The sequence below is a fragment of the Vibrio sp. 10N.261.45.E2 genome (assembly GCF_002875705.1).
Classification (GTDB): Bacteria; Pseudomonadota; Gammaproteobacteria; order Enterobacterales; family Vibrionaceae; genus Vibrio.
In genome coordinates this window covers 139,962-182,382 of record NZ_MCZZ01000109.1, presented here as the reverse complement: position 1 = coordinate 182,382, position 42,421 = coordinate 139,962, and the positions used below count along the sequence as shown (strand labels likewise).

The window sequence follows — 42,421 nt, the reverse complement described above, 5'->3', positions numbered from 1 at the left end:
CACCTAGTAACATCTGATGGCATCGGTGTTGAGATGTTCGAAATGGTTGACCGTGAAGATCGTCACAAGGTTGATTTCTCTCGCTTAGGTATCTTCCACTTCTGTCTACAGCTTCCAAAAGAGCAGTTTCATTCAGCTATCAAGCGCGTTGAAGAGTTTGGCGGTAAAGTACGTATGGATATTCACCGTTACCACCCAGAAGACGAACTAAAACAAGCACAAATGGTTTACCTAGAAGACCCGTTTGGCAACCTATTCGAATTCTACTCTCACTCATACGAAGATACATACGCGACTGATTACGAGTAATCGCGTTACTGCCTTGCATAAGGTGGAAAAACCGAAACACCCCCTAAAGAGGATTGGTAGAGATACCAATCCTTTTTGTGTTTGGGGTTAGGGGGTATGGATAAGCTAGTTAAGCGAACCTGACTTAATTGAACTGAATTTGAAGAGATTAAACTGAGCCACAGACTTTGATATGTGGCGCTGCATATTCATGTGTTGGTGTAACCCGTATAGTTACTTAAGTTGTTTTAAGGCTGTTATTAGTCACGTTTATTTGAAATATCAAAAGCTTGTATCACTGAAAGTATGACACTAGTCACCCATAAGGTAGACGCAATTCTATATGGTGGCGTCATACTTTATCCACTACGTGAACATGCAGATGAAAAGACAATTATTATCCAGTGCAATTCTACTTTCTCTTACTTTTCCTACCTTTGCCGCTGATGGTGACATACACGACGTCACGATACTTGGCACTTCAGATATCCATGGTCATTTCATGGCGTGGGACTACGCATCAGATAAACTCAACACGCGCGGTAGCCTAAGCCAAATAGCGACGAAAGTGGGGGATATCCGCAAAGAGCAATCAAACATTATCCTCGCAGATGCTGGCGATACCATTCAAGGTAACTTCGTAGAAACATTCAAAGATGAGCCCGTTGACCCAATGATGCTTGGCTTCAACCACATGAAGTATGATGTGTGGGTTTTAGGTAATCATGAATTCGACTTCGGTCTTAAAACGCTCAACAGAGCCGTTACTCAATTTAAAGGCCAGTCTTTAGGCGGCAACATCAAGAACAAAAATGGAAACCCATTCCTACCGGGTTACACCATTCTAGAACGCGGTGGAGTTAAGATCGGTGTGATAGGAATGGACACCCCAATGACAGAAGTCTTTGCACAAGGTACTAACCGTTTAGAAGGCGTCACTTTCACCAACCCAACTCTGGAAGTGAAGAAAATAATCAAAGAGATTGATGACCAAGTAGATGCGATTGTATTGGTTGCACACATGGGTATTGAAAACGAAAATGACATCGCGAATACAGGTGTCACCGACATTGCGAATGCTAACCCAGAGTTGGATGCCATTGTTGCTGGCCACATGCACACTCGTATTGATAAGGCGGTTGTGAATGGGGTGATTATTACTGAGCCTGACAAGTATGGCCGAGCTCTATCTCGTATCGACCTCCAATTTGAAGAGCGCGATGGCAAATTCACTCTAGTGAATAAAGACAGCTTCACCTACAAGATTAATGGCGTTGATTCCGATGAAGATATGGACGCGCTATATCAGCCGTATCACAAACAACTTCGAGAAATGGCGAATCGACCTGTGGCTCAGCTAACTGGCGTTGACTTAGTCCCTGAAAATGAAATCCGCGGTATACCTCAAGTTCATATTCAAGACACCGGTATTAGTGCGTTATACCAAGAAGCGAGCTTCTTCTATGCGCCAAAAGCTAATGTCATCGCACTCCAAATTGATAATGACAATGCAGAGCTGGATGTTGGTCCGATTAAAGCCAAAGACATCGCTTATAACTATCAATATGCTGGTGGAGAAATCACGGTTTACCAGATGACAGGTAAAGAACTTAAAACCTACATGGAATGGTCTGCTGGCTACTTCAACTCGGTACAACCTGGTGATGTCACTTATAGCTTTAATCCAGAACGCAGAGCATCTAAATATTCGACTAATGATTTCTTTGCGGGCGTGACTTATACCATTGATCTAACTCAGCCTGCAGGTAAACGTATTACTAACCTCGAGTTCGCTGATGGCACACCTGTTACCGATGAAACTGAAATCCGAATTGGTATGAATAGCTATCGAATGGGTCACCTCACTAAAAAAGGTGGCGTACTAGAAGGTGAATCCTTCCCTGTACTGTTTGACACAGAGGAAGAGTATGGTGAGGAAGCGGGCACAATTCGTAATATGACCATCAAGTATCTAACAGAAGAAAAGAATGGTCAGTATGAAGGGAAGCCTCAACAACGTTGGACACTCTCTGGGTTGGATAGCCGTTACAGCGAACAACGTGAGATCGTAAAGTCGCTGATAAATGATGAAGTTATCTCAATTCCAACAAGTGACGATGGCCGCTATACGAATATCGCTTCAATCAATGTACAAGGTCTGATGTTTGACACTGACAAAGCTAAACAAGCGGCCATAACGGCACGTAATAACAAACTGACGCAAGCGACCGAGCAAGAAGGCATGCAGATCAAACGTGAGATCACGCTCATTGAAGCGCTGAATTAGCGTCTGATAGATACCATTAACAATCGTTCATATGATCAATGTGCCCCAAGAGCAAAAGTTCTTGGGGCACATGTTTGTTAACTATCGACCTCTAGAAATAATAGATAACAATAAATTATTATTAATATAATTTATGATAATTTCATTTAATACACTTATCTCCATATACTCTCTCCATCGAAACGAAATACAGAAGCTGAGCTTCGAAAGTACAGAATTAAAAAGAATTGGAGAAAGTTATGAAAATGAATCACGTAGGCATCATGGTTGGTGATATGGACCAAGCGGTAGAGTTCTACACCAAGGCTCTAGGTCTAAGAGTTGTAATGAACAACACTAAAGTGATGGAAGAGCGCGAATCAGCAATCGGCCGTATGTGTATCGCAGTATTTGGCGAAGGCTTCAAAGGTTTCAACATCGCTCACCTAGTAACATCTGATGGTATCGGTGTTGAGCTGTTCGAAATGGTTGACCGTGAAGAGCGTCATAACGTTGATTTCTCTCGCCTAGGTATCTTCCACTTCTGTCTACAGCTTCCAAAAGAGCAATTTGATTCAGCTATCAAACGTGTAGAAGAGTTCGGCGGTAAAGTACGTATGGACATTCACCGTTACCACCCAGAAGACGAGCTAAAACAAGCACAAATGGTTTACCTAGAAGACCCGTTTGGCAACCTATTCGAGTTCTACTCTCACTCATACGAAGATACGTACGCGACAGATTACGAGTAATAGGCGCTACCTACCTGTCATAAGGTAGAAAAACCGAAACACCCCCTAAAAAGGATTGGTAGAGATACCAATCCTTTTTTGTGTTTGGGCTGTGTGTGATTGTGGTGGCTCCACTCCTAGATCTTAGAGTTGAGAGCCAAGATCAATAGCTGAGATAGTCCATCACTTGAATTAACTGTATGCGTATCTCATTGGTGGTCTGACTGTGCCAATAACCCAGTGTAAAAGATAACAGAGGAATGCCAAACATTATCATTAGCACTAAAACGAGAAGATACTTAGATGATAATTGCCAACCATTGCGTGTCTTTAGTCCAAGCGCTTGCTTATTTGGACATGCAGCAACACAGCGTAAACAAGCTTGGCACTCATCCGTTCGAATCTGTATAGCGGTATGAATAATAATATTAGAAGGACATGCGCGAGTACATTTGCTGCAATTCAGATTATCTTTTTCATTTAAACAATGCTTAGTGTCTCGGCGAATCTTAAATGGGCTAAGTAGACTTGCTATCCCAAGTAGGGCGCCATAAGGGCAAAAGTATCGGCAAAAAGCACGTTGTCGCCATGCTGACATCAATAGAATGACGGCTAAAACACCAAGAGTAATTATTCCTGGTTCAACGAATACCCAAGCGGTTTTTACATCTGCGATTTTATGGTAATTGCCATTGAGGTAATAAGTCAGGCTCGCGACAGGCATTCCTACAGAAATAAAGGTAAAGAAAGCCAATAGTAAGTACTTCATCATACGTAGTGGCCAGTCGAGCCAAACTGGTGGCAAATACGCTTTCTTGACGAATTTTAAGCGTAAGTTATATAGATATTCCCCAGCGAGACCTAGCGGACAAATCCAACCACAAAAGGCACGCTTACAAACAATCCCAGTCACTAACACAGTCACGAGCATAACAGCGCCTGCCGGATGAGTTTGATCCCAAAACCCAATAGAGAAGATAGCCTTAAGTTGAATGGCCGCAGCAATAGGTAAGAAAGCATCCGTAACATCAGGTCGCATGAAGCTTGGAGATATTTGATGAACAAGCAGCCATGTGTGAAGGGTGTACTGGATAGCTACTAGAAATAATGAAAGTGCCATCGCATGTTGGCTGGCTTGACGCAAAACATTTGTCTTGGATGAAGCTGTGATTATGGTCGGTTTAAAGTAAAAAATCGAAGAGATGACAACCAACGCCAATGAAAGAGCGATGAGCAAAGGCCAATAGGCTGCACTAAGTACCGCTGTGATGAGAATGCAGGACGTTATTATGCTACCGAGCTTTTTACCGCTGGTGTAGAGAACACAAATGCTATAAATCAATGCAAGCATTAAGGTAAAGGATTCAATAAAAGTCATATAGCCACCGTTTCATTACAGAGAGGTACTATAAATCGCATATAAGAGCATGTCTGACGATTAATGAGCTAACTTATCTATCTTTGATATGAGTTAATTTTCATTAATATTTCGCCTAACCATTTGGGGTGGTTTTTAATAGCGTTAGTTGGGTTTATTAATAAATAGAACAGAGTTGATTGATAACCAAACCGCTTTTGGAGAGTGAAGAAAGAGGAGCTTCATATCAGAATAGGGCGCAAATTAATCTGCCTTCGAGTGTTCTTTGAACTGTGGTTTATCTGCGTTGAATGATTAATAAATAAGCAACCTTAACGCTTTGTTAAATTTGACGTTTTGAAGATAAAACCTTTCATGAATATGACGGAAGAAAGCACTCTTCATGAAAACATTGTGCGTACATACCGGATGGTAGCCTTTGCTGAGCAGTGAATATACTCAGCATTGTATAGCTAACCAAAACACAACGAAAACAGAGAAAAATGCACAGATTAGCGCACCCAAATTACATGAAAAAATCACATATTATCTTTACTGCTCTTATTCTTATGATATTAGCCGGATGCACCTCAACGTCGGCTGTCGGCAGCTCTAAAACAAAGGACTATGCCAAGTCACACGCTCTTGCTGGTAAAGCTTCTTGGTATGGCGATAAATTCCATGGCAAGCTCACAGCAAGTGGTGAGACGTATAATATGAATGCTTATACAGCAGCGCATAAAACTTTAGCCTTTGGCACGATCGTGAGAGTAACTAACACTGCCAATAATAAGTCTGTCGAAGTTAAAATTAACGACCGAGGCCCATACGTAAAAGGCCGAGTTATCGACCTTTCGCACAAGGCATTTGCAAAAATTGGCAATGTTAAGCAGGGAACCTTGCCTATCAGAATTGAGATTGTTGATGACAGCAATACCTTTAGGTACAAGCACTAATTGCCTCTAAGCCTGAACTGGTTTGTGAAACTTAAAGGATTGGTAGAGATACCGATCCTTTTTTGTTTTTTTGGGGAAACCTAACGAGAGCCAAATTACATTTCGTTACTCATTGAAGTAAATCTGAAACATCGCTGACACGGTCCTGAAATCTTTCATGGTTAACTTATTGGGTTCTAAAATGAATCCAAATAAGGAAATACCCGTGAAGCTAACACCTGTCGTTGCCGCCGTAATCATGTCTTTCAGTTCAGCAAGCTTTGCTTTTAGCTTGCAACAATCTGCTAATGAAAACAGTGAAGATCTCGTATGGACGGGGCATCTTAGCCCAGACAGCGACACGGTAATGTCTGCGATGCTCGCGGCTCATATCTATGGTGGTACGGCGACAGTGCCAGAACCTATCAATCCTGAATCGACGTTTATCTTGAACTATTGTAATGCTGAATCTCCACGCGTAGAGACAGATTACTCTTCATATCGAGTCGGGCTGGTGGACTTCAACCAAGTGACTCAACTAGCGCCAACCATCGATCAAGCATCCATTGTGGCTGTGGTCGATCACCATGCGATTGGTGGTTCTCCAATTAATGCACCACAAATTGTTGAGATGGATATTCGAGGTTGGGGTTCTGCTGCGACTATTCTGGCTGATAACGCTGAAAAGTTGGATGTGACCTTACCTAAACACCTTGCTTGTGTGGGCTTGGGTGCAATTCTTTCTGATACTGTGGTATTCCAATCGGCAACTACAACAGATCATGATCGTGAATACGCGGAGAAGTTGGCGAAGGTTGCAGGCATTTCAGACATCGAAGATTTCGGTCAACAGATGTTGATTGCTAAATCGGATCTCAGCCATCTTTCTTCTGAAACCATTCTGACGTTGGATTACAAAAACTTTAAGTACGGTGGCAAACATGTGGGCATCGGTGTCGCTGAAACACTAACGGCTCAACAACTGATTGACCGTAAAGACGAGCTTTTGGCAGCGATGAAGTCTTATAAGGAAGAGAACGGATTAGACCATCTGTTCTTCTCAATCACAGACACGAAGAACAAAGAAGCGAATCTACTGTGGGTGGATGAAAGCGATTATCAAGTCATCAAGTCGGCTTTCAACGCTGAACCAACCAGCGACATGCTAACTCTGGAAGGCGTTACTTCTCGTAAGCGTCAGATTGGCCCAGCAGTACAAAAGGCAATTGAGAGCTTGTAAGTATTAAGAGAGTTTGGGATAGGGATTGGTAGAGATACCAATCCCTTTTTTGATTCTTGGGCGTCTAAATGGGATTTGGACAAAAGCGTGTTGGTGCTTCCCTATTTATTGAACGGTTATAGAGGATGATTGACATATTAAATAATGATGATATTTGTCACGTATCACACCCGAAAAAAATATAACTGATACAATATTCCGACTAAACAGGCCGGTGTAAGTACATGTTTAAAAACATAAAGTTTATAAAAGATTTCGGAATTTTCAAGAATGCAAAAACAGTTGGTGGTGAATCATTTCATCAGTTCAATTTGATATATGGCTTTAACTATTCGGGTAAAACAACACTATCAAGGATCTTCAGATCTATCGAGCTAGGTGAGAAAACTGAAGGTTTTGAGACTGGTTCTTTTGAAATCAATAAACATGATGGTAATTCAATCAAAAGTAACGCTCTGCAGAAAGTAGATAACCTTCGTGTTTTCAATTCAGACTATATCGCAAAAAATGTTGATTTCGATGAATCAAGTGTTGATCCTGTTCTTATCGTTGGTGAGAGAAATATTGATCTTGAAGATGAACTAAAGCGTCTTAGAGAAGAGGTTCCGGTTTTAGAGAACAACAAAGCCAATAGCATCATAAAATCAGCTACAAAAACAACTGAGCGTAATAACCGTTTAACGGCTGTAGGCAGAAATGTAAAACAGCTTAATATTCTTGGTACAGCGCAGTTTAATGCCGCAAATGTTAAACCAATGCTACTTGAAGCTGATGTATTACATTTAAAGACAGCAGAAGAACTAGGTGCATTGCTCGAAACTGCAAGATCTGATGTTGTCTCAAGTGTAACCACAGCGACAATCGCCGTTCCAAATATGATTACGGAGCTATCTAATGTTGAGGAAATATTAGCAGTATCCGTTACGCAAATTACGATTGCGGAGTTAGAAGCTAACCATGCATTAAAACAATGGGTTGAGAAAGGTATAGATCATCACCAAGCAACAACAACATGCCAGTTTTGCCAATCAGAGGTGACTGTAGAGCGATTAGAGCAGTTGAATAACTACTTTTCAGATACCTACAAAACATTAAGCAAACGAATTGAAAGCGCCATAGCTGACATTTTAGGTAAATCAGTGACATCTAGCATGCCTGACAAAAGGGATTTGTACACAGATCTTCAGACTGGTTTTGACGACCTAAAAGATCAGGCTGAACCTATTAAACTTGAATTTGAAGCTGTAAAAAATGCATTGGTAGCTTTACTGGAAGATAAGAAGAGCAAAATGGCAGAGGTCGTCCCGTTTAATGGTTCTGATTATCCTCTACCAGATCCAACAGACTTATTGGCAAAAATTAATGCTTCAATATTTGTTCATAACGAGCGGGCATCAAATCATTCGACAGAGAAAACTAACGCCATAAACACAATTAAACGCCATTATGTTTACCAAGAAACACAAGACTACAACCATTCACAAGCACTTACTGAAATTGAAGCATTAGATATAGTTGCAAAAAATGCAGGAAACGATATTCGAACTAAGAATGAACGTATTGAGGTTATTGAAGCTGAACTAAACAATATCAATGAAGGCGCTGAAAAGCTTAATGACAATCTAAGACAGTATTTTGGCAAGACGGATATAACTATAAAATTAATCGAAGGGACATATCAGTTTATACGTGAAGAACGTAAAGCTAAGCATTTATCAGATGGTGAGCGTACAGCTATTGCTTTTGCTTACTTCATAACACAGTTGGAAGATGAAGCTCTTCAGGGCGTTCAACCAATTGTCTACATCGATGACCCAATCTGTAGCCTTGATTCAAACCACATCTACAATGTTCTTGGCATTATAAAAAGTAAGTTAAATCATGACAAAGTAGAACAGCTATTTATTTCTACTCATAACTTTGAATTCTTCAACTTGGTTAAGATGTGGTTATCGCATTATAAAGAAGTTGAAGGAAACTTTAAGCGTACAAGGTACTTCCTAATTAACAGAAAAGACAACGAATCACGTATTGATCGTCTACCTGACTTACTAAAAGACCATCGTTCTGAATATGCTTACTTGATCAGTAAAGTTAAGGAAGCTATTGAAAGGCCATACAATTGTGATGCTGTTGCGGTCCAGTCGTATGTCCGAAAAGTGATGGAAGTCTATTTTTCATTCAGGTTCAACCTAACTCAGTTCAGAGAATACGGTGTAGATAATATTGCATTGCATTTTTTAAAAGGCGCTGCTGATGCTGAAGTGCAATCTAACACTTTGTACGAGTACATGAATGAAAAATGCCATGCCAAATCGATAGAGGTAGGAATGCAACTTCCTGCTGCAGTCCAACCACAATTAGCTCAGGTATGGGACATTGTTACTACTGCAATCAAGGTTAATGATAAGCCACATTACGACGCTTATTACGCTTAACTAAAACAAAAATGGAACGCCTGAGCGTTCCATTTTTCGTATCTGATTTATCTTAAACCTGCTCGCTTGCGTAAGGGCCAGTGACGCGTGAGGTAGATTCACCCACGCCGTCTAATGCGCCAGGGGTCGGTGCTTTAGCGAACCAGCACTCTAGAGGGGCAAGTGTTCTTACTGGTGGAAGCACGTTGTGTGGCGTGTTGTAGCGGTTACCGTAGTGGAACGGTTCGCCCATCACGAAGATCACGTTAGCGTCGAGTTGTTTCTCGGTTTCTTCCATTAATAAAGCTACGCGGTTTATTGTTTGCCTAACGAGGCCGCGAAACATTCTTGGTTCGGGTTACGCAGTTTGATGATCGTTTTACTTGGGCCGACACGGTTGAGGGCACCATCATCGAGATTGGCCTGACTGAAATCGGTACGGAATAGATCCGCGCGATACAAATCGACGTTGAGCATTTGTGCGTGGCTCATGTCTGCGTTTCGCAAATCAGCATCGCGAAACGTCGCGCTGTTCAGGTTCGCGTGGCTGAAATTGGCCTAGGTGATGTCAGCCTGATTCATGTTGGTGCTCGATAAATCGGCGTTACGTAGCTGCGCACGTTCGTCTTAGTTTAATGAGGTTAATTTAGTGGCTTTATTTTGATGGGAAGACGGGTACACCTTTTGTTTTATCATAAATGGCCCCCTTTAGTCGGACGATTCTCTCTATCTAATCTCAAACCGTAAACCGTAAACCGTAAACCGCAAACGCTTGCTCTCCGTCGATAAAGATTGCCTTGAGTTGGCCTCACAGATCACTTTCTCGCTGAAATCTCAAAGGTAATTGCGAAACGTCACCCACTTAGGTGATGCCGAAATTTTTGACATAGATTAAGTTAATCTTGAATGCTTAATATTTGAAGATAAATAGAGGGTTGAAGCTATGAGAGTAAAAGGACTTAGCAAATATGAACTAATAATAAGAGTTATATTCCTTCTGTTTTTCACTCCGTTGATAATCGTCTCTGCTTACGCTAAAGACCCCGTCCCAAACTTGTATTTGGATATACCAGCACCAATATTATCGCAGTGGAACAAAGACAATATTATGACCGTGGATGGCGTTACTGGCGCAACATCGAAAAGTTATATTTACAGTTCACAAGATGCAGCAAAGCAGGCGGCCAGTGAAGATGGCGATTGGGATACAGACAGTGTTGCCTATATTACTTGGGAGCTAGATAACGGCAGCGGCCGAGCTCCCGGCCTTCAAATCTTAAACGACAACTTAGATTATTCATTTCACAACTGCATTATGGCGTCTGGTGAAATGGAATCCCCTGATTTTCCCGACACAGTCGTCTCAAAAGCTTGTAACGATGCATCAGGAAGCTCAAAACGTTATTTTTTACAGCTAACGGAAACTGACACTCCCATTGATTTGGTTTTCGATTTAGGCGTGAAAGACATTCGCTATAAAGGACTGATTGACGAAGATCAGCAAGAAGAAGGGGATTCAGGTACAGGCACTGGTTCAGAAAAAAAAGAGAACACTATTTCGCAGTTTCGAGAAGAGTATGGCATTGGGAGAATTTATCGAGTTATCCAAAAGATAAAAAATAATACCAACAAACGTATTGCCAGTTACAAGTTTGAGTTGGGTACTGGGCTGCAAGATCAATTTCAAGCTCTTAACTTTGCTGAACACGGTGTTGGTTTTGAAATGCGGACAACGGTGCCTCGTGAGTTTTTTGATGGACGTACCGGCTCTGCACCTGACGTTTCCGTTTGGAAATCTGAGCGCTTTGCAACCTTTGCCCCCAAGTTGTTTGACGATGGTTCTCGAGTACGTTTTAGCCCCGGATTTTTAGATCATGATGCTGCTGGGTTCATGGACCCACAATACCTTGTCGACATGGATTTGAAGTCGCAATACATCGACAGTGGATTATCGATTGATGAAGGTGTCATTGGCTCTCTGACAAAAAACTTCTTTAATATCAACGAAACGCACGATGCGGCTTTGCCCGGAAATATGCTGGGTTATATGCTACCAAATAACCAAGTACCAAGTGTTATCGCTTATTGGTTGAAGAATGATATTAACGCAGAATCGGATGGGGTGGTGGCCATTTGGGATGGAGCCGATTGGCGTTCTGGTCGTTCTGGCCTCGATGGTGATCCCGATACCATTGACGATAACTTTGGAGTTGTCCCCCTAGAACAACTTGCCGAATGGGCTGAAAAGCCTCTTGGGTTGAATCTTCCGTACGAAGACCCTGCTGACGTGATCCGTTACGATGTGATTCCAAGTGATGATATCGCTGGTTTAAATACTGATATCTACATCCACATTGATGAAAAGCTGCTTGATGAGGATAATGAGCTGGTATTTAGTTCGATCACGCTTCGAGTTACAGCTCGTTCAATTGATGATGTTTTACTTGGAGCGCCCGGTAGTGAAGAGCCTGATTGGATACAAGCAGGCCATCAAGCCCCGCCTCTATCTGCATACAAAGCAAAGGAAGATGTACTGTCGGCATTTAATGAATATGTAACGACTGACGCGAAAACACCAGTGACCATTAATGTGCTGGAAAATGACCTGCTGAACGGAGAACCGTTAGAGTCAGATACTGCGATAGTAGCGATTGTAGAAGAGCCTATTAATGGTGAGGCGGTATGGAACACGGACCTAACTGTGACCTACACACCTGCCGACTATTTCAGTGGCTACGAGGTGTTCGACTATCAAGTAACGATTGATGACCATACATCTAATGTGGCTTCTGTAAAAGTGCTCGTTGACCCAGAGGTGGTATTGGGCGCACCAGTTATCGAAAATGATAATCAGATAACAACAGAAGGAGTACCGATTAAAATTGACGTTCTTGCCAATGATGAGTACACCCTTGGAAATTACAATTTGCTGACGGTATCCATTACTAATGGTCCTAGCAATGGGACATCATATGTCACCGATGATAAAGAGATCGAATATACGCCTGCGCTTGATTTTACGGGCATTGAACAATTTACTTACACAGTGTCCGATGACGGCAAGGTTTCCAATACAGGTGTGGTGACCGTTCGTGTTGACGAGTATTTGGATGATGAGGAAGTAGTGTCTACGGGTGGTGGTTGTACCATGGGCGACCCGAATGCGCCGAAAGACCCCACTTTGCTGCTTTTGATGTTGGCGTCTATGATTGCAATCATCCGTCGTCGAATCAAAGAGCGTCATCAAACTGTTTAAAACATAAAACTAGAGCCTCAGCAGTTGAATTCGGTCTTTAATACTTGAACAAGAGCCTCCGGGCTCTTGTTTTTTTATTGAAGATTGAAGATTGAAGACGCGGGGGAATTGGATATGGGAACACATCACCAAAAGCATGGGAGCAGACGGATACATAATTGCAGACAGGCACATAAAGACAAACAGCTACACATTACGGTTTGTCTCAGTATTGCCATTGGTTTGGCGTTTTGGTTTGCGCTGCCATATGGTCTAAACAATGTTTGGCCCATTACCACTGTTGCTTTGGTAAATATATTGCTTGTTTATCCCGTACTTGAAGAAGTGTCTTTCAGAGGCGGAATTCATGATTTTCTCTTAAAGCAAAAATTATTGAACAACCAATACTATGGCGTAAGTGTGTCTAATGTTGTGACTTCCTGTCTGTTTGCCAGTTTCCACTTAATGCAACACCCCCCTTTATTTGCCGCACTGACGTTTATTCCATCGGTGATATTAGGGCACTTCAAAGAGCGCTATGGCTCTTTATTAGTACCAATAGCGCTGCACTGTCTATTCAACGCCATTTTTCTAATGAGTTTAGCCATCAAGAGTAGTTGATTGTCAGTTTACCGAGCATCAATCGGCTAAAAACGAAAATAACAAGTCAAAATACTGAATGAGTCCATTGGATTATAAAATAAACTTCGAATTGACAATATCTTATGAATTGTGAACTTGGTGTCAGTATTTGGGGGCTCTGACATTGGTCTGAAATTTAAGTTCGCTCTATGAGGCAACATTCTTAAACCAAGAAAAGTATATGGTTAAGGATTAACTCATGAAAAAACAAAATATCTCAGCAGTCACCCTTCTAGCATTGATTATTACTGGTTGTGGCGGAGAAGGTTCATCAGAAGGTGACAACACAACGTCTAATAATGCTACTCCCCCAGGAACTTCAAACGGCCCCAACTCCCCTAGCAATCCTAGCAATCCTAGCAATCCTAGCACTCCAGGCAACACCGATTCTCCGTCGACAGTAACGTCTCAGCAACCCGATATTAAGGCGCTTAGCAACAATATGATTTTTGCTATCGAAGGCTTTGTAGAAAAAACGGAACCAATCAGAAATTACTCATCCATTACTGTTAAAAACGAACTGCCTGCGTTCAAAGGTGGGGATACTCAGAAAGTTGATGTGGATATCGCGGTACCAACGATCGTTATCGATAATGGCAGTAACTTTGTTAACGATTGGCACTGTTATGAAACCGCAAGGTTAAGCGCGCAAAGGAAAAGTCATCAGTTACTTGTGGACGGTACAATTTCTGAATATCGATACAATATGCAAAGCAACGCTTGTTCTGGTGAGCTCTTGGGATCGTATGTGTTTAACGATGCTGTGTTCGACAGTTCGTTGGAATTTAAAACCGTTGGCAGCGTAGTTTCCAAAGATGAGAACGGAGTGGAGTCGAATCTACCCACTTATGATTTTATCGCTCAGGCTTATGGACAGCAGTCAAAAGAGCGGTTTGGTGATTCTTGGGAATTGTTACAACGAGATAAAATTAACGCAGCAGCAAAGGAAGCCGGGGCTTCGATCTTTGAGTTGAACGCTTCATCTGGAAAGATCGGTTTGGATCTAGAACAGCTTAATAGCGACACTCTTATCGATTTCTCATCGCTAGATACAAACCAATTATTAAATGGTGCAATTTGGGGGATACCCGGTCAAGGCGTTGCCGATGAAAAGTGGTGCCGAATTGTGAATATTCCAGACGATCTAAGCCAGAACAGTATTAAATATCAATCTGTTATTTCGACAAACTGTGCGAGGTCGGCACAACGTTATTGTGATGCCTTTGGTTCATCGTTTTCGAGTGGTAACTACCCACCAGCAGCTCCTATCGCTTGGGACAGTAACACGGCGAGTAATGCTCAATTGAACTCAGATGAGCAACACAGAAGAGATGCTCAAGGTCACTTTGTTGTGAACAGTTCTGGTCAGAATGCGTTTGTCCTCTCATCCAATTCGGTTGTGATACCTATTTTCGGTTACACCAGTCCACGAAGTGATGGGCAAGTTAACAATGCAGGTCTTAATAGTTGGGCTGGTCACGAAGGTCACTGCCAAAACGTGATGAATAGCCGACACACAAAGATGGGGATTGGATACAAAGTCAGTAAGTCAGATACATCGAAGATGTCTTATTGGACGCAAGATTTCAACTAACTCGCTGATTAGTCTAATACGGGTAACCTGTTTAGTGTCGTCTCTGTCTACTTGCTCGACAACGGCACTTAAGTGGCACTTTATTCACAGTGATAAGTGGGCGATCAGGGTTATTGAAGGTGAAGGTTGGGATGACACGATAACGATTTATTTATGTTGTGAATGATTTTGCGTGGTGTCACCAAATGGTAAGTTTTGCTTCGATTCGAACGCTAAGATGTATTTCAAATCGAGACTACTTATCCAATTAGAGAGAAACAGAATGACTAAATCAGACAAAGTTTACGGATCCAACACACCACAACGTCTATTCGTAGGTTACACATTAGCCGTGCTGGTGGACTTGGTCGTACTTAACTTCTTCGATGAGTACTGGGACTTTGTGAACATTGAGTCTTTCACGATCTCTTTGATTGCAGCGTTGTTGTTGCAGCTATTACTGAAGCTCTCTATTGGTTTAGAACATAAAATTGCTGAGCACTTCAAAAGCAAGCCCGGCACAGCACCGAAGGTTTATCGAGCAATCACCACTTATATTATTTGGGTGGGTTCTAAGTTTGTGATGCTAGAAGCAGTTAACCTCTTGTTCGGCGAGAAGGTGAGCTTTACTGGTCCTTGGAATGGTGTGGTAGCGTTCTTCGCTGTGGTATTTACGATTCTGATTGCTGAAGTGATTGTATCGAAGATCTACTTTGCTCTGGATGATAAACAAGATTCAAATGTGAAAGTGCTAAAAGAGACCAACGCGTAATAAAACGAAAATACATAGGTGAATAATAAACGAGCCAGCTGAATAAGCTGGCTCGTTTTCGTATAAGCGTCATGTCGCTATTATTTGGTTTTGTATGTTTTGGGCTTTATTTTTCGTAAACCACATTCCCACGTAATACCGTCATCAATACTTGAGTTTTGGCTATCCCTCTTGCTGGCAAGGTGGTGATATCTTTATCTAGAATGGCGAAGTCTGCAGACTTCCCAACTTCAATTGTCCCCGTAATATCATCAATCCCTAGACTTTTAGCTGCGTTGAGGGTGCAAGCGTCGATGGCTGTATAGATATCAGTTAGGCCTGTTTTTCCCATGATTAAGCTGTTCGCAATACCGACTAAAGGGTTGATGTCGTGAACGTTCCAATCACTGCTTAAAGTGATATTGGCGTCGGTTTTGAGTATCACATCAAGGTTCATCATGGCTTTTGCGCGTCTCGTACCTAAGAAGGCATTAGCCCATTCGTGATCATGTTGCGCGACGTAGTCTGATCCAACTTGGAAATCCGCGGTTACGCCGAGTTGTTTAAATCGTGGAACGTCCTCATCATTGATCAATTCAACGTGGGTGAGCGTGTATGGCTTTTGCGAACCCTGCTCACGTACGCTCTCGATGGCATCTAAAGATTCTCGAACTGCGCCGTCACCAATGGCATGTATGTGGGCGCTAAAGCCAATTTTTTCGAGGGCAATTAGCCACTCTTTCATCTGTGCTGGTGGAATGTAGTTCAAGCCATCGGGGAGTTTGGTAAATAAGTATTTAAGTATGGGGCGAGCGTTTTTGCGGTGCCATTGATGAAAACGCCATCACTGTACATTTTCACCTGATCAACCAACAACAGACGGCTTTTATCATCGGAATACATCTTCTCAAAGACTTCTAATTGAGAAGGCATTGCCATGGAAGGGTAAACCCAAGGACGCAATGAGACGCGCGCTGTGAGATCTTGGTTTTGTTCGGCCTCTAGCCAAACGTTATACCAACCTCGCTTCCAATACATTCGGCCGTCACCAATGGTAGTAATACCGTGAGCCGCGGCTTCTTCAAGACCGTACATTAACCCTTGATAACTTTGCTCAAACAGTTCACTTTGGCTGTTCCAAGCGGTCTCCATGACTTGGTCGCCAGCATTGTCTAATAAGATGCCATTGAGTTTGCCACTGTCTTGGTCTTTTAAATAAACCCCGCCTTGCGGATCGGGAGATTGTTGGCTGATTCGGGCGATTTTCAGTGCCTTTGAGTTAACCCACATTGAATGTGAAGTCTGCTCCATGATCACCACCGGGCGATCCGGGAAGATACTGTCGATGATCTCGAGTGGCGTGTAATTTGAGTCGCTATTGAGCGTTGCTTCCAAAGAAAAACCATAGCCCATAAGCCAACCTCTACCATTAGCGTCGGCATTGATTTGACACGCTTCTAAGTAGGGTATTTGTTCCTCTAGGGTAGCTTCAGAATCGAGTTCGCAATTGCCACCCAGCTCTGAGGCTGCTTCAAACACATGGTTATGGTTGTCGATGAACCCCGGTAAAACAAAGGCATTGTCTAAATCAATGACATCAGTGTTTTGCCCTTGAAAAGAGAGTGCCTGTGATTGGTTTCCTATAAAGATGATCTTGCCTTCATGGGTAACGATCGAATCTGATTCGCGATGCCCATAGATGTCGGCATTGGTAAAAATCTGGTCAGCACTTTGAGTCGTTGCAGGGTTTTGAGTAGGAATTGAGTCTTGTGCAAAAACAGGCGCGATGGCAGTTAAGCTTGCGAATAATGTTATCCATGCAGCGCGTGGTCGAGTGAGTTTGTTATTCATTATTATGTCTTCCATGTTCCACTGTTTAATAAGTATAGAAAGCGAGTGGCCAGAATCATATCGTGAATTTTTAATAATAAAGTGTCCTTGGTTGCTCTCTTGTTTGGATGCAATTCCAGTATCTTTTGATGAGGTTGTGGAATACAACTCATCAATAAGGTATTTCGAACCCATTCATAGATTAAACGATTCACATAAACGTCTGAATAATTTACAGTTAAGTGAACTATAAAAATGGATTTAACGTATTACCAAGGAAGTAAGTTTATGTTTTCACAAGACTTACTCGCATTATTGATAAAAATAAGCTGAGGTTAGGATGAAAAAAATATTATTGCTGCTGAGCGTGATCTTGTTGGGTGGCTGTGTCGGCATGCCTGAAACAGTAAAGCCGGTTCAACAGTTTGAATTGGATCGATACCTTGGGAAATGGTACGAAGTGGCTCGTCTGGATCATTCGTTTGAACGTGGTTTAGACAATATCAGCGCTGAATACAGCCTTCGTGATGATGGCGGCGTGAAGGTGATTAACCGTGGCTATTCGGCTGAAGAAGGTGAATGGAACGAAGCGGAAGGCAAAGCTTACTTTGTTGAAGGCAGCGAGCAAGGTTATTTGAAGGTGTCTTTCTTCGGTCCTTTCTACGGTGCTTATGTGGTGTTTGAGCTGGACAAAGAGGGATACCAATACGCATTTGTTTCGGGCCCAGATACAGACTACTTGTGGTTGCTTTCAAGAACCCCTGAAGTTGCACCAGAGGTGATGGAGAAGTTCAAAACCATGTCCAAAGAGCGTGGTTTCAATACTGACGAGTTGATTTACGTTGAGCACAACAAATAAGCAGGCGAGCTAAATTAACGACAGTTGATTGAAAAAGGAACAGATGATGAGTGCATCTGTTCCTTTTTTATTGGTTTAGTTTTGTATTTTGTATTTTGTATTTTGTATTTTGTATGAACTAGCCTTGTCGACGAACCTGCAACACGCTGAGTACAGATAGTGAAAGGAAGAACGCAGGGTCGCTCCAACCAAAGCCAACAAAAATCCCTGTGAACGCTGCATACAATGTGATGATAGCACCAAGCATGTTAGTGATAACTAAGCCTTGAATGAGCTTTTTCGCTGACACTCCAGGTTCAATCTCTCTGAGTAGCCAACTTATTGCAGCAATGCCTCCCAGGAATATACTGGTGTGCTGAGAGAGAAAGTACGCGTACTTGTCATTGATCTCCACACCGTACATTGGCCACATGACGGTAGGTAAGAAAAACAGCGCGAAGGCAAACCCTGCGTAAATGATGCCGTGTAGGCTCAAAAATGTTTTGTTGTTCATTGTGTCGATCTCTCTTTCAACTTAGTGCTATGGCTAATCAGAATTTTTGCTCAATACAGGAATGAGCGATGCGTTAAACGTTGATTGGGCCTTTGTTAATGGTAGTTAACGGTTGGTTCACGTCAAAAATCACACCACGTACTTCTTCTACGCCCATCTCTTTTAAGCGAGCAGCATGCATCGCTAGATAGGTTTCAGCACTCAGCTGGTCTTCAAATAAGTAGATACCACCGCCTAGCTTTTCAGCTTCGCTTTCTGTCCAAATTTTCCAGATCATGCCCGGCTCATCGTTGATAGACTTTGCTAGGTCAACGAGTGCGTTTGACATCTCTTCACCGAAAGGGCCTGAAAATTCAAAATCAACTTGTAGTAGTTTCATGGTGTTTCTCCGTTTAATACATTTCGTTTAACAAATGCCACTAAAAAATAGGGGTTTAAGACAAACAAGCCATTCTCGTTTGTTGTTGAAGTTCATGTTACCTGTAAAAATTAGACAAAAAAGTTCATAATATTGCCATTAACTGTCAGGATTTTAGACCGATGAGATTGAAGACAACGCTAGACCAATGGCAAACCCTTTACGAAATTGACCGTGCGGGCAGCATTCAGGCGGCGGCATTGCAATTGAACAAGAGCCATACCACGCTGATTTATGCCTTGAGAAAATTGGAGGATCAATTGGGTGTGTCTTTGGTTCAGGTTGAAGGTCGTAGGGCGGTGTTGTCGGAAGATGGTAAAGCCTTGTTGCGTAGGGCAAGCAGCATGCTAGAACAAGCGCGAGAACTTGAATTGATCAGTGAGCAGTTAGCAAAGGGGGTTGAGTCTGAAATCGTGGTTGCGGTTGATCATTTGTGCTGCCTTGAACGCTTGTATAAACCGATGGCTGAGTTTCTGGCAGAGAACAACAGTACGTCGATACAAGTGGTAGAAACATCACTGTCGAAAACCACTGAAATGGTCACCCAAGAAAGGGCAGATGTTGCCATCATTAATCTCCCCGTGACAAATTACCCCGCCGAAGCCTTTGGTTTTACATTGATGGAGCCTGTTGTAGCCAGCTCGCACCCTCTAGCTAAAGCGTCGTCTGTATCGCTCAATCAATTGTCGTCTTTGCCACAAATTGTGGTGAGAGATTTAGGCTCGGTTGAAAAGTTGGGCGAGAAGAAGGATGTTGGTTGGTTAAAGTCGAGTCAGCGTATTACGGTGGATAATTTCGACCATGCCTTTGGCGCAGTAGAGCAGGGCGTGGGTTATTGCCGATTGCCAAAGCACATTGTAGAAAGTCGAGGTGGAAATAAGCTGACGGTGCTCAATGTCGAAAATGGAACTGGATATCATGTTCCGTTGCATTTGACTCAACCAAAAGGAGCGAAGACTGGCCCAGCAGCAAAACGTTTCTACGAGTTATTGCTAGCGTCGGCTTCTAATTAGCTTCTCATCTTACTTCGATCTTAGCGTTCCATTTCACCAGTGGACTGGAACTAACGAGGCTGGTTTCCATTTAAGAAAAGTGTGACGCATTCGCGCGTGTAGTTAAGCCTTTCTTCATTAGACTCGCCGCTATCGTGGCCGAAGAACGACCAATAGGCGGATTTACCATGAAACATAAGCAGCAGTTGACGAGCCGCAATGATCGGTGAGCTTGATGTCGACAGCGTCAGATCCCCAGAGTCTATTTTTGACTGCAGGTAATCAGCGAGTAACTTGGTGGTTTTTTGAGGACCGGTTTCTAAATAGATAGAGGCGATCTCTGGGTGTGTATTAGATTGGCTGACCGCATTCTGAAAGGTTTGTCGTGACTGATCATCAAGCAATAAATCCTGAAACTTCACACCAAATTTCACCAATTCTTCTTCCAAAGTGGCATTCATATCAAAAGCAGAAGGGCTGAGTTCACGCTCGGCGCACTTGGTTTGCATGCAGGTTTCAAAAAGTTCGTCTTTGTTTTTAAAGTGAGAGTAGACCGTTTGCTTGGAAACGTTCGCTGATTTGGCTATCTGATCCATATTGATCTTGAAGCCGTTTTCAGAGAAAAGTTTACTTGCTGCGGTTAAGATCTGCGATCTCTTCTGTTCACTCTTGATGATTTTTGTCACGTGCTTGCTTCTCGTTACTTGGTGTGGGTCGTTACCTAGTTTGTCTCTTTGTTAGTGCCTATTGGTCGTCAGTTTTTCGGAGCTCAATTTGCGCTAAGCATTATGCTTTTTGTGATGGTTTTATCAATCACTGATGATGAAACTTATTTTTAACATAGTCAAACTAGACAGTCCAGTTTGGTTTGGTTAGTCTGAAAAAAGATCATGAATGAGTACCGCATAGGGACAGGAAGTATGTATAAATTGATGAAGGGAAGCGCTGTAGCCGTAGCGTTGTCGACTCTTCTTGTTGGTTGTGGTGAAAATACACAAGCCGAGACAGCATCAGATTCAGCGAGTGCTGCTGAGTCGAGTAGTGCTGCATCGACAGTATTGACAGTAGAAACGGTTGCCTTAGAACGCTCGCCATCATACGAAGTTCAACGTGAATATGTCGGTGTGGTAAAGGCTGGTCAGCAGGCGAATCTTGGTTTTGAATTAGCGGGTAAAGTAAACGAGATTCTGGTTGATGTGGGTGACACAGTCACTGAAGGTCAACCGTTAATCAAGTTAGATACTCAACTGCTGAAGACGGAATCTAGCCAACTGAAAGCGCAAGCCGAAGAGGTCAAAGCTCAGTTGAGTCTTGTTGCTGCTAATTTAAAACGTCAACGCTCACTGAAAGCAAAAGGCTTCAGTGCCGAAGCTGAAATTGATTCCTTAACCAGTGAACAACGTGTATTGCAGGCTAATTTGTTACGTATCGATGCATCGGTGAAAGGCAACGAGTTGAAACTGGTGAAATCGACAATTCTTGCGCCTTATTCTGGCACTGTTGCGACTCGCTTTGTCTCGCTCGGAGATGTGGTGAATGTGGGTAATCCAACGCTTACATTGCTCGCTTCTGAGGGAAAAGAGGCCTTTATCGGTATTCCTGCTCATCAAATGCAAAAAGTCACCTCACTCTCTACACCTAGCATCCGAGTTGGACGAACCGATTATGCCGTCAATCTATTGAATCCCGGAGCGATGGTCGACACGCAGTCTCGCAGTGTTGGCTTACGTTATCTGTTCCCAGAGCAATCTTCGGTATTAGAAGGGCAGCTTGCCTACCTTAAATTTAATGAACAGATTGAAGAGCAAGGTTATTGGGTGCCATTAACGGGGTTGATAGATGGATTACGAGGAGTGTGGAACATCTTTGTGATTGGCGAAGACAACAAGGTTGAACGTAGAAGTGTTCAGGTGTTGTTTGCCAACAATCAACAAGCGTATGTAAGTGGGGCGATTGAAGACGGTGAACAGGTGATTGCCAGTGGTTTACATCGCTTAGTTCCGGGTCAAATCGTGAAACCAGCCAGCGCTGCTGAGTAGGTAATAGTATGAAAATTATAGAGACTATTTCCAATACTCGATTGCTTATCTTGATGACGGCGCTGTTGATGGTAAGCGGTATTTCAGCCTTCATGACGTTGCCGCGTGCAGAAGACCCGGTGATTATCAACCGTTACGCTAATATCACGACCAGCTTCCCCGGAGCCAGTGCCGAACGTGTAGAAACGTTAGTTACTGAGGTTATCGAGAATAAGCTGCGTGAATTGAGTGAAGTTAAGTTAGTGAGCTCAACATCAAGGCCCAGTGTGTCGATTGTTACGCTTGAACTGAATGACACCATCACCGAGCCTGAGCCCGTTTGGTCACAAGCTCGCGACAAGTTATCTGACATCGAATCCATTTTACCTGCGGGTGCTCATTCTCCCGATCTCGATAGCGACCATACTTATGCTTTCACGACCATTGCATCTTTAACTTGGTCTGGTGCCGGCGAACCTGACCGATTAACGCTGGGCCGTTATGCTAAAGAACTCGCCAAGCGATTACGCACCTTATCGGGCACCGAATTCGTTGATGAATACGGGATGCCACAAGAAGAGATTCAAATCAGCTTACGCACCGCTGATGCCGCCGCTTTAGGTCGTTCGAGCGGCAATATTGCTGAATCTCTCGAAGGGGCTGACGCTAAGAACTCTGCTGGTGAATTAGTCAGCGCTTATTCCCGCTTTGGTTTGGAAATTGAGTCCGAACTCGATTCAATTGAGCGCATCAAGCAGGTTCCAATCGCCACTGACAGCAGCGGTCACATCATCCGTATGGAAGACATTGCGTCGGTGAAGCGTGGTGAGAAAACCCCACAAGATCAGATTGCCATTATCGACGGCGAGCCGGGCGTGATTGTAGCGGCAAGAATGCACCCTGATCTGCGAGTTGATAATTGGACATCACGAGCCAATGCCCTGATTGGTAAATTTGAGCAAGAGTTACCAAGTAACGTTAAGGTGACTGTGCTCTTTAACCAGCAAGGTTATACCGAGACTCGCTTAGACGATTTAGGCAAAAGCTTGATGATCGGTTTCGGTCTGATCTTGATTGTTCTTTTTGTCACTTTAGGTGTGCGTGCCGCGATCTTAGTGGCGATTTCTCTGCCGTTAACCTCATTGTTGACCTTGTCGATAATGAAAATGACCGGTGTGCCAATCAACCAGATGTCGGTGACGGGTCTGATTGTAGCGCTCGGAATCATGGTAGATAACGCAGTAGTGATGGTCGATACCATTCAGGCTTACCGTTTGAAAGGACAACAACGAGCAGAAGCGACCATGAATGCATTGAAGCATTTATGGGTGCCGTTATTAGGCTCAACCTTAACCACCGTATTGGCGTTTGCTCCGATTATCTTGATGCCGGGTGCATCGGGAGAGTTCGTCGGTGGTATTGCGATTACCGTTTCTTTCTCATTGATCGGTTCTTACATTATCTCGCACACCTTAATCGCAGGTTTAGCGACCAAGCTGCTACCGAAACAACTGAGCGATGTCGATAAGAAAGGCCAGCACCACTGGTACATGACGGGCTTAAGAATTCCTGCATTAACACGTTGGTTCTCGGCTTCGGTGCGTTTTGGTGTCACGCATCCAATCATCACTATAGCTTTGGTGTTGTTGGTTCCATTTACTGGCTACTGGAGTATGTCTCAGCTGACCGAGCAATTCTTTCCGCCGTCAGACCGAGACATGTTTGAGATTCAGGTGTACATGCCGCCGCAAGCGAGTATTTACGCCACTAAAAATACCTCTGAAAAAATCGACGACATCATTCATCGCTACCCAGAAGTGGAACGCATTGATTGGCTAGTGGGCGCAAACTTCCCATCCTTCTATTACAACCTGCAAGCAAGGCAAAATAACGCGCCGTACTTCTCGCAAGCCATGGTGAAAACGGAAAACTTCGACCAAGCCAATGCGCTAATTCCACAGCTGCAAAAGGTGTTGGATGAAGAGGTGCCGGAAGCACAAATCTTGGTACGAAAGCTTAACCAAGGTCCTCCATTTACTGCGCCAGTTGAGCTGCGTGTTTATGGTGAAAACCTCGACACGCTAAAAGCGATTGGTGAAGATGTACGCTTGATCTTGGCAGGTGTCCCTCATGTGACTCACACAAGAGAAACGCTGCAACCGGGTACGCCGAAGGTGTGGTTAAAGGTCGATGAAGACACGGCAAAACTGAATGGTATTTCACTCAATCAGTTTGCTGGCATGCTGCAAACTACGTTGACAGGTCGTGAAAGCGGCTCAGTGATTGAGGGCAGTGAGTCGGTGCCAATCCGTGTTCGTGTGGCGGATGAAGCGCGTGAAAACTTAGCGCATTTAAGCAATATCCGTTTGCCGATAAGTTCTGATGTCTACTCAACGGGCATCAATGTGTCGACTTTGGCTGAACTTGAACTGACTACCAGCCGTGGTGCGATTACTCGTCGTAACGGGCAGCGAGTCAATACCATTGAGGGTTACATTGAAGCGGGAGTCTTGCCACAAACTGTGCTCAACGAGTTCCAGAAACGCCTAGAAAGCTATCAGATGCCATCGGGCTATACGATTGGTTTTGGTGGTGAATCTGCTGAACGAGATAACTCAGTCAACAGCCTGATCTCGAATGTCGCCGTTGTGGTGGTATTGATGGTGTTGGTGGTGGTGATGTCGTTCAACTCGTTCCGAATGAGTAGCATCATCTTCATGGTAGCAGGATTGGCGGGTGGTCTAGGGTTATTGTCTGTTTGGACCTTCGGTTATCCGTTCGGCTTTACGGTGATCATCGCGATGCTCGGGATTGCGGGTTTGGCTATCAACGCGGCCATTGTGATTCTGACTGAATTGAAGCTAGATAAAGAGGCTTCATCAGGCAATGTCGATGCAGTTGTTGAGGCCGTTATGTCGTGTACTCGACATATCAGTTCAACCACAATCACTACAGTGGGTGGCTTTATGCCTCTTATTATTGCTGGTGGTGGTTTCTGGCCTCCGTTCGCGGTCGCGATTGTGGGCGGTACGGTATTAACCACGCTTATTTCTTTCTACTTTGTGCCTGTGGTTTATCACTTGATGACTAAAAACCAGCGCAAGAAAGTAGTCACAGTAACAGCATAATCCCTCTCTTAATGACGATTACTCCTCTCATTTGAGGGGAGTAGTTCCCGCTTAAATCACTTTAAAATACTCGTCAAATCGGCTTTTAGGTCGATTCTTGCCACTATCTTTCGGCACTTAACTGGCATTATTATCAATGAAAAGTAGCGTGTCATTCACATATCTAATGGGTTGCCGATTGGAGCAATATATTTTCTGAATACCATTAAAATCCTATGTGAATTCATAAACTTGATGTTCATCACGCTTTGTTTAATTCGCTCTTTCTAATGTACCCAAACATCGCTTCGTTTCATCATTGTTGGTTGCAGATTTCTCTGACTCTTACTCATCCCTTATCAGTGTTGGTTTTGCATATGTAGCACGTCTATGTCGTGCAGCTGATTTTCTCTCTGTTTTCCATGTTTCACTTTCATAACTGGAAGGTTAGTTTCCAAGTTTGTTTGGTGAGCTTTCTATTTCTACTCCTCATAATGCGCCAAATGTAACAATGTATTTCAAAGTGTAACAATTAAGTCACGTTTTCTGTGTGGTTTTAACTCGGCAGTAACGGGCTCGATTGCATTGCTTTTTGAGATGCGTCGTTTCACATGCTCAACACATAAATATTCTAATGACCATGACAACCAGTACTCGGGCGTTCGCTTCGAGGCTGGATAACCATCGAGAAAGTTAATGGAAGCTTCAAGATATAAACGCATTTTATCGAGAGCAAATCTGTCGAGGATTGGTTTGGTGGGAACCGTCCTGATGCTCGAAGGATGTAACTCCGCATTGCTCGACCCAAAAGGTAGCGTTGGCGTTCAGGAAAAGGAGCTGATCATCACGGCTCTATTACTGATGCTAATAGTCGTCATCCCCGTGATTCTGATGACCATCTACTTTGCTTATAGATACCGCGAAAGCAATACCACAGAAGAGTATGCACCTGACTGGGCGCACTCAACCAAGATTGAAATAGTGGTATGGACGATTCCAATCATCATTATTGCGATTCTTGCCACCATCACTTGGCGAACAACACACGAACTAGAGCCTTCCAAGCCTCTGGAAAGTGATGTGCAACCTATGGTGATCGAAGTGGTCTCCCTGGACTGGAAGTGGCTATTCATCTATCCGGAGCAACACATTGCAACGGTTAACTATGTTGCGTTCCCAAAAGATGTTCCGGTGACGTTTAAGCTGACTTCAGACAACATCATGAACGCGTTCTTTATTCCGCGTCTTGGTTCGCAGATCTACGCGATGCCGGGAATGGTGACCAAGCTGAATTTGATTGCTAACCATGAAGGTGACTTCAAAGGCTTTGCATCGAACTACAGTGGCAAAGGGTTCTCTCAGATGAAATTCACTGCATCAGCGATGCCTGATCAAGTGGCATTTCTAAACTGGGTGGAAAAAGTGAAAGCAAGCCCAGACCGTATTGAAGATTGGGAGCAGTTCCGTTCATTGGCAGCGCCAAGTGTGGCTGAACCTGTAACTTTGTTCTCCAGTATCCCACCATTTTTATTCACCGATGTCGTGACCCAGCACCCTGGCTCAATGAACTGTTTGCGGGAAACCCAAGGATAATCGTCATGTTTGGAAGATTAACTCTAGACTCAATTCCCTACCACGAACCCATTATTTTGGTCACGTTAACCATGATTGCTTTAGTGGGCAGTTTAGTGGTGTACGCGGTCACTAAAGCCGGTAAGTGGCAATACCTTTGGAATGAATGGTTTACGTCTGTAGACCACAAAAAACTGGGCTTCATGTACATTGCTGTGGCAATGGTGATGTTAGTTCGTGGCTTTGCTGATGCGGTAATGATGCGTAGTCAGCAATTGCTTTCTGCAGCTGGTGAGACCGGCTATTTACCGCCACATCATTATGACCAGATCTTCACGGCTCACGGCGTGATCATGATTTTCTTCGTAGCGATGCCCTTGGTTATCGGCTTGATGAACATCATTGTGCCGCTGCAAATTGGCGCTCGTGATGTTGCATTCCCTTATCTGAATAACTTGAGCTTCTGGCTGTTTGTCGTGGGTATTATCCTAACCAACATGTCGCTGGGCTTAGGTGAGTTTGGACGCACAGGTTGGTTGGCGTATCCGCCGCTCTCTGGCATTGAGGCAAGCCCGGGAGTCGGGGTCGACTATTGGATATGGGCACTGCAAATATCTGGTGTCGGTACAACGTTAACGGGTGTAAACTTCTTCGCGACTATTTTGCGCATGCGTACTCCGTCTATGCCAATGATGAAGATGCCAGTGTTCACATGGGCATCTCTGTGTGCCAACATCCTGATAATCATCTCTTTCCCAATCCTAACGGTAACCATCGCGCTACTGACTTTGGATAGATACATCGGCACGCACTTTTTCACCAATGATCTTGGTGGCAACGTGATGATGTATGTGAACCTAATTTGGGCATGGGGACACCCTGAGGTGTATATCCTTATCTTGCCTATCTTCGGTGTGTTTTCTGAAGTGACTGCGACTTTCTCTCGCAAAAAACTGTTTGGTTATACATCACTGGTATGGGCGACGGTCGCTATCACAATCCTTGCGTTTGTGGTTTGGCTGCATCACTTCTTCACTATGGGTTCAGGCGCAAATGTGAATGCTTTCTTCGGCATCGCCACCATGATTATCTCTATCCCGACCGGGGTTAAGATCTTCAACTGGCTATTCACCATGTACAAAGGACGTATTCGCTTTACTACACCAATGATGTGGACGGTCGGTTTCCTAATCACCTTTACTGTAGGTGGTATGACGGGCGTATTGATGGCGGTACCGGGCGCAGACTTCATACTGCATAACTCTGTATTTCTGATTGCGCACTTCCACAACGTAATCATTGGTGGCGTTGTGTTCGGTTGTTTTGCAGCGATTGGTTACTGGTTCCCGAAAGCGACCGGTTTCACTCTGAACGAGCTTTGGGGTAAACGCGCATTCTACTGCTGGATCATCGGTTTCTTGATGGCGTTCTTGCCGCTTTACGCTCTGGGCTTTATGGGCATGACGCGTCGTTTGAGCCAAGACATTAACCCTGAATTCTTCCCACTACTGGCGGTTGCAGCTGCAGGTACGGGCGTGATTGCGATGGGTGTTGTGTGTCAATTCGTACAGATTTACGTGAGTGTTCGTGACCGCGACCAGAACCGAGATCTAACGGGTGACCCATGGGGTGGACGCACATTTGAATGGGCAACGTCTTCACCACCGCCGTTCTACAACTTTGCGAAATTGCCTAAGGGCGATGAGATCGATTCGTTCTGGTATCAAAAGCAAAGTGGTGAGTTTGACCCAACTCAGGAAGAAGAATATGAACGTATTCACATGCCGAAGAACACACCGACAGGCATTTACGTGTCTGCATGGGCGTTAGCATTTGGCTTCGCAATGATTTGGTACATCTGGTGGTTAGCAGCTGCAAGTCTAGTGGGTATCGTAGTGACGTGTATTCAGCACAGCTACAACGACGATGTGGACTACTACGTGGAAGTTGAAGAGATCAAAGCGATTGAAGCGGCTCGACGTGCACAGCTTGAAGAAGCGAAGAAACAGTCAGTGAAAGGCGACAACTCTGGTCGTGGTAACAGCGCTGACAGTGATAACAACGACAATAAAGATGATTTGGAGACGACGTATGCAAGCTAATACTCCGTCACACACTTATGATCTTGCACACTCGCATGATCATCACCACGAAGCTGCGGGCAATAAGTTGTTTGGCTTCTGGGTTTACTTAATGAGTGACTGTGTCCTGTTTGCCACGCTTTTCGCGACTTATACCGTGTTAGAAAGTGGCTCTATTGCAGGACCAACGGGCAAAGACATCTTCGAACTTCCGTTCGTGTTTGTGGAAACCATGATGCTGCTGTTCAGTAGTATCACTTTCGGTTTTGGCATGATTGCAATGAAGCGCAAAGACGTTACCGGACTTAAGCGATGGATAAAAGTCACTTTCGTATTGGGCTTAGCCTTTATCTGTATGGAAGTGTATGAATTCCATCACTTGATTGCAGAAGGCTATGGCCCTCAAGAGAGTGCGTTTCTTTCTGCGTTCTTTACCTTGGTTTGCACACACGGTTTGCACGTAACGTTCGGTCTTATCTGGATGGCGGTAGCTTATCACCAGCTTTCAACCAAAGGCTTGAACGACAACATGTCGATGCGTTTCCAGTGCTTGAGCTTGTTCTGGCATTTCCTTGATATTGTTTGGATTTGTGTATTTACCATCGTGTACTTAATGGGGGTGATGTAATGGAACAGCATCTAGATAGCGGTGCAACGGATTACGTGAAAGGCTTTATTGCGTCACTGATTCTGACCATTATTCCGTTCTACATCGTGTGGGCACATGCGCTTCCAAGCGCGGAAACTTACGTGATTTTGTTCGGTTGTGCGCTGGTGCAAATCTTTGTGCACTTTAAGTACTTCTTGCATATGGAAGCGAAATCGTCCGATGGGCGTTGGAACTTAGTTTCACTGATGTTTACCGCCATTGTTGTATTGATTCTTATCGCCGGCTCGGTATGGATCATCTACAACATGAACGTCAACATGAAGTTGTAGGCCAAGGTATGCTGAAAAAATATTTGTCTATTACCAAACCGGGCATCATTTTCGGCAACCTGATTTCTGTTGCGGCGGGGTTCTTCCTCGCTGCAAAAACAGAACCAGCCAGTGCGATGTTGTTGCTGACGACTTTAGCGGGTGTAGGGTTTGTGATTGCATCAGGTTGCGTGGTGAACAACATCTTTGATCGAGATATCGACCAGAAAATGAAACGTACCCAGAACCGTGAATTGGTTCAGGGCAATATCAACACAGACGTCGCATTTATCTATGCGTTAGTTATGTTGTTGGCAGGCACAGCGTTGCTGTTTCAATTTGTTAATCCGATGTCTGCGGTTGTGGTTTTGCTTGGCTATGTGTTTTACGTCTTTTTCTACACCATGTGGTACAAGCGTAATTCGGTTTACGGCACCTTAGTGGGTAGTATCTCTGGTGCGGTTCCGCCTCTAGTTGGCTACCTTGGCGTAACTAACTACCTGAGCTTAGGAGCAGTTCTTCTGTTCGTCATGTTCTGCTTATGGCAAATGCCACATTCGTATGCGATTGCGATGTTTCGCATTCAAGACTACCGCGATGCAGGCATTCCTGTACTCCCAGTCAAAGAGGGTGTGGATAAGGCGCACAAACATATGAAAGCGTACGTGGTTGCTTTTGGCGCGGTTGCTCTTGGGTTATTTTTACTCGGAGAAGCGGGTTACGAATACCTAGCGGTGTCGGCGGCGGTTTGCTTTATGTGGACCAAAGTGACATTCCACAAAGTCGATTGCCTCAACTACATCCAATGGTCAAAGACAGTATTCAAGGTATCTCTGCTGGTGGTCATGAGCATCAGCGGTGTGCTCGGACTGGAATTGATTCCGTTGTCTGCACTTTTTTGATTTAAGTTTGTCGTTGAGCCCTCAATGTTATGAAGTCCGAGGGTTTGACGACCTTTTATCTATGCCGCTTTAAGCTATCACCCTTCAAAAATGTCACTAAACCAATCTTCAAGTTGCTCTCGTTTATCTAGGGGGCCATTGATGATCACTAGGCCGTTTAGTGTTGCGTGATCCCAAGAGATGGTTCCCGTCGCTAGCGCATCGAATACATCCAATTCAGTAATCATTAGTAGGTCTTGCTCGGTAGGCAAGGTGTCTCTACCTGATACATCGACACCTTTCTCAAGATGAACTTGGCTGTAATGACCTTTAATCGCCTCGAATAGATTGAACTCTATTTTGCTTGGATAGGGCTTCGCAAGCGCGGCCTTGATTGCAAAGAGTCGAAAGTGATCGGGTTTATCTAGGTTGTTGAATTCATCATCTTGTCTAGCTGTGATGACGTTGCCAAACACCTCGAGTGAACCGGGCTCTGTCACTAAACTAAATCCGGTATCTTGGTGAAGACCACAAGCGAAAGTGAGGGAAGATGTGAGTGAAAGAATGAGAGCAAATCGTTTTAGCATGTGTGAACCTTAAACGAAGTAGGGCAGTTTCCTTACTTCAACAATAGAACTAGGTCGTTGAGTGAAGGTTGCGAACTGTACCAATAAATAAACGATAAAGGGACCACAATGGGTCCCTAAGTTATCGGCTCGCCATCCTTAGCATGCCTTTGCTTGGTGTCTATCCAATTAACGAACGATGAGCATGATCTCTTCTGGAGTCATTGCTTTATCGAAGTAGCTCATGAATTGACCGAAACCTTTGATGTCGCCATTCGAGAACTTGAATGCACCAGACTGCAAGTTGGTACCAATCACTTGCTGAGCGTTAGGGCCAGCAATCAAGATTTGGTTCAACACTGCACGAGTGGTGTCGATCTGAACGTCTGCACCTTTCACTGCTTCTTCGTGTAATTGAGCAATACCGTTACGGATTTCGATAGTGAATGCTTCGTTCGTATCCGAGAAGTTGTACGTTAGCATCATGTTCACGTCTAACGAGTTCTCAGCGATAAGTGTTGAAGTCATCATGTCGAAGATCTGCTTGCTTGGTAGTGCAGTAAGAACGTCAACAGAAGCGAAGCTAATCATGTTAGAGAAGTCACGCTTGTTCTCTAGTTCAGCGGCAGCGTTAAGTGCCCAGTTACGCCAGTTGATGTTCACTTGGTCTGCAGCCCATGCTTTGTAAGCTTGTGCTTTCATTTCGCGAGCTTCCATATCTTGTTTGTTTACCGTGATAGGGTAAGACAGAATTTCTGCTGCAAATGTGTAGTTCTCAGCCTTAATTGCTGCTTGTGCAGTTTTAAGGATGTTGTCACGACCGCCCATAACCTCTACGAATGCTTTCGCACGTTGCTCGTAGGCCATTGGTTCTAGTTGCCACGGATCTGCTTCGAAGAAACCGTTGTAACCTACGTAAATCTGACGCACGGCGTGTGCAACCGTACCGTAGTGCTCGCCTAGCCAAGGGTGTTCAGCAAGGTGCTTAGGAAGTTTAACTACTTCAACTAGCTCGTCTGGCGTCATACCTTTGTTCATGTAACGGATAGTTTGGTCATGCGTGTATTGAATCGCATCACGGTAAGCCGTTAGCACGTTAGAAACCGCTTCTTTGCCTTCAACAGGGCGACCGTGCGAGTTAATCATGATCTCAGTGTCGAACTTACGCATTACATCAATGCCCTTGAACCACATTGATGGATCGCGGAATTTAGTACCACGGATGGTGTGAAGGTTAGGGAAGTTTTCACCTTGAAGTACTTCAGCCGCGTGCAGGATTTTTTGGTCCGGGAAGTAAACCACTAATTCATCTTTGGTTTCAGAAGGCACGTTCTCAATGTGCATTTTCACGCCAGCAATTTCGATTTCGATGTGGCTTTGGCTTGGTACCAGTAGGTTCGGTTCAATGAACGAGATAGCACCCTGCATGAAACGAGGACCAAGGCCGTCGTTTACTGTGCCGTGTTCCCCTTCTTCTACGTGCTTAGCACCTGTGTAAGATGTACGGTGACCAAATAGAGTACCTAGGTTTGAAGACCAGTTAGCAACCGCTGCGGTCAAACCTTCTTCTGCTATGATTTTAACTTCACCAGACGCCACTTCTTCGTCAGTTACCCATGCACGCACACCAGAAATATGGTCGATGTGGTTGTGAGAGTAGATGATTGCTTTAACTGGCTTATCAGTGATTTGTCGGAACTGCTCTTTAACCGATTGAGCCATTTCTACAGACTCGCCTGGGTCGACAATGATGATGCCATCAGTACCTTCGATCATGACTGGAGTGTCTAGACCAAAGCCGTAACCAAGATAAATATTGTCATCCACTTTGATGATTGCTTGGTCCATTTTACGACCATGCTTGGTTAGGATTGGATGAACGTGGTCAGATTCTTCGGTGTAAGCGAGAGATTCGCCCGTTTTAGAAACAACCTGGATGCGCTCGCCTTTGCCCCAGAACATGTTTGACTTGTGTTCGAATAGAACCTCGCTTTTGTAGCGCGCATCAAGATCGATGTTTTGGTATTGAGCTGCGTTTGCCGTTTGAAGTTCTTGGCCGACTTTCGATGTCGCTTCTACAACGGGTGTTGCAGACGCAAAGCCAGCCGCAAATAGAGCGCTTGCGATAGCAACAGGAAGCGCCATTTTCTTAAATGTATTAGTCATGATAGTGACCTTATATTTGGATACAGGAATTGGATTTCTTGAATCAAATGATAGAGGTGGAAGAGGTCGCTATCTACGCGTTAAAAGGATTTCAATCTATCGTTTTTTCGATGATTTATTTACTTAATGATTATATTGGCGATTTGTATTGATCTAAATCAATTAGTCAGTCGAGCTTGTCTCAGATACAAAAATGCCCCGAAACTCGGGGCATTTGGACTGCAATTTATCGCTTACTAAGAGCTTGAGTTCTTACCAAGCACCTAAGTATGACTTGTAAGATTGTAGGCGAACGGTTGCTGCGCCGATCACATCGATGAAGCCCCAGAATGGATGTGGTTTCTCTGCCGAGATCCAAGCTGCGCCAGCTGAACCAATTGGGATATTGAAACCTTCTGGTTCGATGATCTCAAGTACGATAGTACGACCTAATCCATTACCGTTTCTTACCACGTGTTGACCAACACTTTGTGGCCCTTGGAATGGTGAAATGGCTGCTTCGCCTGTACCTGTCGTGAAGCTGTGTACTTTTGCTCTGAAAACATGACCAGGGTATGCATCAACGAAAAATTCCGCGAAGTCACCTTTTTGAACATATCCGTAGGTTTGATCAGAAACACGCATTTCCAAAAACTTCTTGTTGGTGTTGTAAAGGTGCATGTTACCCATTACTGAACCTTCAGCAATGTTCACAATAGCGACTTGGCCATCGAACTCAGCACGAATCGTCTTTTTGTCTTGCGCCCAATTTACTTTTTGAAGATCGGCAACCAGCGAGTTTAGTTCTGCGTTCATTACACGTAAATCAGAATCGTATTTTTCAACATCACGAGCATTGAAGATCTCTGGTGATGTTTCAGTACGCTCAAGATCTCGTGTCATCTGTTTGATCTGTTCTTCTTTCTTAACAATCTCAGATTCGATTTTCGCTTTGTCAGCAGCAGAGTTAATGTCGACGAGTGTGTAAATCACATCGTTCTCTTTTACCATTTGGTTATGGTCAACATGGATTTCATCAATCTGCTGGCCAAACACTGGTGACATCACCGCATGTGGTGCTTTTACTGTGGTTGAATTCGTTAAATCAACCGGTGCCCACAAGCGAGAGATAACCGCTAATACCGTAAGAATCGTAACACCGCCAATGGCAGCCCAAGTGTAGTTTTTGAAGTTCTTCTTAAGTGCGCCTGTCGCAAACAGTGACCATACAATTAGGATGTATGGAATCAGCATCTCTTTCATTATGCGACCTCTTTATCTGTTGGAGTTTTTTCTTTTGAAGATAGAGCTTCTAAAGACTGTTCTACTGGAGCCTGTTTCGTGTGAGACGGCTCTGCTGCAGGTGTTTCGGGTGATGTTTGGACTGCGGCAGTCTCTGCATTAGCCGCGTCTTGTTTAGGTTGAACACCACGGCGAATTACATCACTCAGTGATTGACCAATATGTTTCCAGTTCGCTAATGCGATAACCAAGGCGATAACCCAGAATGTTTTGCTGATGAAGAGCCCGCAAAGTGACAGTGCAAAAACGATTTGTACGTGAGCGCTTTTATGCTCTTTTGCTTTATGCACACCCAACTCGTGCAATTGCCACATACCGTAAACACCGGCTAATACCACAGCAATTGTTACTGAGAACAAGTAACCAGAGAAATATTCCGTCTGGAAGAAGTTCATCATCATTTCATTGGGATGGTTGTTGAATTGAGACATGTCGATGTCTTTTGAATGGATAGTGCCTAGTGGTGCAAGAGCCCATGCACCACCAAACATCACTGCCATAAACAGGCAGAATTTAATCAAGACCATCACAACGGCCCAGATTTTCTGGAAAACGATTTTTATAAAGTTCATATCTCAACCTACATAAATAAGAAGAGAGAATTTGCAGCCTAGAAGTCTAACTTTTAATGACATCTTAAAAAGTAGATGTCTATTATGTGGGTAGATTGGTGCGCATAATAAACAAAAGTAATAGATGGTATTTAAAGCGATGCTACTCCGTCCAGACAACCGATTCTCGGTTTCAAGAAGCGAATATGCTTCCCCACAAACCAATTCTTATTAGTAGTCAGAAATGCAGGCTGGATGACTATGTCATACAGAATGAAATATTAGATTCGCTCTGCTAACTATTGTCTTCGTTACTTGTTATACCTCGGCTGTCGAGGGGCTCTTCCATGGCAATTGACATAGTGTTGTGAAACATTTGTCAGCATTCTGTTTGGGTTAAGAATTGATTTGTTGGCAGGATAATAAGAAGAGTTTTGAACAGTATCTACCCAGAATTACGATTTGATAATATCGTAATTACGATGAGTTACTATCACTCTAAATCGGTAGGTTGAATTATTTGCTAGCGCTCAAATTCGGCTTGAAAACATCGGCGGTTAAATTGGTTTGGATCAATGAAATGACTAATAAAAGCATCAATAAGGCATTTATATAAAATTAATCTTTTTACACGCTTCTTACAATAAAAAGAGCAATAGAAACGAAGGATGGCGATATATAACTGATAGTCGGTTTCTGAGTATTGGTAAAATACGTTCTTGTTTACGGTTGAACGCTGAATTCGAAATATTGTAGCTTTAATTGCTCAAATGTATATCTAGAAGGGGCTGAACACAGTGTCACGATAAGCGAGACAATATCGTATTGTTTATGTTCTATTGAGTGTGTAATCTAACCCAATAAAATGCGATGTTGAATGGGGATGAAACATTGCAGCTGAAGAGTTGATATGGAAAGGCCTAGCGGATAGCTAGGCCTTGATTTGGAGCACTATTGAAGCCATGTGTCAGGCATAGTGCTTTATTCATTGATAATTGACGAAAGAGCCGAAGTGCTGCTTTACAGGAAGCGGTAGTTCGCTTGCATGCCAAAGAAGTGTGCGCTGTTGTCATAAGTGCCTATAACTCGGCCGTTCGCATAATTCAGTTCAGGCTCGTCAAGATCGATGTAATCGTAGTAAGCGCGTAGTTCCCAGCTCTTGTTTAGCGCATAGGTGGCACCTGCGCCAATACGCTTGGTTTCGCCCACAGGAAGATCCATATATTGATGATTTGGGTCATCTTGAGGAGAGGTTTCGTAGCTGATACCTGTTTCAAGTCGCAAGGTTGGGGTGATTTGGTAATGAGTACCTATCGCTAGATTCCAAACATCGTCAAAGCTACGATCAACAATCTTGGCTGATAGATCATTAATATCTAGCGTGAGATCTGTCCATGTTGATAGATCATACCAAGTCACGCTCCACAGCATGTCCCACTGATCATTGACGGCGTGCACGCCGCTAATTTGGATGTGTTGAGGCATGATAAAGTCGAGCCCAACAGCATGCTTGGTGTTGCTAGCTGAATATTGAAGGTCGCCTTCACCGTAATGAGCAAGTTCAGAGCGATAGATAAAGCCAAAACGGTGTTGTTCGTTCGGTTGGTAAAAGGCACTAAGAGAGTAGCCAACCGTGAAGTCGTCTGCGTCTGCTTTAAATAAGTGTTCAGAATTTATGTCGTCAGCACCGATAAAAGGGTTTAACTCGCCGTTAGCGGTGAGGTATTCAGCATTGACGGAGGCTCCTACTGAAAACTGCTCATTCACTTTGTAAGATATCGAAGGCATCAGTTGAACGGTCATGAATTCAACGTTCTTTAATAAACGCTGTCCAGAAAAGTTATCGCCATAATCTATTCCCGAACCACCTTGAGAAGCTAGAGCAAAACCCGCGTGAAATTTGTCGTTGATAGGAGTGACAAAGTAGAAGCTTCCTACTGGAGCCCAACCGCCAGCATCGATGTTATTGTCAAAACGCTCTTTTGGATTCGTGTCTGAATAGTTGATGTCTGTGTACAGGCCTGCCAGATTGACGGTGAGTTCAGGGTTTTCTAGCTGAGACATAGCGGCAGGGTTAGTCCATGCGGTTAACGCACTTTCAGCTAATGCTGCCGACCCCGCGCCTGCGGTGCTTGCGTTGAGGGAACCAAGCTCAGGAAGAAGGTGAGCCGCAGCCAATACTGGGTTTGAAAGCATCGCGTTACTCGTCATCATCGCAATAGTGATGGCAAGGTAGTGTTTTTTCATGGGGAAGCCTATCAAGAAACTAATTACGCGGGATGTTAGTGTCTCAATTTGGGACTTTAAACGAGGGATTCTTATTTCATTCTATCGTTTTTACGATAGCATGGTGCTCATGGTCGCCTAACGAGTAATGATATATGAGCAACGACATCCCCAACTTCAATCTACTTGCCGTGTTTTCTGCGGTGATGGAGCAGGGCAGTTTAAGTAAAGCTGCGGATCAACTCAGTACCAATCAATCGACCATCAGTACCGCGTTAGCTCGTCTAAAGAAAGAGATTGGCCAAGAGCTTTTTGTTCGCAAAGGAAGAGGTGTTGCGCCTACGTCTTATGCTCAAAGCTTGTATGAACAAATTAAAGCGCCGATCAATGAACTCAATGGCGTGTTTCAGTCGATGGCTAATTTTGATGAGCAATCTTCTGAGCGTAAGTTTGTTATTTCTGCACCTGAGCACTTACAGTGGGTTCTGCTCAATAGTTTCGCGGCGTTTCCTAATCAAAACTTGTCGCTGGAAGTCTTTGATCAACCAGACAGTGATGAGCGCATTTACGAAGATCTTTTGACGCAAGAGTTCGATGCGATGATCGATATTGTGGTGCCTGAACACCCAAGTATCGTCAGTGAAACACTTTATGAAGGCGAGTTTGTGATCGTGTGTCGAGCTGATCACCCGCGAATTCAAGGTGAAATCAGCGAAGCTCAGTTCCTAAGTGAAAAGCACGCCGTATTAGACAGAACGCGACGCAAAGTTCGCAGTTTGAATCACTACACTTCTTTGGATCTGTCCCAGCGTAAAATCGTATTTCATGGGCGTTCACTGTTCAGTAATATCTTGCTGTGTAGCCAATCCGATTACATCACTGTCGTGCCTTTATCTATGGCCGTGCAGTTTCAAGAAAAGTTAAGTTTACAGCTGTTCAAGCCACCCTTTGAATATAAGCCGATGTCTCACTATCTGATTTGGTTGAAGAAGCAGAACAGCGACCCCGCTCATAAATGGTTCAGAGAACAAGTCATCAGTACATCAGACTCAATGTCGAAGGCGCTTAAAGATAGGCGGTTGCGATTTTAATTGAGAGTCTAAATCTAAGGGGAGCATTGGCTTCCCTTTTTTGTGTCGTTTAGTTGGTACTAGCCAATATTTTAATAATAAAAAATTATTAAAATGAGAATGTTTAATAATTTCACTGATTTGTGTGTGTTCAGTAATATACCTAGCAACAGAGAAATAGGTGGCCTCAAGGTTTACCTCAACGAACATTACTTGGCTTCATACGATGAGTTAGCTTTATGCGATGAGGCTGAGATTAAAGTATCAAGGGCGAAATATGAAATTCCTACACACAATGATCCGAGTTACTGATTTAGATAAGTCTATCGAGTTCTACACCAAGGTATTGGGAATGAAGGAACTTGAACGCCATGAAAACAAAGACTTCCGCTACACATTGGTTTTTGTTGGCTACGAGCAAGGCGGCACGACTATCGAGCTAACGTACAACTGGGATACTTACGAGTACGAGATGGGCAGCGCGTTTGGTCATCTGGCATTGGGTGTAGAAGATATTTACGCAGCATGCGACAAGATCAAATCGCTAGGTGGCAACGTCACTCGCGAAGCGGGTCCAGTGAAAGGCGGTTCAACTCATATCGCTTTCATTACTGACCCAGACGGCTACCAAATCGAACTGATTCAACTAGGTTAATCGAGGATATAACAATGACAAACGCACTATTTCAACCAATTCAACTTGGTAATATCGAGCTTAAAAACCGTATTGTTATGCCACCGATGACGCGTTCTCGCGCAACGCAACCTGGTAATTCAGCAAACGACATGATGGCGGCTTACTACGCTCAACGCGCTTCTGCAGGTTTGATTATTGCGGAAGGCACACAAATTTCACCTATGGGCCAAGGTTACGCTTGGACTCCGGGTATCTATTCTGACGAGCAGATAGCTGGTTGGAAAAAAGTGACTGGTGCTGTACATGAAAAAGAGGGCGTTATCTTCGCTCAACTTTGGCATGTAGGCCGTGTAACACACCCGGACAACATTGGTGGCGAACAACCAATTTCGTCTTCTGCACTTAAAGCAGAAAACGTGAAAGTATTCATCGATAACGGTACTGATGAACCGGGTTTTGTTGATGTGGTTGAGCCTCGTGAGATGACTAAACAAGACATTAACGAAGTCGTTGAACAGTACCGCCAAGCGGCATTGAACGCGATTGAAGCGGGCTTCGATGGCATTGAACTTCACGCAGCGAATGGCTACTTGGTCAATCAATTCATCGATTCTGAAGCGAATAACCGTACTGACGAATACGGCGGTTCAATTGAAAACCGTTTACGTTTCTTAGGTGAAGTGGTTGAAGCGATGGTTGACGCAATTGGTGCAGACCGTGTTGGTGTACGCCTTGCTCCGTTCACATCGTTGAATGGTACTGTGGACGCTACGCCGGTAGAAACTTACACAGCAGCGGCAGCACTACTTAACCTATACAAAATTGTTTACCTGCACATTGCAGAAGTGGATTGGGACGACGCACCTGAAACGCCAAAAGCATTTAAAGCGGCAGTTCGTGAAGCTTACGATGGTGTCCTTATTTATGCAGGTAAATACGACAGTGAACGTGGCGAAAAAGCGGTAGCTGAAGGTGTAACTGACATGGTTGGCTTTGGTCGTCCATTCGTTGCGAACCCTGACTTACCTGCACGTATTCAAAATGGCTACCCACTTGCGGCGCACGATCCAAACACATTGTTCGGTGGCGCTGAAAAAGGTTTAACAGACTACCCAGAATACGCAGGCTAAAAACAGCTGCTTGAAGCAGGGTATTGAGATAATATCTTGTCCCTGTTGAATGTTTATAAAAAGCAACCTTGCAGAGTCGGGTTGCTTTTTTTGCTATTGGACCAAATAAAATGATGAACGTGAAAGCAATGCGCGGAGAGCTTTACCTCTTATTTGCCACCCTATTAGCTGGGGTTGGGTGGATTGCATCTAAGCTGGTGGTTTTAGAAATGCCAGGGCCGGTGTTCATTGGTGTTCGGTTCCTCGTCGCGAGTCTTATTCTTCTGCCATTTTGTCTTCATTACATTCGAAAGCTTTCGTTTAAGCAGATACTTTCTCTTTGTGGCGTTGGCTTGTTGCTGTCTGCTTCATTGCAGGTATGGGTATTTGCGGTTTCGGTGACGGAGACGTTGTCTGAAGGAGCATTTATCATGAGCCTCGCGATGATCATTGCGCCATTCGTCTCTTGGATACTGTTTCGAGTTAAGCCTAATCGTGCATTTTGGATGTCATTTCCGATTGCGATAATGGGTATGTTATTGCTCACCTTGACCAACGGTTGGCATGTAGAACAAAGTCAGATCTATTTCTTATTTGCTTCAATGCTGTTATCTGTCCACTTTGTGATGAATAAGCGTGTGATCACCAATATAAAGCCGATTGCATCAATTTGTGTGCAGCTGTTTGTGGTGGGTGCAAGTGGCTTAGCGTTCGCTTCAATGACGGCTCAACCTGAGTTCGAGATTACTAAAACCTTGGTTTTCTGGTTCATTGTTTCAGCCGTTGTGGCGACCTCTATTCGCTACCTATTGCAAACGGTAGGGCAGCATTCGGTGAACATGGAAGTGGCGGCGCTGATCATGATTTTAGAGCCGCTTTGGACACTATTACTGAGCGTGAGTATGTTGGGTGAAACCGTTGAGATGCAAAAGCTATTAGGTGGAGCGGTGATCATTGCTTCCCTATTTTGCTACATCAAGTGGTCACGAAAATAAGAAAACCCTCGTTTAGGGCGAGGGTCTATTGAACTAGGTTACTGAGTGGTCGTTGCTGAGTTAGCTTCAAGCTAAATAGCCGCGACCATTTTCTTAAGCAAGCCGATCATCTGTTGCTGCTCATCAGCATCTAATGCGCTCATCAACTCTTTGTTTACGCGAGCGGGTACTGGAATGATATCTTTTTCGAGCTCCTTGCCCTTTTCTGTAAGATAAATTCGGAAAGAACGACGGCTGTTCGGATCCGTTCTTCGTTCGACAAGATCAAGCTTTTCCAATTTATCTAATGTGCGTGTCGTTGTTGAATTTTCTACTTTTGACTTCGCGGCGATATCACGTTGTGTCAGCCCTTCTTCTTCCCAAAGGCACATCAAGGTCGGCCATAATGCGATGGTTAGCCCATACTTTTTCAATTCTACATCGAAATCTTTGCTCGCCTTATTAGCGACGACATTTACTAACCAACCAAAGCTATTTGGTCTGTCAAATTCTTCTGGCATTGTTTGCTACCTAACTCTTTATGACATAACAACTATTGTCATCGTAACTAATACCGATGCAATTAGCACCAACAATGCTTTGCTATTTGAAGAAAAAGCTAATTGAGTGCCATTTTCAAAATTTTCCAATGACGGTGTGTGGTTTTGTTTGCCTGTGATCATGGCTAACACAAGTGGTTTTGAACGTAGCTTATAAGTCATGATTGCCAATAGATGCAGAACGACAAAGACCACCAACATGCGCACTGCAATACCGTGCGCCACGCCTGAAACCTCAAATACAGTATCAGTAATCATAAGTTCCGAGCCTGGAATGGCATCAAAAAGTCCTGCAATGACAAGCCCAGTCATACACTGGACAAATAGAGTCGTGATCATTCCTATTACCATCCACGCACCTAGCGGGTTATGTCCCGGTTTTGGTCGAGCTTTTCCGCGCAAGTAATTCCAAGCAGACTTCGGAGAGCTGATGAATTGAGAAAAACGACTGGTATCGCTGCCTACGATGCCCCAAACCAAGCGCCATAAAATCAAACTGAATAGTGCAAGGCCTAGGTAAACATGAGGGCCTTGTCCGTTGAACCCTGATGCAGCAAGACCAATAAAGAGTGCGGCTTGAAGCCAGTGGTAAAGTCGAGTCGGTAGGTCCCAGATTTTCATAATGCGTTTCCTATTGGTGAATTTGTTCGATGGGGATAATTTACACAACAATAGTT

33 protein-coding genes and 4 pseudogenes are annotated in these 42,421 nt (G+C 43.9%); 23 read left to right on the top strand and 14 right to left on the bottom strand.

From position 1 onward, the window contains the following. The 3 genes and pseudogenes from BCT34_RS07910 to BCT34_RS07900 all read left to right on the top strand — a co-directional run. Window positions 1-309, top strand: a pseudogene (locus BCT34_RS07910) (glyoxalase); the annotation flags it as partial. A 361-nt stretch (window positions 310-670) separates the two neighbouring features. Continuing rightward, a complete protein-coding gene (locus BCT34_RS07905) occupies window positions 671-2,575 on the top strand; it encodes a 5'-nucleotidase C-terminal domain-containing protein (RefSeq protein ID WP_076650935.1) in 1,905 nt (634 codons plus the stop codon). A 239-nt stretch (window positions 2,576-2,814) separates the two neighbouring features. Beyond that, a complete protein-coding gene (locus tag BCT34_RS07900; protein WP_102300459.1) occupies window positions 2,815-3,306 on the top strand; it encodes a VOC family protein in 492 nt (163 codons plus the stop codon). A gap of 142 nt (window positions 3,307-3,448) precedes the next feature. Here the strand turns inward: BCT34_RS07900 and BCT34_RS07895 are convergent, their stop codons facing one another. Continuing rightward, window positions 3,449-4,663 carry a 4Fe-4S binding protein gene (locus BCT34_RS07895; RefSeq protein ID WP_076652748.1) on the bottom strand — a complete coding sequence of 405 codons (1,215 nt, stop codon included), beginning with the start codon at window positions 4,661-4,663 and terminating at the stop codon, window positions 3,449-3,451. A 482-nt stretch (window positions 4,664-5,145) separates the two neighbouring features. On the opposite strand from BCT34_RS07895, the gene BCT34_RS07890 reads away from it, so the two are divergent. The 3 genes from BCT34_RS07890 to BCT34_RS07880 all read left to right on the top strand — a co-directional run bounded on the left by BCT34_RS07890 (window position 5,146) and on the right by BCT34_RS07880 (window position 9,255). Beyond that, window positions 5,146-5,598, top strand: coding sequence for a septal ring lytic transglycosylase RlpA family protein (locus tag BCT34_RS07890; RefSeq protein ID WP_076652751.1), 453 nt, complete (start codon window positions 5,146-5,148; stop codon window positions 5,596-5,598). Between the two features lie 205 nt (window positions 5,599-5,803). Next, window positions 5,804-6,817 carry a manganese-dependent inorganic pyrophosphatase gene (locus tag BCT34_RS07885; protein ID WP_076652753.1) on the top strand — a complete coding sequence of 338 codons (1,014 nt, stop codon included), beginning with the start codon at window positions 5,804-5,806 and terminating at the stop codon, window positions 6,815-6,817. Window positions 6,818-7,041: 224 nt separating this feature from the next. Then, window positions 7,042-9,255: an AAA family ATPase gene (locus BCT34_RS07880; protein ID WP_076652756.1), complete on the top strand. Its 2,214-nt coding sequence runs from the start codon at window positions 7,042-7,044 to the stop codon at window positions 9,253-9,255. A 52-nt stretch (window positions 9,256-9,307) separates the two neighbouring features. On the opposite strand, the pseudogene BCT34_RS07875 reads toward BCT34_RS07880, so the two are convergent. Beyond that, window positions 9,308-9,535, bottom strand: a pseudogene (locus BCT34_RS07875) (GNAT family N-acetyltransferase); the annotation flags it as partial. 14 nt (window positions 9,536-9,549) lie between these two features. Next, a pseudogene (locus tag BCT34_RS07870) lies at window positions 9,550-9,834 on the bottom strand (pentapeptide repeat-containing protein); the annotation flags it as partial. A 508-nt stretch (window positions 9,835-10,342) separates the two neighbouring features. Here BCT34_RS07870 and BCT34_RS07865 point away from each other — a divergent pair. From BCT34_RS07865 to BCT34_RS07850, 4 genes are all read left to right on the top strand, one after another. Beyond that, window positions 10,343-12,490: a choice-of-anchor F family protein gene (locus BCT34_RS07865; protein WP_076652758.1), complete on the top strand. Its 2,148-nt coding sequence runs from the start codon at window positions 10,343-10,345 to the stop codon at window positions 12,488-12,490. Between the two features lie 114 nt (window positions 12,491-12,604). After that, complete coding sequence (gene mrtJ, locus BCT34_RS07860) at window positions 12,605-13,090, top strand: JDVT-CTERM system glutamic-type intramembrane protease (protein ID WP_102380506.1); 486 nt, start codon at window positions 12,605-12,607, stop codon at window positions 13,088-13,090. 220 nt (window positions 13,091-13,310) lie between these two features. Continuing rightward, window positions 13,311-14,705, top strand: a complete 1,395-nt coding sequence (locus BCT34_RS07855; RefSeq protein WP_076652763.1) for a CAP domain-containing protein — start codon at window positions 13,311-13,313, stop codon at window positions 14,703-14,705. Window positions 14,706-14,967: 262 nt separating this feature from the next. After that, complete coding sequence (locus tag BCT34_RS07850) at window positions 14,968-15,456, top strand: hypothetical protein (RefSeq protein WP_076652766.1); 489 nt, start codon at window positions 14,968-14,970, stop codon at window positions 15,454-15,456. A 106-nt stretch (window positions 15,457-15,562) separates the two neighbouring features. Here BCT34_RS07850 and BCT34_RS07845 read toward each other — a convergent pair. Continuing rightward, window positions 15,563-17,286 (bottom strand): annotated as a pseudogene (locus tag BCT34_RS07845) (amidohydrolase). 319 nt (window positions 17,287-17,605) lie between these two features. Between BCT34_RS07845 and BCT34_RS07840 the strand changes: the two are divergent. Then, complete coding sequence (locus BCT34_RS07840) at window positions 17,606-18,124, top strand: lipocalin family protein (protein ID WP_076652768.1); 519 nt, start codon at window positions 17,606-17,608, stop codon at window positions 18,122-18,124. 118 nt (window positions 18,125-18,242) lie between these two features. On the opposite strand, the gene BCT34_RS07835 is transcribed toward BCT34_RS07840, so the two are convergent. Both BCT34_RS07835 and BCT34_RS07830 read right to left on the bottom strand, forming a co-directional pair. Further along, on the bottom strand, window positions 18,243-18,617 hold the full coding sequence (locus tag BCT34_RS07835; RefSeq protein ID WP_076652771.1) for a hypothetical protein: 375 nt from the start codon (window positions 18,615-18,617) through the stop codon (window positions 18,243-18,245). A 73-nt stretch (window positions 18,618-18,690) separates the two neighbouring features. Next, a complete protein-coding gene (locus tag BCT34_RS07830) occupies window positions 18,691-18,996 on the bottom strand; it encodes a monooxygenase (RefSeq protein WP_076652774.1) in 306 nt (101 codons plus the stop codon). Between the two features lie 161 nt (window positions 18,997-19,157). On the opposite strand from BCT34_RS07830, the gene BCT34_RS07825 reads away from it, so the two are divergent. Further along, window positions 19,158-20,048: a LysR family transcriptional regulator gene (locus BCT34_RS07825; protein ID WP_076652776.1), complete on the top strand. Its 891-nt coding sequence runs from the start codon at window positions 19,158-19,160 to the stop codon at window positions 20,046-20,048. Window positions 20,049-20,098: 50 nt separating this feature from the next. On the opposite strand, the gene BCT34_RS07820 is transcribed toward BCT34_RS07825, so the two are convergent. Further along, window positions 20,099-20,713: a TetR/AcrR family transcriptional regulator gene (locus tag BCT34_RS07820; protein WP_076652778.1), complete on the bottom strand. Its 615-nt coding sequence runs from the start codon at window positions 20,711-20,713 to the stop codon at window positions 20,099-20,101. A 234-nt stretch (window positions 20,714-20,947) separates the two neighbouring features. Here BCT34_RS07820 and BCT34_RS07815 point away from each other — a divergent pair, with 234 nt between their 5' ends. The 7 genes from BCT34_RS07815 (at window position 20,948) to cyoE (ending at window position 30,625) form a co-directional block, all read left to right on the top strand. Then, window positions 20,948-22,066: an efflux RND transporter periplasmic adaptor subunit gene (locus tag BCT34_RS07815; RefSeq protein WP_076652780.1), complete on the top strand. Its 1,119-nt coding sequence runs from the start codon at window positions 20,948-20,950 to the stop codon at window positions 22,064-22,066. An 8-nt stretch (window positions 22,067-22,074) separates the two neighbouring features. Further along, complete coding sequence (locus BCT34_RS07810; protein WP_076652782.1) at window positions 22,075-25,173, top strand: efflux RND transporter permease subunit; 3,099 nt, start codon at window positions 22,075-22,077, stop codon at window positions 25,171-25,173. Window positions 25,174-25,848: 675 nt separating this feature from the next. Beyond that, window positions 25,849-26,745 (top strand): ubiquinol oxidase subunit II, encoded by an 897-nt coding sequence (gene cyoA, locus BCT34_RS07800; RefSeq protein WP_083702790.1) that lies wholly within the window; start codon window positions 25,849-25,851, stop codon window positions 26,743-26,745. Window positions 26,746-26,750: 5 nt separating this feature from the next. Next, on the top strand, window positions 26,751-28,826 hold the full coding sequence (gene cyoB / locus BCT34_RS07795) for a cytochrome o ubiquinol oxidase subunit I (protein WP_076652787.1): 2,076 nt from the start codon (window positions 26,751-26,753) through the stop codon (window positions 28,824-28,826). Further along, window positions 28,798-29,433 (top strand): cytochrome o ubiquinol oxidase subunit III, encoded by a 636-nt coding sequence (gene cyoC, locus BCT34_RS07790; protein WP_241902785.1) that lies wholly within the window; start codon window positions 28,798-28,800, stop codon window positions 29,431-29,433. The genes cyoB and cyoC overlap by 29 nt, the downstream gene beginning before the upstream one ends. Beyond that, complete coding sequence (gene cyoD, locus BCT34_RS07785) at window positions 29,433-29,744, top strand: cytochrome o ubiquinol oxidase subunit IV (protein ID WP_052879838.1); 312 nt, start codon at window positions 29,433-29,435, stop codon at window positions 29,742-29,744. The genes cyoC and cyoD overlap by 1 nt, the downstream gene beginning before the upstream one ends. A gap of 8 nt (window positions 29,745-29,752) precedes the next feature. After that, window positions 29,753-30,625 (top strand): heme o synthase, encoded by an 873-nt coding sequence (cyoE, locus tag BCT34_RS07780; RefSeq protein WP_198593449.1) that lies wholly within the window; start codon window positions 29,753-29,755, stop codon window positions 30,623-30,625. Window positions 30,626-30,702: 77 nt separating this feature from the next. On the opposite strand, the gene BCT34_RS07775 is transcribed toward cyoE, so the two are convergent. The 5 genes from BCT34_RS07775 to BCT34_RS07755 form a co-directional block, all read right to left on the bottom strand. After that, window positions 30,703-31,191 carry a hypothetical protein gene (locus BCT34_RS07775; RefSeq protein WP_076652794.1) on the bottom strand — a complete coding sequence of 163 codons (489 nt, stop codon included), beginning with the start codon at window positions 31,189-31,191 and terminating at the stop codon, window positions 30,703-30,705. Window positions 31,192-31,359: 168 nt separating this feature from the next. After that, on the bottom strand, window positions 31,360-33,336 hold the full coding sequence (locus tag BCT34_RS07770) for an alkyl sulfatase dimerization domain-containing protein (protein WP_076652797.1): 1,977 nt from the start codon (window positions 33,334-33,336) through the stop codon (window positions 31,360-31,362). 252 nt (window positions 33,337-33,588) lie between these two features. Next, window positions 33,589-34,578: a hemolysin D gene (locus BCT34_RS07765; protein WP_076652799.1), complete on the bottom strand. Its 990-nt coding sequence runs from the start codon at window positions 34,576-34,578 to the stop codon at window positions 33,589-33,591. Continuing rightward, on the bottom strand, window positions 34,578-35,189 hold the full coding sequence (locus tag BCT34_RS07760) for a magnesium transporter (RefSeq protein ID WP_076652802.1): 612 nt from the start codon (window positions 35,187-35,189) through the stop codon (window positions 34,578-34,580). Before BCT34_RS07760 ends, BCT34_RS07765 begins: the two co-directional genes overlap by 1 nt. Window positions 35,190-36,188: 999 nt before the next feature. After that, window positions 36,189-37,415, bottom strand: coding sequence for an outer membrane protein transport protein (locus tag BCT34_RS07755; protein WP_076652805.1), 1,227 nt, complete (start codon window positions 37,413-37,415; stop codon window positions 36,189-36,191). Window positions 37,416-37,549: 134 nt separating this feature from the next. Here BCT34_RS07755 and BCT34_RS07750 point away from each other — a divergent pair, with 134 nt between their 5' ends. From BCT34_RS07750 to BCT34_RS07735, 4 genes are all read left to right on the top strand, one after another. Next, complete coding sequence (locus BCT34_RS07750; RefSeq protein WP_076652807.1) at window positions 37,550-38,485, top strand: LysR family transcriptional regulator; 936 nt, start codon at window positions 37,550-37,552, stop codon at window positions 38,483-38,485. Between the two features lie 256 nt (window positions 38,486-38,741). Beyond that, complete coding sequence (gene gloA / locus BCT34_RS07745) at window positions 38,742-39,119, top strand: lactoylglutathione lyase (protein WP_076652810.1); 378 nt, start codon at window positions 38,742-38,744, stop codon at window positions 39,117-39,119. A gap of 14 nt (window positions 39,120-39,133) precedes the next feature. Then, on the top strand, window positions 39,134-40,231 hold the full coding sequence (locus BCT34_RS07740; RefSeq protein WP_076652813.1) for an alkene reductase: 1,098 nt from the start codon (window positions 39,134-39,136) through the stop codon (window positions 40,229-40,231). Window positions 40,232-40,341: 110 nt separating this feature from the next. Beyond that, a complete protein-coding gene (locus tag BCT34_RS07735) occupies window positions 40,342-41,205 on the top strand; it encodes a DMT family transporter (protein ID WP_076652816.1) in 864 nt (287 codons plus the stop codon). A gap of 71 nt (window positions 41,206-41,276) precedes the next feature. On the opposite strand, the gene BCT34_RS07730 is transcribed toward BCT34_RS07735, so the two are convergent. Together BCT34_RS07730 and BCT34_RS07725 are read right to left on the bottom strand one after the other, a co-directional pair. Further along, window positions 41,277-41,705 carry a MarR family transcriptional regulator gene (locus BCT34_RS07730; RefSeq protein WP_076652819.1) on the bottom strand — a complete coding sequence of 143 codons (429 nt, stop codon included), beginning with the start codon at window positions 41,703-41,705 and terminating at the stop codon, window positions 41,277-41,279. An 18-nt stretch (window positions 41,706-41,723) separates the two neighbouring features. Further along, window positions 41,724-42,365 (bottom strand): cytochrome b/b6 domain-containing protein, encoded by a 642-nt coding sequence (locus BCT34_RS07725; RefSeq protein WP_076652821.1) that lies wholly within the window; start codon window positions 42,363-42,365, stop codon window positions 41,724-41,726. Window positions 42,366-42,421 lie beyond the last annotated feature (56 nt).

What these genes read in the sequence shown, in the direction of transcription:
- BCT34_RS07905 (WP_076650935.1), top strand. Translation starts at nt 671, where the DNA reads ATGAAAAGACAATTATTATCCAGTGCAATTCTACTTTCTCTTACTTTT.
- BCT34_RS07900 (WP_102300459.1), top strand. Translation starts at nt 2,815, where the DNA reads ATGAAAATGAATCACGTAGGCATCATGGTTGGTGATATGGACCAAGCG.
- BCT34_RS07895 (WP_076652748.1), bottom strand. Translation starts at nt 4,663, where the DNA reads ATGACTTTTATTGAATCCTTTACCTTAATGCTTGCATTGATTTATAGC.
- BCT34_RS07890 (WP_076652751.1), top strand. Translation starts at nt 5,146, where the DNA reads ATGCACAGATTAGCGCACCCAAATTACATGAAAAAATCACATATTATC.
- BCT34_RS07880 (WP_076652756.1), top strand. Translation starts at nt 7,042, where the DNA reads ATGTTTAAAAACATAAAGTTTATAAAAGATTTCGGAATTTTCAAGAAT.
- BCT34_RS07865 (WP_076652758.1), top strand. Translation starts at nt 10,343, where the DNA reads ATGACCGTGGATGGCGTTACTGGCGCAACATCGAAAAGTTATATTTAC.
- mrtJ (WP_102380506.1), top strand. Translation starts at nt 12,605, where the DNA reads ATGGGAACACATCACCAAAAGCATGGGAGCAGACGGATACATAATTGC.
- BCT34_RS07855 (WP_076652763.1), top strand. Translation starts at nt 13,311, where the DNA reads ATGAAAAAACAAAATATCTCAGCAGTCACCCTTCTAGCATTGATTATT.
- BCT34_RS07850 (WP_076652766.1), top strand. Translation starts at nt 14,968, where the DNA reads ATGACTAAATCAGACAAAGTTTACGGATCCAACACACCACAACGTCTA.
- BCT34_RS07840 (WP_076652768.1), top strand. Translation starts at nt 17,606, where the DNA reads ATGAAAAAAATATTATTGCTGCTGAGCGTGATCTTGTTGGGTGGCTGT.
- BCT34_RS07835 (WP_076652771.1), bottom strand. Translation starts at nt 18,617, where the DNA reads ATGAACAACAAAACATTTTTGAGCCTACACGGCATCATTTACGCAGGG.
- BCT34_RS07830 (WP_076652774.1), bottom strand. Translation starts at nt 18,996, where the DNA reads ATGAAACTACTACAAGTTGATTTTGAATTTTCAGGCCCTTTCGGTGAA.
- BCT34_RS07825 (WP_076652776.1), top strand. Translation starts at nt 19,158, where the DNA reads ATGAGATTGAAGACAACGCTAGACCAATGGCAAACCCTTTACGAAATT.
- BCT34_RS07815 (WP_076652780.1), top strand. Translation starts at nt 20,948, where the DNA reads ATGTATAAATTGATGAAGGGAAGCGCTGTAGCCGTAGCGTTGTCGACT.
- BCT34_RS07810 (WP_076652782.1), top strand. Translation starts at nt 22,075, where the DNA reads ATGAAAATTATAGAGACTATTTCCAATACTCGATTGCTTATCTTGATG.
- cyoA (WP_083702790.1), top strand. Translation starts at nt 25,849, where the DNA reads ATGGAAGCTTCAAGATATAAACGCATTTTATCGAGAGCAAATCTGTCG.
- cyoB (WP_076652787.1), top strand. Translation starts at nt 26,751, where the DNA reads ATGTTTGGAAGATTAACTCTAGACTCAATTCCCTACCACGAACCCATT.
- cyoC (WP_241902785.1), top strand. Translation starts at nt 28,798, where the DNA reads ATGATTTGGAGACGACGTATGCAAGCTAATACTCCGTCACACACTTAT.
- cyoD (WP_052879838.1), top strand. Translation starts at nt 29,433, where the DNA reads ATGGAACAGCATCTAGATAGCGGTGCAACGGATTACGTGAAAGGCTTT.
- cyoE (WP_198593449.1), top strand. Translation starts at nt 29,753, where the DNA reads ATGCTGAAAAAATATTTGTCTATTACCAAACCGGGCATCATTTTCGGC.
- BCT34_RS07775 (WP_076652794.1), bottom strand. Translation starts at nt 31,191, where the DNA reads ATGCTAAAACGATTTGCTCTCATTCTTTCACTCACATCTTCCCTCACT.
- BCT34_RS07770 (WP_076652797.1), bottom strand. Translation starts at nt 33,336, where the DNA reads ATGACTAATACATTTAAGAAAATGGCGCTTCCTGTTGCTATCGCAAGC.
- BCT34_RS07765 (WP_076652799.1), bottom strand. Translation starts at nt 34,578, where the DNA reads ATGAAAGAGATGCTGATTCCATACATCCTAATTGTATGGTCACTGTTT.
- BCT34_RS07760 (WP_076652802.1), bottom strand. Translation starts at nt 35,189, where the DNA reads ATGAACTTTATAAAAATCGTTTTCCAGAAAATCTGGGCCGTTGTGATG.
- BCT34_RS07755 (WP_076652805.1), bottom strand. Translation starts at nt 37,415, where the DNA reads ATGAAAAAACACTACCTTGCCATCACTATTGCGATGATGACGAGTAAC.
- BCT34_RS07750 (WP_076652807.1), top strand. Translation starts at nt 37,550, where the DNA reads ATGAGCAACGACATCCCCAACTTCAATCTACTTGCCGTGTTTTCTGCG.
- gloA (WP_076652810.1), top strand. Translation starts at nt 38,742, where the DNA reads ATGAAATTCCTACACACAATGATCCGAGTTACTGATTTAGATAAGTCT.
- BCT34_RS07740 (WP_076652813.1), top strand. Translation starts at nt 39,134, where the DNA reads ATGACAAACGCACTATTTCAACCAATTCAACTTGGTAATATCGAGCTT.
- BCT34_RS07735 (WP_076652816.1), top strand. Translation starts at nt 40,342, where the DNA reads ATGATGAACGTGAAAGCAATGCGCGGAGAGCTTTACCTCTTATTTGCC.
- BCT34_RS07730 (WP_076652819.1), bottom strand. Translation starts at nt 41,705, where the DNA reads ATGCCAGAAGAATTTGACAGACCAAATAGCTTTGGTTGGTTAGTAAAT.
- BCT34_RS07725 (WP_076652821.1), bottom strand. Translation starts at nt 42,365, where the DNA reads ATGAAAATCTGGGACCTACCGACTCGACTTTACCACTGGCTTCAAGCC.